Origin of the sequence: Bifidobacterium callimiconis (assembly GCF_003952005.1) — a bacterium.
GTDB classification, from domain to species: domain Bacteria; phylum Actinomycetota; class Actinomycetes; order Actinomycetales; family Bifidobacteriaceae; genus Galliscardovia; species Galliscardovia callimiconis.
Genome location: NZ_QXGJ01000002.1, coordinates 1 through 57,671, shown reverse-complemented (window position 1 = coordinate 57,671; position 57,671 = coordinate 1). Strand labels below are relative to the sequence as shown.

Genomic DNA, 57,671 nt, shown 5'->3' with positions numbered 1-57,671 from the left:
GTCGCCAAACATCCCGACCGTACCGACAGTTTCGTCGAACGCTATGAGTCCATGGACCCCGACGCCGACATCGTCCTCGTGTTCGGCGGCGTCAATGACTTCAACTATGGATTGCCGATCGGTGATATGGGCGATACCGACGTGCGATGCTTCTTCGGCGCGGTCGATACGCTGATTCGCGGACTCGTTCACCGGTATCCGGCCGCCGACATCGTGTTCATGACGTCGGCGAAGACCGGAGGGGTGGATCATGGGCATTTCCCTGCGTTCTTCGACCGCAACGCCGCCGGCCTGCAGCAGGCCGACTATGCCGACGCCATGAAGAGGGTGTGCGCATGGTATGGCATTCCCGTCATCGACATGTTCAACGAATCCGGCATGTCGGCGCTGATGCCGGAGCACCAGCCGGAGTATCTGCCGGATGGTCTGCATTACAGCATCGCCGGGTATGACCGGCTGTCCCGGCGCATCGCCGCGGAGCTGCTGCGGTTCGTGGCGTTCTAAGGCCGCCTCGGTCGGCATCCCCGGCGGTCCGCCGCACGGACTGCCTCTGGGATGCCCCTGGGACGTCACTGCTTCGGGGGAGTGGGGGAAGTCGTGGAGGCGCGCTGGATCAGGACGCCAGGAACCGTGATCATGCCGTGATGGGGATTACCCTGGATGGCGTCGAGCAGCACCATCGCCGCCACTCGGCCGATGCGCTCGCAGCGGTTGTCCACGGTGGTGAGCGGCACTGCGGCGTCGATGATCTGCGGTTCCCAGTTGTCGTGCCCGATCACGGCCACGTCGTCGGGCACGCGCAGGCCATGTCCCATCAGCGTCTCCATGGCGCCGCGGGCGATGCGGTCGTTGAAGCAGTACAGCCCGTCGAACGGCATGCCGTCACGGAGCAGCAGTTCGGCGGCGTGACGTCCCCATGAGACGTCCCAGTTGCCGAATCGTGGCGTGGCGATCGGACGGATTCCATGGGCGGCGAATGCCTGTTCCAGTCCGATCATGCGTTCCGCCGTGGCTCGGGCATGTTCGAGCCCGCCGATCACCGTGATTCGTGTGCGTCCGCAATCGACCAAATGATCGATCGCCAGTCGGGCGCCCTGAGCGAAATCCGCCGTCACCGAGCAGTCGTCGGGATCGCGCGACGGGCCATAGACATACACCACCGGGGTGTCTCCGACCAGGCTGCGGGGGATCGGCGAGCGCAGATCCACGGATTTGTTGACGACGAGCAACCCGTCGACGTTGCGCGACATGAGTTGTTCGATGCGGCTGGTCTCCAGCTTGGCGTCGCCGCGCGAATTGGCCAGCAGAATGGAATGCTTCATCGGACCCAGCGCGTCTTCGGCCCCGATGAGCACCGGCAGCGACGGCCGGCCTTCAAGATCGGTGGTAACCAGTCCGATCATGCCGGAATGCCAGGTCTTGGCACGTCCCTTGTCGCCGGGGGTGTATCCCAGTTGTGTAGCGACCTGATGCACGAGCCTTTTGGTGCTGGCTGCGGTGCCACCATGGTCGGCGAGCGCGCGGCTTACCGTGGACACTGATACGTGCGCCGCGCGGGCGATGTCCTTCATCGTCGGCTTGGCCCGTCGTGAATTATTCGTCATCGTCTTCCTTGTCTGCCGACGTCGGCGATTGGCCGCCGCTTTCGTCGATCATCACGGTCCATCGTAGCCGTGGTGAATGCCCGTCATGGAGGCCTCGGCAATGTCATGACATCGATAAGTCTATCGTTGTTTTACAAATGACAATACCTTTGCTATCTTTAATGTTATCGATAAAATAGCAGAATCAAGAAATAGTAGATATCTGGCAATATTTGATATTTGTTGATCTGCATTTTTGAAGCGACGCTGATAGATTCAGCAGTAAGCGACCTCCGTTGCGCATGCGGCGGAGGCCCGACCAAACGACGATGTTACGACGACCTTCGCCTTCATTCACAAGGACGTATGCGGTGCGGGACGTCGGAAGGAGATGACTCGGATGAAGTTGCACGCAATGCGAGGAAACGGCAGCGGCGGCTACACCACGTTCGGCTCGATGTGGAAACGCGGCGAAGTGCCGGCAGACGCCGCGGCGAACAATCATTTCACGCTCTCCAACGACAGGGGCGAGACGATTCCGGTGCAGTCACGCATCACCGCGTACTGGCCGGACGGATCGGTCAAGTGGGCGGCGCACACCGCCGACGCCGGTCTGATGGGCGCTTCCGCCGAACTGATCTACGACGCCGATGGCACGACCGCGGTCCCTGCCTATGCCGAACGCATCCAGGACGACGGCGACGTCATCACGATCGACGCCGGCAGGGCGACGGTGACGATCAGACGCTCCGCCAAGCGATTGTTTGAATCGTTCGTCGTCGACGGCCGCGTTGTCGCGTCCGACGCCGTACCGGTGCTGGAACTCGAGGACCCGAACGCGGGCGAGCATGAAGGCGAACTGGTCCGCCGCACCGCATTCACGGGTCGTGTCGACGACATCACGCTCGAGGCATCCGGTCCGCTCGTCACCGTGGTTCGCTACACCGGCACGCATGTGTCCGACGACGGCACCGAACGTCTGCCGTTCATCATCCGCATGACCGTCGGCTACGACGCCGAACGGCTCGACTTCCAGCACACGTTCATCTACGACGGCGACGAGAACCACGACTTTTTGAAGGGCCTCGGCGTGCGGTTCGAATCCCCCATGGCCGGCAAACCGTACAACCGTCACGTGCGCTTCGAGGGCGATCATGGCACCATCCACGAATGCCTCGCCCAGCTGCTCACCTGGAAGCCGGTGATCCCCAGCCACCTGTACGAGGACCAGCAGGCCGGCAAGCTCATCCACCCGAGCGACGAGGCCGGCGAGACCATCGACGCGTCCGGCGTGCTCAACCAGACCGCCAACTCCGATTCCGACAACGAAAAGGTCGAAACGGTGCTCAAGGACATGCCGTGGTGGGACGAATACCACGTCGTGCAGGACTCCCCGTCGCACTTCGTCATCTCCAAGAAGACCGCCGACGAGCAGGTGTGCCGCATCACCACGCTGCACGGCAGGCGCACCCGCGGCGGTGCGTCCTTCGGCTCCGAGGCCGGTTCCGTGATGGTGGCGGTGAAGGACTTCTGGCAGAAGTACCCCACCGGTTACACGTTCTCCGGACTGACGACCGACACCGCGACGGCGACCGTGTGGCTGTGGAGCCCGGACGCCCAGTCCATGGACTTCCGCCACTATGCGCAGGACGGCTACCAGTGGGCGTACTACGAGGGATACGACTACAAGGGCGCCGATCCGGACGGCATCGCCTGCACCAACGAGTTCTCCATCGCCGCCGGCCCCACACCGATCCCCGACGACAAGACGCTGCTCGACTTTTCGCTGGCCGTGGACAAACCCGAACAGTACCTCGCATCCCCGGAGTTCTACCATGAGCTCGGCGCGTTCGGCCGCTGGTCGCTGCCGGTTCGCGACACCGAGATGGAGAACTGGCTCGAGGACCAGCTCGACAAGGCCGTCGCCTTCTACAGGAAGGAGATCGACCTGCGCAACTGGTACGGCATGTTCGACTACGGCGACATCATGCACTCCTACGATTCCGCCCGCCACCAGTGGCGCTACGACATGGGCGGCTTCGCATGGGACAACGCCGAACTGGTGCCCACCTACTGGCTGTGGTACGCGTTCCTGCGCTCCGGCCGCGAGGACATCTTCGACATCGCCAGCAAGCTGTGTCGTCACGTCTCCGAGGTCGACGTCTACCATCTGGGCAAGTACAAGGGACTCGGCTCCCGCCACAACGTGCGCCACTGGGGCTGCCCGTGCAAGGAGGCCCGCATCTCCATGGCCGGCCACCACCGCGTGTACTACTACCTGACCGGCGACCGCCGTTTCGAGGACCTGTTCGACGAACTCGGCGACGTGGAGAAGACCTTCCTCGAGAAGGATCCGCTCGGCGACTGGTACGACAAGGAATCCATGGTCTACCTGGCCCACGCCCGCTCCGGCCCGGACTGGTCGAGCCTGTGCTCCGACTGGATGACCCAGCTCGAGCGCACCAACTCCCCGGAGTTCCTCAACAAGATTCAGACAGGCATCGACGACATCAAGGCCATGGACCTGCAGCTCAACTCCGGCGTGGACATGGAGTTTGACCCGAACACCTGCCACCTGCGGTTCATCAACAACGAGTCCACCGGCGGCGTGCACTTGGCCATCTGCCAGGGCGCCCCCGAGGTGTGGATCGAGATGAAGGACCTCGTCGACGACCCGGACTGGCCGAAGATGGTCGCCGACTTCGGTCGCTTCTACTTCCTGCCGCACGAGGAGGTGGTCAAGGAGTCGAACGGCGCGCTGGCCGATCGTGCCTACCCGTTCCCGTTCTTCGCCTCCGCGATCGGCGCGTACGCCGCCGAATACTACGGCGACAAGACCATCGCACGCAAGGTGTGGAAGTACCTGATCCACGCGCTCATGGACGGCAGGCACACCGGATTCGACACCGTGACTCTGCACAACGTGGGCAATCAGGCCGAACTCGAGGAGATCCCGTGGGAGAACCCATGGGTCAAGACCAACTTCGTGGCCCAGTGGTGCCTCAACGCCATCGTCACGCTCGACTTCATCCGCGGCGACGCTCCCAGGACCCTCGCCGAAGCCGACGAGCTGACCGAAGGCCTCGGCCCCGACACCCAGCGCAAGTCCTGATTGCCGCCAGTCCACGATCTCTATCGCCTTCCTCCTGAAAGAGGAGAATGTCGGCGTAATTGCCGTCAAATCCTATCCCCTTCCCCTTGAGGGGAAGGTGGCCGGCGAAGCCGGTCGGATGAGGTGACGGGCGGCCCCGCGCTCGCACTACTTGGCATCGATCCACGATCAATCCGTATTCCTGCGACTCCGTCGCGTCACCTCATCAGTCGACGCTGCCAACAGCTTCCCCTCAAGGGGAAGCCCATGAATGCCTGCTCATCAAAAGGAACAATCATGACCACCATCACCTTCACCCAGCCGTACGAACACGCATTCGTACGCGACTACCCGAACGAGGCGGCCGGCTGGGTAGACGGCGCATACAAGCGCCGCATCCCCGAACTCCTCCCGGTGCCGGCCGAGGCATACGGCGCCAACGGTCTTGCCTTCACCACACGTCGACTCGTCGAAGAGTCCGACGCGCTGAATGACGACCCCAACACCATCGCCCGCACCTCGTACTTCATCGGCACCACAATCGCCGCACCCGCCCCGTCCAAGGGCTATCACATCACCGCGGAAGTGCTCGGCACCGATGACAACACCGACGAGACCGGCCGCACGTTCCGCGCCATCATCAACGGCCAGGACGTCGCCCAGTTCACGCTGCTGCCCGACCAGCGTCGCGAGATCGCCTTCGACGTGCAGCTGACCCGTCGTGACATCGAACTGACCTTCGTGCCCGTCGAAGGCCGCGACGACGCCACCACCGGCTGGGGTGAGCTTACGCTGGCACAGCTCTCCTACGAGCCGATCGTGCGGAATCGCGCCGACCGTCCGCACATCTTCATCGCCGCCGACTCCACCGTACAGACCTACTTCGCCGAAGAGGCGCCGCAGGCCGGTTGGGGCGAATGGCTGGCCTGGTTCCTGATGAACGACCACCGGTTCGCCTACGAGCATGACGTTGCATCCACCGTGCCGCAGGCCCGCGTGTTCACCGGCGACGGCCCGACCATCCACAACCGTGCCCTCGGCGGACGCGGACTGCGCAGCTACCTTGACGAGCACCGATTCCACAAACTGCTCGGATCGCTCGCGCCAAACGACGTGGTGCTCATCCAGTTCGGCATCAACGACGAATCGAAGACCCGTCCGATGCGCTACATCCCGCTCGACGAATACGCTGCATGGCTTGACCGCTACGTGACCAGCGTGGCCGACCGCGGCGCGCGCCCGGTGCTCGTCACCGCCATCCCGCAGTATCCGCAGGGTGCCGGCATCGACGTAGGCAAGGCACTCGACCCGTACGCCGACGTCACCCGCACGTATGCCGCCGAACACGACGTACCGCTGATCGACCTGCGCAGACTGGCGGGGGAGTACCTTGCCGCCCTGCCCGAAGAAAATGTGGACGCCGTGTTCCTGCGCGTCTCCGCCCTGCAGTACCTGCGGCATCTTGACGGCATCAAGGACATCGTGCACATCGGTCCCGCCGGTGCCAAGGCATACGCCCGCATCGTCGCCCGCGAACTGGGTGCACTCTACCCGGAGTTCGCCTTCCACGACGAGGAGCAGGGCTCGCCCGAACCGGTGGAAAACCTGACTGCCGACGGCGTCACCGGCATCATCGGCGCCGAAGTCAACCTGCGCTGGACGGCCTCCCCGCACGCCAACTACTACGTGGTGGAGAAGTCCAACGCCGAAGGCCGCGTGTACAACCGTGAAGTGATCGTCAAGCCGGAGTTCCACGACCTGCCGCTTCCCGGACAGAGCCGACACGTGATCTACACGGTCACCGCATGGCGTGACGCCGTGGCCGCCGAACCGCGTCGCATCGCCGTCACCATCCCCGCGTCCGACGACATCTGCGCCGACCTCGGCTGAACCGAACAAATCTCATTCACTGCAAAGGAGCACCATCATGACCGATTCCATCCTCAAGGGCAAGGTCCTCTACGCGTTCGGCGACAGCATCGTCGACGGACACTACTACACCAAACGTTCCTGCGTGAACGTCGTGGCCGACAACGAAGGCATGACCCTCGTCAAGTGCGCCCGTAACGGCGCCACCATCCGCTTCAGCACGATCCGCAACGGCCTCGAAGGCCAGATCCTTCAGCAGGCCGAATTCGTCGGCATCGACCAGCCCAAGCCGGACGTGATCCTGTTCAACGGCGGCGCCAACGACGCATGGCCCGACCTCATCCCCGCATACCTTGGCGCCGTAAGCGAGTCCAAGGATCCGGCCGAACTGGACCTCACCACCTACGCCGGATGCTTCGAGGCGACGATCCTCGCATTCCGGCGCCACTGGCCGGACACGCCGATCGTGTACCTCGCCGTCGCCAAGATCGGCCGCGACTGGGCCGTGCAGAACTACCTGCGCCAGGTACAGCTCGCCGCCTGCAGGAAGTGGGGCGTCACCGTCGCCGACGTGTTCGGCGAGACCGACCTCGACGCGCGCAACGAAGACATGCGCGTCACCTACTCGTTCGACATGCTCGGCACCGACGGACTGCCCGGAACCCCGGAGACCGCCACCTACCCCGACCCCGACGTGCACCCGTCCGGCACGCACCCGAACCTCGCCGGCATCGACAAGTACTACGCGCCGATCATCACCAAGGCGCTCAAGGCAGCACTCGGAGGGGACGCGCAATGATCAACGAGAAGGTCTCCCTGTCCGTCAACGGCTCGGCCGCCACGCTACGCACGTTCTTCCTCGAAAACTGGGAGACGATCGACCCGGACCGCAAGCGTCCGGTGATCCTCGTCGTGCCCGGCGGCGGCTACCACTTCTGCTCCGAACGCGAGGCCGAACCCATCGCCCTGCGCATAGTGGCCGAAGGATTCCACGCCTGCGTGCTCGACTACAGCGTGGCGCCGGCCAGATTCCCGCAGTCCCTGCTCGAACTCGTCAGCGCAGTTGCCTACCTGCGATTCCACGCCGACGAATTCAACATCGACCCCGATCGGATCATCCTGTGCGGATTCTCCGCCGGCGGCCACCTGTGCGCCAGCCTCGGCACCATGTGGAACGAACAGTGGCTCTCCGACAAGACCGGCATGCCTGCCAACCGGTTCAAGCCCAACGGCATGATCCTCGGCTACCCGGTGATCACGTCCGGCGAATTCGCCCACCGTGGCTCGTTCGACAACCTCGTCGGCACCGACGACCCCAAGCTCGTCGAACGACTGTCACTGGAGAAGCGCGTGACCGCCGACACCGTGCCCGCGTTCCTGTGGCACACGTTCGAGGACCAGCTCGTGCCCGTGGAGAACAGCCTGCTGTTCGTCTCCGCGCTGCGCCGCGCCGGCGTGCACTTCGAAATGCACATCTTCCCCTACGGCCCACACGGTCTGGCGCTCGCCAACCGTGAGACCACCACGGTGGGGGAGGACGCTTACAACCAGCCGCTCGTCGAATGCTGGCCCAAGCTTGCCGCCGACTGGGTGCGCACGCTGTAACTTTCCCGTCGCGCGGCCGATTGGTTGATCGATGGCCGCGTGACGCTTCCACAACAAGCTAACTGAATATATCGTGATCCGACGGAACGGAACGGGCTCGGAGGCCATCGTTCCATCTGCCAGGCCGCCGGATCTGTCCCTAGGCTCCCTGCGCCCCACCGCGCAGGGAGCCTTTTTCATGCCTGCGAGGGATGATGGGGCGATTCTTCTGAGGTATGTGTTTTCGCTGCGGGTTTGTTCGGCGACGAAAACAAATCCGCAGTGTAGCGTGTGCTTTGCTGCGGGTTTGTTCGGCTACAGTGACGAATCCGCAGTGTAGGAGCCCCTTCGCTGCGGGTTTGGTATGGAACGGATATGAACCTGCAGTCAAGATGCGATGGAGCCGGTGGGGAAACGTGCAGGTCTGCGGTTGACGGAACGCTGCCGGTCGTGCAGGAGCCCTCCCTCTGTCACGATGTGCGTCGTGACATTGTCCCGCAGGAATGGACGGGCTGCGCCCGACGTCGCGTCAGCTCGCCTGTCGGTTCGCCTGAATCCTGAAAATGCTGCCGGCATTGTCCAGACGGATTCAGCCTCCCAAGGAGGGAGAACGAAGGGGATGAGCATGTGCTCCCTCCATGGGAGGGAGCTGTCCGGCCGAAGGCTGGACTGAGGGAGGGTTCCAAACTCAACTAGGTCCCGGCTATCCTTTCCGTGATCGTATCCGTTGCTGAACCAAAGTGTCGATTACGGCACATACCCCTTCAAAGTTGCGATCAACATCGTTATTTGCAAAACGGAGGATATGAAGTCCACGTGCCTCAAGTATGTGGGTTCGATCGTTGTCTTGCTCTCTGACGTCGTAGCGGAAGTGTCCTCCACCGTCCAGCTCGATTACCAATTCGGCCTTGGCGCAGTAGAAATCGACGATGTAGTTGCCGATGAGACGTTGACGTCGGAAACGAACCGGATATGTGCTGAGAAATTCAAACCACAATCTGCGTTCCCACAGGGTCATGTTTTTCCTCATGCGCTGTGATCGTTGACGGTTGCCGGTGTTGAATGTTCGTCGCTGAGCCATGATCCATGGTAAAGGCATTGCATGTGAGGGGTGGATTCCCCCTTTGCTGACTGCTGAAAATTTTTTGGTGCATGAAGGAGCAGGAGCCCTCCCTCTGTCACGACAACGTCGTGACATCTCCCTCCCCGGGAGGGAGAACGCAGGGGATATACGAAAAATCCCCCGGGCGGTCGGAAGGGTCCGCTGCGGGGGATCAAGGAAGAAAAAACCGAAACTAGTAGTTCAGTGGCGTATAGGCTGCTCCTTTCAGATCATGCCGTACGTGGTTGCTGCGTGGGTACGGCCGGGATTGATGTTGCGGGCACGGGCCGAATCAGCCCTTGTTGGTGGCGTCGATGACGTTGTTGTGGCCCCAGCATTCCTCGTACTTGAAGCCGGACAGCTCCTCGACGACCTTCTTGGTGTCGGCGTCGACGTCCTTCATGTCGCCGCCGTTGCGCAGACGGGTGACCTCGGCGAGCACCTTCTTGTGGTTGGCGCTGGTCATCTTGAGCAGGCGGGAGACGATGTTGCCGAGGATGACCAGGACGACCGGGACGACGGTGTAGAGGATCATGATCCAGTCGACGGTGGCGGGCGGCTGGGTGGTGGCGCCCTCGACGAAGCCGGTCCAGCTCAGAACGGCGCCGATGAGCAGGGTCTCGAGAGCGGTGAAGATGACGTCCAGTGTGGAGTTGATGCCGGCGTACTGGCCTTCGCGACGCTTGGCGGTCACGATCTCGTCGACGTCCGGAACCAAGGTGAACACGAACTGGGTGGCGTTCACCACACCGGAGATACCGAAGTTCATGAGGATCAGGAACACGACGAACAGAGTGGCGCGCACACCGGTGGAGACGCTGGCGTGGAAGATGCCCAGGCCAAGCATGCAGGCGAAGGCGAGGATGCAGGCGTAGCCGCCGAGACGGAAGGTGCGCATGCCGTCGAGCTTGGCGGTCAGCCAGATCCACATGGCCACGAACGCCATGCCGAAGATGAAGCCGACGCCGGTGCCGAGGGACACGGTCTGCGGGTCAAGCAGCAGCACGAACATCACGAAGTAGGTATTGATGGTACCGCGGATGGCGCGGAAGGTCTGCTCGCAGATGTACATGCCCAGGTAGACGCGGTAGGACTTGACGCGCATGGCGGACAGGAAGTTCCAGAACACGCCCACGAAGCGCTTGAGTCCGGAGGCCTCGCCGTTGGAGGAGTCGGAGGAGGCCACGTCGGTGGAGGCGTCGTACGGACGCTCCTGGACGGTCAGGAAGCCGATGAACAGGGCGATGGTGCCGACGATGCCCCACAGCAGGGCGATGTAGAAGTAGGCGGTCCAGTTGTCCTTGCCCCACAGGGTGAACAGCCAGATGTTGAGCATGGACAGCGAGGTGCCGCCGATGGCACCGGCGATCTGGTTGATGCCCACGATCTGGGCGCGCTGCGTGGTGTTCTCGGTCATCTCCGCCGGCAGCGCGTACTGCACGGTGGTGACGCCGGCCCATGCGGCCCAGTAGAGGATGTTGACCAGGAAGTAGAACCAGGTGGGCATGCCCATGATCCACAGGCCCATGTAGAAGATGAAGTTCAGCGGGATGCACAGCAGCAGCACGGCGCGACGACGACCGAACTTGCGGCCGAACGCGGTGCGGTACAGACGATCGGAGAGGTATCCCCAGAACGGGGTGGCGAACGCACCGACCACCTTGCCGACGGTGAGCATGAGCGTGACCATCATCACCGACATCTTCACGAACGTTGTGAAGTAGAACATCTGCCAGGTGACGACCATCGTCTGGGTGACCCATGCGAGGGGAAGCATGGAGAAGCCGAACTTGGCGAGCAGCGGTACCTTGCCCGTCAGATCGTAGTTCATCGTGTTATTGCCCGACATTATTGTCGTCCTTTCTCTTCATCGAGATAGTAGGGACCATTGGAACCCTGATGACTTCAGTTATATCGATAGCAGATGCAGTCTGTCAGGTTCAACACTGGCAGCTATTGCTGTATGACTATGCAGAAATGACCTCATTGGCTATCCAGCAGAGAAACCCATAGAGTTATCGATATAACTTCAAGCTGCAATCAAGAGGTTGTTTAGCTTGTTGATTAGAACTATAACACCAATTTTATCGATGTCAAAACTGGTGCTATGCTGAAAAGTATCCACACACGAGAGACGGTATCAAGATCCAGCATCCTGATTGCCGAAACTCACCATTGATTACTCGTGAATGTTGGAATTCCGCACGAGGTAGCGCGGAGGACGTAAAAACGAAGGAGTTTATGGTCATGAATGTTAACGATGTATCTACTACGCCTCCGAAATCTGCCGGGCGGTTTGAAAACATAAGCAACGTCGCCCGTGTGTCCGATTTCAACGATGGCTGGAAGTTTCATCGCGGCGTGTCGTCCGGAGCGCAGAATCCCGGATTCGACGACTCTACGTGGCGCGAAGTTCGACTGCCGCACGACTTCGGCGTGGAGGGGCCGTTCAGCCGTCTGGCCCGATCCACCGTCGGATTCCTGCGCACCGGTGAAGGCTGGTACCGTAAGGCATTCGACACTCGACCGGAGTGGAACGGACGACGCGTGTCATTGAATTTCGACGGCGTGATGGAACTGTCCGAGATCTGGGTCAACGGCACCAGAATCGCCGAGCACCACAACGGATACGCGCCCTTTCAGGTGGACATCACCGATGCATTGAACCTCGCCGGGGAACCCAACGTGCTGGCCGTCCACACCAACACGCCCGAGCCGTGCTCCCGCTGGTACCCTGGCGCCGGCCTGTACCGTGACGTGACGCTCGTGGTCACCGACCCGGTGCATGTGGCGCACGACGGCATCTGCATCAGCACGCCCACGCTCGAACAGGACGTCAAGCGCGATCTTGCCGAGATCCACGTGGAGACCTGGCCGGCCAACCATACCGACGCCGACGTCACGGCGACACTGCTGATCGAAGTGATCGACGGCGACACAACGGTCGCATCGAACGAATGCTCCGTCACCATCGCCGCGGGATACAAGGGAACCGACGACGAATCGCCGGTACGACAGCTGATCATGCTGAACCATCCTCATCTGTGGAGCACGAACGACCCCTACCGCTACACGCTGCGCACCAGCATCATCGTCGACGGTTCCCCGATAGATCAGGTGGAGACCATGTTCGGTCTGCGCTGGATCGGCATGTCGAGCGAGACCGGACTGTCACTCAACGGCGTACGTATGAAGATCGCCGGCATGTGCATGCACCACGATCTCGGTGCGCTTGGCGCCGCCGTGAACCGTAGGGCCGTGGTCCGTCAGCTCAAGATCCTCAAGGCCGCCGGCGTCAACGCCATCCGCACCGCGCACAACATCGGCTCCAAGGTGCAGATCGAAGAGGCCAGCCGCATGGGCTTCCTCGTGCTCGAGGAACTTGCCGACATGTGGACCGCCCCCAAGGACCGCAACGACTACAGCAACTACTTCCTCGCCGACTCCGCCACCGACCTCAAGGCCATGATCGGCCGCGACCGCAACGAGCCGAGCGTGTTCATGTGGAGCCTGGGAAACGAGGTCGCCTGGCAGGAAAGCGAACTGCCGCTCGCCGAGAAACTCGTGTCCGTCGCGCACGCCGCGGATCCGACGCGCCCGGTCTGCGTCAACGACTCCTCGTACCTGAGCAAAGGCATCGACGGTATCGGCAACGACATCCACGAACGCATGGACGTGCGCGGCTACTCCTACGCCTCCGAAGACCATCTCGTCGCCATCCATGCGAAGCATCCGAACGATCTGATCATCAACTCCGAAAGCGGATGCAGCCTCGGGTCCCGCGGATACTACGTGTACCCGACCGATGTGCCCGACGGCGTGCGCGGCACCGAGTTCCCGTTCGAGCCAGGCCGGCAGCCGTGGGACCCCGACACCTACGAGATCACGTCGTACGACATCACCGCCAACCGCGGCACGCCCATCCGCAAGGACTTCATGCGCTCCATGAACCTTGACTTCCACATGGGCGAGTTCACGTGGACCGGCTTCGACTACATCGGCGAACCGGCGCCCTACATCGGCAACTTCTACTGGAACGACCCGAGCCAGACCGAATCCGACGGCACCGTACTCGCCCCGAAGACCGCCTACTACGGCATCGTCGACTCCGCCGGCTTCCCCAAGGACGAGTGGTACCTCTACCAGAGCCTGTGGACCGACCCCGACGAGGCGCCCATGGTGCACCTGCTGCCGCACTGGAACTGGCGCAACGGCGAGCCCGTACAGATCTGGGCGTACTCCAACGCCGCCAAGGTGGAGCTGTTCCTCAACGGCCGATCGCTCGGCGTACGCGAGTTCATCCCGCACCAGACCGGATTCCACATCGACACCGCCCATCCCGACAAGCCGTTCGAATACCGGTTTGCCAAGGACGATCCCCGTGACTCCATCTACCTGCACTGGAACGTGGACTTCGAACCGGGCGTGGTGGAGGCCGTGGCCTACAACGCCGACGGCAGGGAGGTGGCACGCGACGTCGTGACCACCGCCGGCTCTCCCGCCGCCATCAGCCTCACCGCCGACCGTCACGTGCTCTCCGCCGACGATCGTGACCTGAGCTTCATCACCGCCGACGTGATCGACTCCGCCGGCGTGATCTGCCCAGACGTGGACAACCAGATCGTCTTTACCGTGGAGAACGGCACGATCCTCGGCACTGACAACGGGTATCAGGCCAGCACCGAGGCGTTCCAACTGCCCGTGCGCAAGGCCTATCACGGCAAGGCGCTGGCCATCGTCGCGCCCGACGGTTCCGGAAGGCCGATCCGCGTGCATGCCAAGGCCGCCGGGCTCGAAACGGGGGAGGCCGCCGTGTTCATTGGCGGCAGCAATGACATCAACGGTGCAACCCCGGCCGATGACCGCATCCCGCTCACCGTGCGCCCGGTCCATGTGCGCACGACCGTCGGCACGGCGCCGTCGTTGCCCGACTCCGTCACCGCGGAACTCGCCAACAATACCGTCGCCCCGGTTTCCGTGGAATGGCGTGGCCTCGACTCCGCCGACTACCGGCATCCCGGCATCGTCCATATCGAAGGCGTGACCGCGGACGGTCTCGCCGCACACGCGACGGTCACGGTCGCCGCACCGGTCGCCGTCGTTCCCTATACCACTGCCGTCGCTGCAGACGCCGAACCGCTCCTGCCCGACACGATTACGGTCGTCTACGACGACGGCAGTCAACGCTCCGAACCCGTCATCTGGGAACAGTCGAACGATGCCGACCGTTCCGACGATTCCCCGATGACGGTCGTTCGGGGTGCGCTCGACGCTCCAGGCTCTGCCGAACCGCTGCACGCCGAAGCGCATATTCGTACGCTGAGTGACGGAGAAAAGGCATCGTCGTCCGTCGTGCTGTCCGATCTGCGCATCAACGGCACGACGATCGACGGATTCGAGCCCGATACACGTCGCTACGCACTGACCCTGCCATACGATGCCGCAGCTCCGATCATCGACGCCGAATCCGCCGACAACGCCTCCATCGTGGTCATTCCGCCCGTCGGTGGCCGCTCCGGCGAATACCTGATCGACATCGCCTCCGAGGACGGCACTCGCGGCGCGACCGTACGCGTGGACGTGACCATTCCGCCGGCGCCGATCGCCACGGTGGTATTGACCTCCGACCGCGCCACACTCGTCGAAGACGACACCGTGACGCTGACCGTACATGCCGTCAACGCACTCGGCGAGCCGATCGACGCCGACACACTGACCTATACGGTGTCCGACCCTGCCGTGGGCGCGGTGAGCGGCAACGTGTTCGAGGCAAGCCTGTCCGGTCATGCCGAGATTCGGGTACGCGCCGAATACTCCGGACGGTCGGTCGAATCCGACCCGCTGACGATCGACGTCGCCAAGGGCGACCGTGACAAGTACGTGACCGACGTGGACACGACGGAACTGCGTACCGAGATCGGCGAGCCCGGACGACTGCCGCAGACCGTACGCGTGCACTTCGACCACGGCTTCGACGCCGTGCTCCCAGTGACGTGGCAGATCCCCGACGATCTGTGGCATACGGTCGGCAGCCACGAGGTGAGCGGCAGCGTCAGCGGCGTACGGAACGTGGACGGTTCCGCCGTGCACGCCAAGGCTGTGGTCACCGTGGTGAAGGTCGTGGCGGTCGAACACGTCTCCACGGCGACCGTGGCGGGCATCGCACCGGACCTGACGGAACGCGCGGCCGTGCGCGTATGGTGGAGCGACGGACTGGTCGAGGAGCGCGATGTCACCTGGCGTGAGCCGGACGCCGCTTCCTACGCCAAGCCGGGAGAGTTCACCATCATCGGCGACGTCGACGGTGTGGACGAGCAGGCCGAGGCCACGGTACGCGTGACCGACCGGTACGCGAAGAACCGCGACCTCTTCTCGTTCCGCAACGACGTGTACCCTACGGTTGAGGCGTCGTACACCAACACCGATCCCAAGGTGATGGAGGACGTGTCGAATCTGATGGACGGCACGGTGTCGTACACCGCCCGCGCCGGATACAACCTCAAAAACCGCTGGTCCACATTCGGCAACACCGAAGACACGGCATGGCTGGAATACCGGTTCGGCTACGGCACCGAAACCCCGTTCATGCTCAACGCGTTCACGATCTACTACTGCCTGGAAGGCGAAGGCGTGGCCCTGCCCGAAACGGTGACGGTGAGCGCATGGGACGACGGACACTGGGTGCCGGTCGGCGGGCTCACGACCCACGACAAGCCGGTCGAACAGCAGGGCAGCGCCGGATGGATCTACGGATCCTTCGGCGACAAGACCAAGTCGACCAAGATCGACCGCGGTCTGGAACGCACCTACTCGTTCGACATGGTGAAGACCTCACGCATCCGCATCGACTTCACCAGCCGGCCGGGGGAGTGCGTCGCCATCACCGAGATTCGCGGCGACGCCCAGATCGCCGTGGTGAACGAGGAATGCGCGCTCGCCGGACTGCTCGTGGACGGCGTGCCGGTGACAGGCGAGGACGGTTCGCCGTTTGATCCGGAACACGATTCCTATGTGGCGAGGCACGAGGCCGGCGCTCCGTTGACGGTTGAGCCGGTGCCCGCCGGCGACAACGCGGCCATCACCGTCGTGCCGCCCGCCGACGATGCCGATACGGTTCAGGTGGAGCTCGTCGCCGAGAACGGCGTGACCAAGCGCCTCTACACCGTGCGACTCGTCTGAGCCGATACAAAAGAACCCGCGGCTCCCCTCAGTCAGACTGTCGTCTGACAGCTCCCCTCAGCGAGGGGAGCCGCGCGTGAGTGGGCTGCGGAGTTCGGCGAAGGAATAAGGAATTTGGCTCCCCTCTTCGAGGGGAGCTGTCGGCGGAGCCGACTGAGGGGAGTGGGCACCCGAATTTCGTTTTGCCGTTGCTCCCCTCAGTCAGACTCCCGTCTGACAGCTCCCCTCGGAGAGGGGAGCCCCCGGTTGCGGATCCTACCGTGCGGTGGATTCGCGCTCGATGAGCTTGTATCCCACGGTGACCGTCTGCGGGTAGTGCTCCTCCTCGGGATGGTCGATGCGGCGTGTGAGCAGTGACACCGCCGCCTGTGCCATGCCGGCGAAGTCCACGGCGATCGTGCTCAGCGTGGGCACGCTGTACTCGCCGTCGGGCACGCCGTCGAAGCCGATCACGGCCACATCCTGCGGCACGTGCACGCCACGGTCGGCCAATCCGCGCAGCAGTCCCAACGCCAGTCCGTCGCTCGGACAGAACAGTCCATCGAACGGCAGCTGCTCGTCGGCCCACTTGTGGCCGGCCTCCACACCGCCGTCGCGGGACCACGACACCCTGATCAGCGACCGCTCGTCGTCGAATTCGAGTCCCAGCTCCTGACATTCATGCTTGGCCGCCAGCAGTCGCACCTCTTGCGAGGCGCCCGGATTCGACTCCGGAGGAATGCCGGCGCCCACCACGCCGATATGACGGCATCCCCTGTCGTAGAGGTGCCGGATCGCCGCCCGCGTTCCCGCCACGCTCGGCGCGTTCACCTGATCGTAGGTGCTGTTCATCGCATAGTCCTCCAGCATCACCGAGGGATGCGACTCCAGCGCCTTGGACCCATGCTTGGCGTTGATGGCGATGATGCCGTCGGAGAACAGATACGACATGTCCTGATCATTGCCATGGTCGTCCACCAGATATCGGGACGATTCGATGAGCATGTGCCGCCCTTGTTTGTTGAGTTCGGCGGCGAACCGCATGGCCAGAGTGGAGAAGTATGAGCCGTCGATGCCGGCGGTCAGGAAGGTGATGGTACCGCTTTTGCCGGTGCGTAGCGACTGTGCGGAGATGTTCATGCGATAGCCGAGTTTTTCGGCTGCGGCGAGCACCTTCTGCGTGGTCTTGGGCGTTACCGAGCTCAATCCGCGCAGGGCGCGGGAGGCTGTGGTGGCGGTGACTCCGGCTTCCTTGGCGACATCCTTGAGCGTGACCATGGCGACCTCCTTGACCCGAAGTGAGCGGTGTGATTTCCGGCATATGGGATATCAGTCATCTTACGCGCAATGTCATCGATCACATGATGGTGTGCGTGTCAGAGGCCGTCAGTGTGTCCATGATCACAGTATGGGAAAACCTATGGCGCGGTATAGCAAAAGGCGATAGCCGATACGGCGCATGGCATATCGCTTTGACATACAGTGAAACGGACTTTACCCAAATGAGGAAGGGACACGACCATGACCTCGGCAGCGAAGACCGAGACGCAATCCGAGCCGGCCGCACATGCGGCCTCCGGCGAGCGCGCCGGACTGCAACGCAAGATGGAAACCCGCCACCTGATGATGATCGCGCTTGGCGGAGTGATCGGCACTGGACTGTTCCTCAGCTCCGGATACACCATTCATCAGGCCGGTCCGATCGGCACCATTCTCGCCTACGCCGTCGGCGCGCTCAACGTCTACATGGTCATGCTCTGCCTTGGCGAACTTGCCACCGCCATGCCGCAGACGGGTTCGTTCCACGTGTACGCCGGCCGGTTCATCGGTCCGGGCACGGGCTTCACCGTGGCGATCATCTACTTCCTCGCATGGATGGGCGCACTCGGTTCCGAATTCACCGCGTCCGGTCTGATCATGCAGAAATGGTTCCCCGGTACACCCGCATGGGCGTGGAGCGCGCTGTTCATCGTACTGATCTTTACGCTCAACGCGCTGTCGGTGCGCTCGTTCGCCGAAGCCGAATTCTGGTTCGCCGGCATCAAGGTGGTCTCGATCATCGCGTTCATCGCCATCGGTCTGCTCGCCATCGTCGGCGTGATCCCGATCGCCGGCTACTCGCATGCGCCGGGATTGACCAACCTCGTCAAGGATGGTGTCTTCCCCAATGGGTTCGCGCCCGTGTTCTCCACCATGTCCACCGTCGCGTTCGCGTTCTCCGGCACCGAGCTGCTCGGCGTGACCGCCGGTGAGACCAAGGATCCGGGGGAGAACATTCCCAAGGCCATTCACACCACGTTCTGGCGTCTGGCGATCTTCTTCATTGGTTCCATCGTGGTGATGTCGGCGCTCATCCCGTGGCAGGACGCCGGCGTGGACAAGAGCCCGTTCGTGCTCGTGTTCGACGCGATCGGTCTGCCGTTTGCCGGTGACATCATGAACTTCGTCGTGCTCACCGCCATCCTGTCCGCGGCCAATTCCGGACTGTACGCGTCCACGCGCATGCTGTGGTCGCTGTCGAACGAGCGCATGATCCCGCGTATCTTCGTGCGCACCACCAAGCACGGTGTGCCGCTGATCGCCTTGTGCACCGCCATGATCGGAGGATTGCTCGCTCTGCTCTCCTCGGTCACCGCCGCGTCCGTTATCTATCTGGCGCTGGTGTCCAGCGCGGGCCTGGCCATCGTGATCGTGTGGGTGGTGCTGGCCGTGTGCGAGATTCGTTTCCGCCTCGAGATGAAGCGTGAGGGGCGTGACGTGAATGAGCTGTCGTTCCGCACCCCCGCATGGCCGATCGTGCCTATCGTGGCACTGTTCCTCAGCGTGGGCACCATCGTGCTGAGCGCGGTCTACGAGTCCATGCGCCCGTCGCTCATTTACATGCTCGTCATCATCGCGATCTGCTATGCGGTGTACGGCGTGAAAACGTTCATCGCCCGGCGTCGCAACGCCTGACGGGCATACACTTGCGAGTTTTGTGGCTTTCCTGAGAGCATCCCGGCACGTATTGGCTCCGAATCGGTCCGAAAAGGGGAGGTGTGTGCCGAATCAGGAACCGCAAAACCACAAAACTCGCCACGTCGCATCCATGACACTCGATCATGGCCGTTCTGATCGGGCAATGTGTTGAATCGTCAGATGCGATCCATGCGGATGAGCCGAATCGTCGGTGTTCCGCCGGCATTCCCACAGCGTGGCGATGCCGGCATCACGCAGAAACGCGCGGTCGTGCGAAATGACGATCACCGCACCGGGGAACGCTGCCAGTGCTTTCGCCAAAGCCTGGCGGGAATGCAGATCCAGATGGTTCGTCGGTTCGTCAAGCATGATGAGATGCGGGTGTCGCCGCGCCCCAAGGCACAGCAGCAGTTTGCGCAGCTCCCCAGGTGACGGCTGCTCTCCGGCAAGCAGCCGATCGGGATCCGCGTTGAGCTGGGCGTAGGCACTCAGCATCGCGGATCTTTCGGTATCGGACATCTCGGAAAGTCGACGCATGGCATCGCGCGCGTCCCGGGCCGTGGTGTTCTGCGCCATCGACAGCACCGGAATCGGCGGCTGTGCCTGTGCCGCATGCTTGAGCAGGGCTCGGAACAGCGTCGTCTTGCCGGTGCCGTTGTCGCCGATGATACCGATGCGATCGTGCGGCCCCACGCTCAGCAGGGGAATCCCCACCCCCTCATCATCGTCCCCGATGTCGCCGAGTCCACCTCCATAGCGAATCAGCTGTGGTTCAAGACGAACCAGCTCGGTCCGATGACTGGCCTCGGCGTCCATCCAGATATCGCCGTCATATCGTTTCGCGGTGGTGACGATGTCATCCGCTCGACGACGGGCGGCGGCAGTCCTTGAGGCGATGCGCGCACTTGCCGCGCCCGCGCTGCCGTCGGTGCTCAGCGACTTGTGCAGTTTCAGCAGATTACGTGCGTCATGATCCCTCCTGCTGATGGTTGCGTGGGCGGTCTGAGACTGCGCGCGGGTCGTCGCCAGTGCGGCATCGTGCCTGCGCTGGGCGGCCGTTTTCTCCAGACGTGCGACCTCGCGGCGGGCCATACGCAGCGCATCATCCGCTGACCGACGCTCGTTCTCCGCATCGACGCTGGCCTGACTGTAGTTGCCGGGGCGGGTTCTTACCACGGTGACATTGCGTCCGTGGATGTGATCCCGCTCAAAGAACACGCAGCGTGTGGCCAGTGCGTCGATGAAATCCACGTCATGGGAGACCACGATGCCGATGCCATGGAATCTTCGCAGTACGGCGATGATGCGTTTGCACGTGTCCTCATCCACGTGGTTCGTCGGCTCGTCAAGAATCAGCACATCGGGGTGCTGCGCCAGCGCGCAGGCGATCTGCAGGCGTTTGGCCTCGCCTCCGGACAATTCCGCGTACCGCCACGGCCAGTCGTCGTCGATGCCGAGATCGCGGCGTATTGCCATCGTTTCGGCGGACCAGTCGGCGGCGAAATCCTCAAGATTGGTCGGCGCCTCATCGGTGTTCTGCGAACAGAATCCGATGATCATCGACCCGGGGGAGGGGAGTATCGTTCCGGCCTCGGCACGCACGAGTCCCGTGGCGATGTGCATGAGCGTGGTCTTGCCGATGCCGTTATCCCCCAGCACGGCCGTCCATCCTTGGGGAAACGTTGCGGTGACGTCCGAAAACAACGGTTCGGCATCGCCGGGAACCGTGTACGTGATATGAGCAAGCGCCAGCGTTGATATTGCCATGATTGATGGTCCTTTCCTCGGTGGTGAATACGACGGTGTATTGCGGCGAACACGGAGAAATGGTCATGCATGGCTATGGGACGACAGACGCCTGATATGCGGGTCCGAACGAGATTACTCGCGATCGATATCGTATGATTCAGCTGTCGTGTGATTCAGGTGTTTGCGTGTGATTCACTGAATAGCCAGTCGGTATGACGGTACGGCTCATCGACGACGATGACCATTCCCGCGTCAATCCGCTGTCTATCGAGAAATCAACTCGCGAACTCTCCTTGTGATACGGATCCCTGGCATATCGGGATTCCGATGTATCGGCTATGTACCGGTGATGATCATAGCGAGCCCGTCACGATCCGGCAAATTCCCGACGGCGTTAAACGGTGCCGAACCGGAAACGCAAAAAGGGTGGTTGACATCGTGATGATGCCAACCACCCTTTATCTACCGATTATCGGATCGGGCGAAACGCCGATCAGATGTGGTAGTAGAGCTCGTACTCGAGCGGGGTCGGGGCCAGGCGAGCCTGGTCGATTTCGCCGCGCTTGAGGTCGATCCAAGTCTCGATGAGGTCCTCGGTGAAGACGTCGCCGGCGGAGAGGAAGTCGTGATCCTCTTCCAGGGCGTCCATGGCTTCGGCGAGGGAGCTCGGGACCTGCTTGATGCCGGCGTGCTCTTCCGGCGGCAGCTCGTAGAGGTCCTTGTCGACCGGCTCCGGGGGCTCGATGTGGTTCAGGATGCCATCGAGACCGGCCATGAGCTGGGCGGAGAAGGCCAGGAACGGGTTGCAGGACGGATCCGGAGCGCGGAACTCGATGCGCTTCGAAGCCGGGGAGGTGCCGGCCAGCGGGATACGGATGGCGGCGGAGCGGTTACGAGCGGAGTACACCAGGTTGACCGGAGCCTCGAAGCCCGGAACCAGACGGTGGTAGGAGTTCAGCGACGGGTTGGTGAAGGCAAGCACGGAGGAGGAGTGCTTGATCAGACCGCCGATGTACCAGCGGGCGAGGTCGGACAGACCGCCGTAACCGGTCTCGTCGTAGAACAGCGGCTTGCCGTCCTTCCACAGGGACTGGTGGCAGTGCATGCCGGTGCCGTTGTCGCCGGCGATCGGCTTCGGCATGAAGGTCACGGACTTGCCGTTCAGGGCGGCAACCTCGTGAACCACGTACTTGTACTTCATCAGGTCATCACCCGCGTGCTGCAGGGTGTTGAAGCGGTAGTTGATCTCCTGCTGGCCAGCGCCGCCGACCTCGTGGTGGGAGCGCTCGAGCTGCAGACCGACCTGCTGCAGGGCGGCAACCATGTCGTCGCGCAGATCCTGGTAGTGGTCGATCGGCGGAACCGGGAAGTAGCCGCGCTTCACGCGGTTCTTGAAACCGATGTTCGGGGTGCCGTCCTCTTCGGTGTCCACGCCGGAGTTCCACGGAGCCTCGATGGAGTCCACCTCGTAGAAGGAGCGCTGCATCGTGTTCTCGAAGCGCACCTTGTCGAAGATGAAGAACTCGGCCTCAGGAGCGAAGGAGGCGGTGTCGGCGATGCCGGTGGACTTCAGGTAGGCCTCGGCCTTGGCGGCGACCTGACGAGGATCACGCGAGTACGGCTCGTCGGTCAGCGGGTCGACGATGGAGAACGCGACGTTCAGGGTCTTGTGCTTGCGGAACGGGTCGACGTAAGCCGTGGTCACGTCCGGGATCAGCTTCATATCGGATTCGTTGATGGCCTGGAAGCCCTGAACCGAAGAGCCATCGAACGGCATGCCGTCGGTGAAGGCGTTATCGGTGAACTCGCTGGCCGGCACGGTGAAATGCTGCTGGACGCCGATGAGATCGGTGAAGCGCACGGAGACATACTCGATGCCTTCCTTGTTGATCAGCGCTTCGACTTCTTCAGGCGTGTGGGCGAAAATCTTATTCTCTGCCACAGTCGCTCCTTTATCAATGAGAACTTACGTAGTTGAAAGATACTCTCCGATATTTCCCGTAGGGGGCCGTTGAGTTACGAGAATGTTTCGTAGGGCGAAACCGACGGCCTGTGAGGCGCATTGTTATGCGGCAACGACGATGTGACGGGTATGGGAAAGGGCCGGTCACCATGTGAGATGGCGACCGGCCCTTTCGGCTGAACGGGTTCGACATGCAACGGTATGCAGTCCGCTGCCCGGCTTTACTTGCCGCGCATGGCCCTGCGGCTCACGTGCATCTTCGTCGGGTCCACGCCCTTCGGCACGCCCATCGAGCTCTTGGCCTGCAGGGTGCGCAGACGGCCGTTGAGCTCGTCGAGCTCGTACTTGGTGAGCTTGACCTTCTGACGCATCACGGTCTTCTGCAGCTTGTTCAGAGGCACCTGCTTCTCGCCGTCACCCACGGACAGTTTGATGATCGGGATGTCGGAACCGCGAGTGACGCGCTTGATCTTGGCCTCCTCGCGGCTCATGGCCTTCATCACGCGGCCGTAGTCGCCTTCGCCCACCAGATACACGCCGGTGCGGCCGGTGCCGCGCCAGATGGCGTCCTTGGTGCGCGGATCCACCCAGATCGGCTCCTGCGGGAAGGAGAAGCCGGCCTTGGTGATGCTGTTGAGGATCGCTCCGGTGGCGCCCGGCTTGCCTTCCATCTGACGGTAGCCCACCTTGTCGGCGCGGCGGGTGAGGATCATCGTGCCGAACAGCAGACCGACCATGACGCCCAGGATCATGGTGAAGATCCAGGTGATCCAGTGCACGTTGAGGATGGCGCATGCGGCCGCCGCCACGATGATCGGCAGGATGATGCCGCCCGCGATCAGGAACGGCAGCTGCTTGTCGTCAGCGCTCGTGAACTTGTAGATCTGGATGATCTGGCTGATCGTGCCTTGCTTCTTTGCCTTCTTCTCGGTCTTCTCGTTATCTGCCATGATGTCCTTTGGATGTTCCTTTGGCCTTGCGGCAATGCCCGTGGAGGTTGCCGCATTTGGGGTTTGCTGGAAAACAGTGTACTTGACTTTCTGCCAAGTGGCCCGACTGTCGGGGGAAACGCCGTGTTCCGGAGGGGTGCTCCATGCCGGTGTCGTCTGGCTGGCGCGCGCCTACCGCATGTGCAGCGGTCTGCCGTCGGCCTTGAGCAGCGCCTCTCCCAACGCCTCGGAGAACGTGGGATGCGGGTGGATCAGGCGTGCCGCCGCGCTGAGGGGCAGATGGCCGCCGACGATCTGCTCGGCCTCGGCCACGATCTCCGAGACCTCCGGTCCGACCATATGAATGCCGACCACCACACGTTCGCCGTTTGTTGCATCGACGGCGCTGACCACGGTGATCGAACCGTTCTCGCCGATCATCATGGTGCGGGCGTTGCCCATCATCGGATAGATCGTCTCCGTCACTTCGGAGTAGTCGTCCCGTGCCTGGGCCTCGGCCTTGGTCAGACCGACGGCCGCCGCCTCGGGGGAGGAGAAGACGATGCTCGGTACGGTGGCCTCGTCCACGGGCGTGGGATCGAGTCCGGCGATGGCTTCGGCGACGGTGATGCCCTGTTCGAAGGCCCGGTGGGCGAGCTGATGCCCGGCGGTGATGTCGCCCACGGCCCAGATGCCGTTTGCCGAGGTGCGTCCAAGTCCGTCGGTGCGGACGAATCCGGAGTCGTCGAGTGCGATGCCGGCCTTGGCGAACCAGTCGGCGTCGGTGTTGGGATCGCGCCCGATGGCGGCGAGTACGACCTCGGCCGCGGCTATGTCGTGCTGGTCCTTGCCGGCGACGGTTCGGGTGTAGCGCACGGTCGCACCCAAGTTCACGCCCGTCTCGATCGAATCGACGGTGGTGTTGGTGACCACAGTGACGCCGTGACGCTTGAGTTCACGGGTCAGCGTGGCGCTGACACGACGATCCCAATGCGACAGTACGCCGCCGCGGCGTGCCAGCAGCGTGACCTGCGTGCCGGCGGCGTTCCACAGGCTGGCGAATTCCAGGGCGATGGCGCCCGAACCGATGATGATCGCCGAGCTGGGGAACGCGTTGCGTGCAAGAGCTGCATCGGAGTCCAGCACGGTCTGTGAGAACGGGACGTTCGGCAGCGGCCGCGGACGCGAACCGGTGGCCAGCACGACGTGTCGGGCGGTGATACTGCGCATCGAGCCGTCGGGCAGCGTCACGAACACGGTGCGCACGTCGTTGCCGGTCTGCTCGGATTCGATCGTCGCCGTGCCCTGGATCGTGACGACCTTGCGGAAGCGCAGCAGTCCGGCGAGGCCTTCGGTCATGGTGCGTACGGTCTGATCCCGATACTCGGCGAGCCGGCCGAAGTCCACGTTCTGCACGGACATGGTGACGCCGTACCGTTCGGCGGCGCGCGCCTGATCCACGGCGCGGGCCGCCGTGATCAGCGCCTTGGTGGGAATGCATCCGCGGTTCAGGCAGGTGCCGCCCGGACGGTCGTCGCGCTCCACCAGCGCCACGGACAGTCCCAGTTCGGCGGCGCGCAATGCGGTGGAGTAGCCGCCGGGTCCGGCCCCGATGACGACGATATCGAATTCGGTTGCTGCGGTCACGTCAGCTCCTTTGTATCAGTGATCTGTAAGTGCCAAAACACAAAATACGTCGGCCTCCAGCATAGGATCCGGAGGCCGACGTGAGGGTATGCGACGTGCGGGTTTCGCTCGTGGCTAGATCGTTGGTTCAGATCATTCCGGCCACTGGCCGCGCTTCTGCGTGCGCGGACGGGGCAGACGCCAGCGGCGCATCTGCATGGCGCGGGACCATGCGTAGCTGCCCGAACGGGTTCCCTTGGCCACGGACTTCTCACCGTACTTGGCGATGAGCTTCTTCTTCAGTCCACGCCACATGACGGCGATGTCGATGATCGCGACGATGAAGTACGCATACATGATGATCATCAGCCACAGCGTCAGCTGCGGGTACATGGAGGTCACGAAGATCGAGGCGAACAGCATGATGATGACGAACGGCATCATGAACTCGGCCAGATTCCAACGGGCATCCACGTAGTCGCGAATGTAGATACGGTAGTCGATGCGCTCCGACTTGGGCATGTGGTTCAGATCGCCGGTCTTCATGGCATCGTATTCGGCGTCCTGCTTCGCACGCATCTTCTGGCGTGCGGCCCTGTTGCTCGCCTTGCGGTCCTTGGGGACCAGCGGACGGATCTTGGCGGCCTGGGCGTCCTTCATCTTCGGGGTGGGACGGTTCTTCTTGCCGTTGTTCTCCGGCTGCTGCGCCGGCGCCTGCTCGGTCTTTTCCTTATCTTCAGAGCGTTTGAAGGGGTTCCATGTCATACGAGCAGGTTACGGTGACGCCTAGACTCATAGGGTTTGCCGGCTCACAGGGCTAGCCGGAGTGCCGAGGCTTTTCGCGAAGGCCTCGACACTCCTTTATATACCGAGTACACCAATCGCCAAGGAGGATGATTATGGCACAGGTCGGTTCCGACGAACTGCGTTCCCGCGTCGAGCAGGACTGGCAGCGGGTCGTGGACGTGCTGTCGAAGAAGATCGCGCTGGGCTCCGTGTCGGCGCTGGGCATCACCGCCGATCACATGAAGCGCTCCGCCGAATTCGTGGCCGAGGTACTGCGCGAGGAGGGGGTGGACGCCCGCGTGGTCCAGTCCCGCAACCCCGACGGCACGCCCGGCGCCTGGGAGATCGTCGGCTCGCGCATCGTCGACCCGCAGGCGCCCACCGTGCTGCTGTACGCGCATCACGACGTGCAGCCGGTTCCGGATCCCAAGGAATGGGACACTGATCCGTTCGTCGCCACCGCCAAGGACGATGGCCGACTCTACGGCCGTGGCGCTGCGGACGATGGCGGCGGCATCGCCATCCACTCCGGCGCACTGCACGCCCTGGGCGACGATCTGGGCGTGAACGTGAAGGTGTTCATCGAAGGCGAGGAGGAGATGGGCTCGCCCAGCTTCATCCCGTTCATCGAGGAGCACGCCTCCGAATTCGAGTCCGATGTGATCATCGTGGCTGATTCGGGCAATTGGTCGGCCGAGATCCCCAGTCTGACCACCTCGCTGCGCGGCAACACCTGCGTCGACGTGACCGTGCGCGTGCTCGGACATCCCGTGCACTCCGGACAGTTCGGCGGCCCGATCCTCGACGCGAACACGCTGGCCTCCATGCTCATCACCTCCATGTATGACAAGGACGGCAGCCTGGTGGTGCCCGGCCTGCTTGCCGAGGAGCCGATCGGCGGTCTGCAGCGCGATCTTGACGAGGAATCCCTGCGTGCCGACGCTGCCGTGGTGCCCGGCTACCGTCTCGCCGGCACCGATTCGCTCGCGTCCCGTCTGTGGACCAAGCCCAGTGTGACCGTGATCGGATTCGACGCCCACCCCGTGGACGGATCGTTCAACGTGATCGCCGATTCCGCGCGCTTCCGCCTGTCCATGCGCATCTCGCCCAACCAGAAGCCCGAGGAGGCGCAGCAGGCGCTCGTCGAATTCCTCAAGGCGAACGCGCCGTTCGGTGCCGAGGTGAGCGTCGAACCGCTGGAAAACGGCAAGGGCTGGGCCATGGATCCCGACTGCGCGGCCGTCAAGGATGCCGAGGAGGCCCTGGCCGAGGCGTTTGGCGTGTCGCCGGCGAACAAGGGCGAGGGCGGTTCGATTCCGTTCATCCCCGAGCTGCAGCGCATCTTCCCCGACGCCCAGGTGCTGGTCACCGGCCCCGAGGATCCGAAGGCCAACGCCCACAGCCCGAACGAATCCATCGACCTGCCGAGCCTGAAGAAGAACATCCTTGCCGAGGCTCTGATTCTCAGCAAGCTCGCCAAGTAGCAAAACCCTGTAGAAAACAGGCGGAATATGTAGTCGATCGTCCCGGATCCGCATGATTCGGCCGGATCGACCATTGCGCTTGGGAAAGCCCCCGTGTAGTATCGGCTTCGGACACGGGGGCTTTCGCATATCCCAAGGAGGCGAAGGCTGAGAGGAAGCACCGCTTCGACCGTATGAACGTATACCGGGTAATGCCGGCGCACGGATGTCTCTCTTTTCCCGTGCCTTTTAACGGGGCGCACCCAGCGTCCCATACAGAGAGGAAAGGCACAATCACATGTCTGAAACCATTTCCAAGGCGAACCTGCGCTGGCGCGTGGTCGATATCGTCGTCGCATCCATCATCGCGGTCGCGTCCGGCGTGATCTTCGCCGGCTGGGATCTGATCTACAAGATCCCCACCACCGCCCTCGATGCCATTCTTCCCGGCTTCAACGGTCTGGTCTGCGCCTTCTGGCTGTTCGCCGGCCCGCTGGCGGCCATCATCGTGCGCAAGCCCGGCGCGGCCATCTACGCCGAGCTGATCGCGGCCTGCATCGAGTACATCATCGGCGCCGGCGGCGTGTTCGGCATCAGCGGTTCGATCATCATCGGCCTGGTGCAGGGCGTGTTCGCCGAGATCATCTTCTTCATCGTGCGCTACCGCAAGTGGAACGTGCTCACCGCCACCCTGTCCGGTCTGCTGTCCGGCTTCGGCAACTACCTGTTCGAGTTCTCCCCGTTCGGTAGCCGCGTCGGCATCGGCTTCTTCAGCACCTACGGCCTGAGCTACCTCGTCACCACGCTGATCTCCGGTGCCGTGATCGCCGGTCTGCTCATGTGGTTCGTGCAGCGTGCCATCGCCGCCACCGGCGTGCTTGATCGTTTCGAGTCCGGCAGGGCGAAGGCACTGGTCTGATCGGTGAACGATTCCGCTGAATTCCGTAAGCCAGCCCCGGTCGGCGTTGAGGCGCGCGACTGGGGCTGGCGTCATTCCACCCGCAAGGACTTCGCGCTGCGTCACGTGGATCTGACGATCCGCCCCGGCGAGCGCGTGCTGCTCCTTGGCGCTTCAGGCGCCGGCAAAAGCACGTTCATGGCCGCCATGGCCGGCGTGCTCGGCAGTGACGACGAGGGCGTGCGCGAAGGCACGCTGACCATCGGGGGAGTGGACGCCAACGAGGCGCGTGGCAAGGCCGGCCTGGTGCTGCAGGATCCGGATGCGCAGATCATCCTCGAGCGCGCCGGCGACGATGTGGCCTTCGCGTGCGAGAACCTTGGCGTGCCCAAGGACGAGACCTGGCAGCGTGTGCGCGCGGCACTCGACATCGTGGGCCTTGAATCGCTCGAGCTCACCCATTCCACGCGTCACCTGTCCGGCGGACAGCGCCAGCGTCTGGCATTGGCCGGCGTGCTGGCCATGCGTCCGGGCCTGCTGCTGCTCGACGAGCCGACCGCCAATCTTGATCCCCCGGGCGTGCGCGAGGTGCACGACGCCGTCAAGCATGTGGTCGAATCCACCGGCCAGACCATGGTCGTGGTGGAGCATCATATTGACGTCTGGCTGGATCTGGTGGATCGTGTGGTCGTGCTCGGCGCGGCCAAGGGCAGTCATGAAGGCGGCGTGCTCGCCGACGGCACACCGGACGAGGTGTTCTCCACCATGGGCGACGTGCTCGCCGAAGGCGGATCATGGGTTCCCGGACGTAGGATCCCGAGCTTTCTGCCGAACGATGCCGCCGACGACAATGCCAATACCGACGGCACGCCGTCCCGCACGTCCGACGATTCCTCCGACATCGTCCTGTCCACGCGTGACCTGGCGTTCGGACGCAACGGCGTGGCACTCGGCGAACACGTCAACCTTGACTTCAAGCGTGGCCGCATCTATGCGCTGATGGGACCCAACGGCGCCGGCAAGTCCACGCTGGCGCTCACGCTGGCCGGACTGCTCGAGCCTGTGGCCGGCCAGGTGCTCATCGCTCCGGAACTGGCCCCCAAGCCGAACTCGCGCGAACCGTTCCACTGGAAGAGCCGCGAACTGCTCGGCCGCATCGGCATGGTCTTCCAGGAGCCGGAACACCAGTTCGCCGCCAACACCGTGCGCGATGAGGTGGCCATCGGCCCGAAGTCCATGGGCAAGAGCGAGGACGAGGCGTATGCGATCGCCGACCGTCTGCTGGAACGTCTACGCCTGTCGCGCTTCGCCGCAGGCAACCCGTACACGTTGTCCGGCGGTGAGAAGCGTCGACTCTCCGTGGCATCCATGCTGGCCGCGGCGCCACGCGTGCTCGTGATGGACGAACCCACCTTCGGCCAGGACTTCCGTACATGGAGCCAGATGGTGGAACTCATCGCCGGCATCCGCGATCAGGGCTGCACGGTGATCATGGTCACGCACGACGAACCGTTGGTGCAGTCGCTGGGCGCCACGCCCATCCATTTCGGCGTATCCAAGACCGCCACGGGCAATGCGGACAAGGAGAATGCACGATGAGCGAATCACAGACCATGACCGTCACCGTCACACCGCCCGAACAGCGGCATGAGCGCGTCAAGCCCGCCTCCCAGTCGTGGTTCATCGCCCGACTCAACCCGGTCAGCCGCTTCATCTGCCCGCTGATCATGAGCCTGCCGCTGTTCACCACGCTCGACGTGGTGTCCGCGTCCATCCAGTTCGTGCTATCCGTGATCCTGCTGTGGATCGGCGGCATCAACCCGCTTGTCGTGCTGCGCCGCACCTGGCCCGTATGGATCGCCGCGGCCGGCAGCTTCGTCACCATCGCCCTGTACGGACGAACCAGCGGAACCGTGCACTTCGCGTGGGCGGCCATCGTGATCAGCGACGGGTCGCTGTATCTGGCCGTGGCCACCTTCCTGCGTGTGGCCGCGATCGCCGTGCCCAGCGTGATCTTCGTGCTCGGGCTCGATCCCACCGATCTGGCCGACGGACTCGTGCAGATTCTGCACCTGCCGTCACGGTTCGTGTATGGCGCGCTCGCCGGCATCCGCATGTTCACACTGCTGCAGGAGGATTGGCGTGCACTGGGCCTGTCCCGTCGATCCCGCGGACTCGGTGACGGCAATCCGGTCCGTCGCGTCTGCTCGCAGGCGTTCGCGCTGCTGGTGCTGTCGATCCGCCGAGCCACCAAGCTCGCCACCGCCATGGAGGCGCGAGGGTTCGGCGCATCCGATACGCGAACCATCGCACGCGTGTCGAAACTGCACACCATCGACTGGGTCTCCTACGTGATCGCGCTGATCGTCCCCGCCATCGCCGTGGGCACGGCCGTGGCCACCGGCTACTGGAACCTGCCCCTTACCTCCAACTGAACCAGAATCCGTTCGACATCGCATTCACCGAACACTGAATACTAAGGAGTTCATCATGAGCGAATCCATCAAGCACGTGCCCGAAGCCGCCGCCTCCGTCAGCGGCGAGTGGGCGTTCCTCGGCGCCGAAGCCGGAAGCGTGGCCGACCAGCTGTACATGTCGGCCGCCGACGACTGGAACAAGGCCATCAACTCCCGTTTCGTCAACGAACTGCTCGACGACACGCTGCCCGACCACGTGCTCGTCTCGTATCTCATCCAGGACTTCAAGTTCTTCAACCAGGGCATCATGGAGCACGCCATCGCGCTCGCCCCGCGCGAGGAGACCAAGGAGATGCTGCGCAAGCAGTCGCAGTTCTTCGCCGACGAGGAAGCGCCCTACTTCACCAACTTCCTCAAGGTGTACCACGTGACCGACGAGCAGTACGAGAACGCGCCGCAGACCCCGGCCAACAAGGAATACTGCGACTACCTGTCCAAGATCGTCAACGGCACGTGGGAGGAGCTCATCACCGCGCTGTGCTGCATGGAATGGCTGTACCTGGCGTGGGCCAAGCGCACGGTCGACGCCGGCATCGTCCAGGACGTGCCCGCGCACAAGGGCTGGGTGGATCTGCACGAGGGTGAGCTGTTCCGCGCATGGACCGGCCGTCTGATCGCACTGGTCAACGAATACGCGAGCATGGACGGCTCCGAGGCCGACGTGTTCCGCAGGATCGTGCATCTCGAACGCCGCTTCTTCGAAGACGCCTACGATCTGGCCTGATCGGCAGTCGCCTCCGTGGTGCCGTGGTGCGGCCGCCCCGCCTGATAGGGCGTAGACCAAAAGGACTTCTCCAATCGTCGAACGAACGATCGGAGAAGTCCTTTGTCGTTTATTGTCCATTCATGTCTTTCACCGTTCGCTCGTTACCGCGAGTGAGCATCGCGTAACGGTGCGGAACATTCCTCGCGAATCGAAAAACACAAAAAACTACGTCAAATGCATGTAAGTTCGATTGCTGTTCACTTTGGTTTCCTCAAAGCTTCAGCGCTGTAACCCCGTCGTCGCCGTCGCCGATGGAAGAATCGTAGATGTGGCCGGGAAGACCGGCCCGCCCCCAAGAGAAGAACAAGCAGTAGCAGTAAAGACATAGAACACACAACGGTGCGTCGGCCGCCATTCCGACGCGAAAGGCGACAACATCATGTTGGAACTGAAAGACATCACCAAGTCCTTCGGGGACACCCACGTCCTCAACGGCATTTCGCTGACCATCGGGGACGGTCAGATCATGTCGATTCTTGGTCCTTCCGGCGGTGGCAAGACCACGCTGCTCAACATCATCCTCGGCATCAGCCAGCCCACCAGCGGCCAGATCCTCTACAACGGCGAGGACCTGACGAACGTGCCGATGGAGAAGCGCGGCTTCAACATCGTGTTCCAAGACTACGCGCTCTTCCCGAACCTCAACGCCTACGAGAACATCACCTACGGCCTGAAGAACAACCCCGGCATCTCCACCGAGAAGGAGATCAAGGAGATGATCAGCCTGCTCGGTCTCGAGGAGCACCTCAACAAGAAGATCGACGAACTGTCCGGTGGTCAGAAGCAGCGCGTGGCGCTCGCCCGCACCCTCGTGATGAAGCCGAAGCTGCTCCTGCTCGACGAACCGCTCTCCGCCCTCGACGGCGTGATCAAGGAGTCGATCAAGCAGAAGATCAAGCAGATCGTGGAACAGTACAACCTCACCACCATCATGGTGACGCACGACCCCGAGGAGGCGTGCACGATGAGCGACAAGGTGCTGATCCTCAACCAGGGCAAAATCGCCCAGTTCGCGTCCCCCGACGACATCATCCACCACCCGGCAAGCGAGTTCGTGCGCAAGTTCATCCTCCACCAGCTCGAGGTGAAGCGCAACAACATCTACTCGCTGTTCGAGGATGACGCCGAAGGCGACGCGGCCGCGCAGTCCGTGCTGGCCGGCGCCGGTCGGGAGGCCTGACATGTCGGTCGAATCCATTCAGGCGGGCGCGCAGAAGAACACCATCCTGCCCGAGCCCGTGCCGTACCACGAGCAGCTGGCCCGCCGCAACCGCCAGCCGGAGCTCACCGCGCTGCTCGTCGTGGTCACCCTGGCCTTCATCGGCTTCCTCATCATCCCCATGATCCTCGTGATCATGAAGTCCTTCCAGACGGGTTCCGGCGCGGCCACCATGGCCAACTACTCCGCCATCCTGGCCCGCCCCGAATTCCTCACCTCCGTGTTCAACAGCCTCAAGGTAGCGTCCGCATCCGCGCTCGTGGCCGTGCTGCTCGCCTTCCTGCTGGCCTACACGGTGAACTGCACCAACCTGCCGCCGAAGTTCAAGAAGGCGCTCGCCCTGCTCACCCAGGTGCCGATGCTGCTGCCGACCATCACGTACGGCTTCGCCATCATCTACTCCTTCGGCAAGGAGGGCCTGATCACCAAGCTGTTCGGCCACCAGCTGTTCGACATCTACGGATTCAACGGCCTGCTCATCGGCTACGTGATCTACACCATGCCCACCTGCTTCCTGCTGATCAACAACAGCTTCCAGTTCGTGGACAAGAAGTTCATCATCGTCTCGCACATCATGGGTGACAAGCCGTTCAAGACGTTCCTCATGACCGTGGTTCGGCCGCTGATCGGCACCATGTGCGTGGCGTTCATCCAGAGCTTCTTCCTGAGCTTCACCGACTACGGTATTCCGACCTCCGTGGGCGGCACCTACGACGTGCTCGCCATGACGCTGTTCAATCAGATGCTCGGCAGCATCCCGAACTTCAACCGTGGCGCCGTGATCGCCGTGTTCATGCTCATCCCGTCGATCATCTCGATCATCCTGATGGCCGTGCTCGAGCGTTTCTCGATCCGCTACTCCAAGGTCTCGCAGATCGATCTGCCCGAAGGCAGGAAGCGCGACACGTTCTGCGCCATCGCCTCCGTGATCGCCCTGGTGTGCGTGCTGTCCGTGTTCGCCGTGATCCTGCTCATCCCGTTCGTGGAGATGTGGCCGTTCAAGCTCAACTTCACGATGAGCCACATCGCCGCGCTGTTCACCACCAGTGAGCTCATGCAGGTGTTCACCAACTCGGTGTACGTGGCCGTGATGACCGCCATCATCGGCTGCCTGTTCGCCTACGCGGCCGGACTGGTCACCTCCCGCAGCAAGCTGCCCGCACCCGCCAAGCGCTTCGTGGACTCCATCAGCTCGATCATCAACACCGTGCCTGGCATGGTGCTCGGTATCGCGTTCCTGTTCGCGTTCTCCGGCACGCCGATGCAGAACACGTTCTGGATCCTGATCGTGGCCAACGTGGTGCACTACTTCGCCACCCCGTACCAGATGATGAAGGATTCGCTCTCGAAGATGAACGCCTCGTGGGAGACCACGGCCAAGCTCATGGGCGACAGCTGGTTCAAGACCATCGTGCGTGTGGTGACGCCGAATGCGATGCCCACCGTGCTGCAGGTGTTCGGCTACTACTTCGTCAACGCGATGGTCACCATCTCCGCCGTGGTGTTCCTTACCGGCGCCAAGACCCAGGTGATTACCACCAAGATCTCCGCGCTGCAGCATCTCGCCAAGTTCGACGACATCTTCGCGCTGTCGCTGCTGATCCTGGTGACCAACCTTGCGGTCAAGGGACTGATCGCCTTCGCCACGCGCAAAAAGCCGATCAAGGTCAAGGCCACCGAGGCCGCCGCCGCTACCGTGCGCCAGGGCGCCCGCAAGAGCGTCGAGCAGGTGGCCGCCGGCAGCTTCCAGCTTCCGCCGATCAACCCGCGCTCCCGCAACCGCAACGTGGTGACCGGCATCGCCTCCGGTGTGGCGGCCGCGATCCTCGTGGCCTTCGGATTCGGAGCGTTCTCCGGCACCGCCATGGCCAGCCAGCAGGTGGTGATCTACACGAACGCCGACGACGAGGCCGTGGCCGCGTTCGAGCACGCGCTCGACGCCAACGGGTTCAAGGACAAGTACATCATGCAGAGCTTCGGCACCTCCGAACTCGGTGGCAAGATGCTGGCCGAGGGCAGGAGCCTTGAGGCCGACATGATCACCATGAGCTCCTACTACGTGGATTCCGCGCAGGAACGCAACCACATGTTCCAGCCGCTCACCGACGTCAAGTCCAAGCTGCTCGGCGATTCGGAGAACACCAAGGCCCCGAACTACCGCAGTCCCACCACCGCCCAGGAGGGCGCGATCTTCTACAACACCGAGGCGATCAAGGAGGCCGGCGTGCCGGTTCCCCAGAGCTTCAAGGATCTTGCCGATCCGAAGTACAAGGGTCTGATCTCCGTGCCCGACATGGAGGGTTCCTCCACGGGCTGGCTGATGGTGCAGGCCATCGTGGGAGCCTATGGCACCGGCGATGAAGGCAGGCAGATCCTCACCGACATCTACAAGAACGCCGGCCCGCATCTGGAACAGTCCGGTTCCGGCCCGCTCAAGTCCGTGCGTTCGGGCGAGGTGGCCGTCGGCTTCGGTCTGCGTCACCAGGCCGCCGCGGACAAGGCCAAGGGTCTGCCGATCGACTACGTGGACCCGGAGGAGGGCAACTACTCCCTGACCGAGTCGGTGGCCGTGATCGACAAGGGCAACAAGACGAACCCGATGGCCCAGCAGATGGCCGGTGTGATCATCGACAAGGGACGCGCCGAGCTGCTCAAGACCTATCCGACTCCGCTCTACCAGGGCGAGAAGGCGCCGGCCAACGGTTCGAAGCACCCCAAGACCTTCGACAAGCCGCTGACCGTGGACCTGCTGCAGGAACATCAGGACTTCTCCGAAGCCTGCAAGCGCGCCGCCCAGGAAGGCTGACCGCCTACGCCCTCTGCAAACCGAACCGTGACGCTCATGTCCACTGACCGCTGAGCGGAGAGACGATGCACGTTGCCCGATCGTAGGCAGCGAAGGGATTTGCTACGCTCCGCGAGCAAATCCTGGAGCGAGGCCGAACGGCCTTGAGTGCATCGGGCAACGTGCATCGTCTCGCAGCGGCCAGCCACCGCTCGTCACGGAACAAACTGTCAACAACAATCCAACCAATCCAAGAGAAGGACAATCACCATGAACGAATACAAGCTGCTTACCCCCGGACCGCTGACCACGACCCGCTCCGTCAAGGAGGAGATGCTCTTCGATCACTGCACGTGGGATGAGGACTACCAGAAGATCACGCAGAAGATCCGCCGCCAGCTGCTGACGCTCGCCCACTGCGACCCGGAGGAGTACACGGCCGTACTCATGCAGGGTTCCGGCACGTTCGGCGTGGAGAGCGTGCTCACCTCGGTGATCGGCAAGGACGAGAAGGTGCTGCTGTGCACGAACGGCGCGTACGGCGACCGTCAGGTGAAGATCTGCGAGCACGCCGGCATCGCGTACACCCAGTATGCCGAGCCGTACAACCACATCCCGGACGCCGCGAAGGTGGCCGAGTACCTGGACGCCGATCCGGCCATCACGCACGTGTCGATGATCCACTCCGAGACCACGTCCGGTCTGCTCAACGACATCCAGGCCGTGGCCAAGGTGGCCAAGGAGCATGGCAAGACGTTCATGGTGGATGCGATGAGCTCCTTCGGCGGCGTGGACATCCCGGTGGCCGACTGGGGTATCGACTTCCTGGTCTCCTCCGCGAACAAGTGCATCCAGGGCGTGCCCGGCTTCAGCTTCATCATCTGCAACAAGGCGAAGCTGGAAGCGTCGAAGGGCAAGGCCCGCAGCCTGTCGCTGGACCTGTGGGACCAGTGGAACACGCTGGAGAAGGCGAACGGCAAGTGGCGTTACACCTCGCCCACCCACGTGGTGCTCGCGTTCTCCAAGGCGCTTGATGAGATGTTCGAGGAGGGCGGTATTCCGGTGCGTTCGGCCCGCTACCAGCTGAACAACGATCTGCTGATCGCCCGCATGAAGGCGCTTGGCTTCAGCACGTTCCTCGCCGACCATCAGGGTCCGATCATCACGACGTTCCTGTACCCGAAGGGCACGAGCTTCGACTTCCACGACATGTACGAGTTCATCAAGGAGCGCGGCTACGCGATCTACCCGGGCAAGCTGACCGATGAGGAGACGTTCCGCCTGGGCAACATCGGCGAGATCTACGCGGACGACATCGAGAAGGTGACTGAGCTGCTGGCCCTGTACATGGGGGAGCGTGGTCTGCTCGAGGCCGCCACCGGCTCCGATTCCGTCCCCGCCGCCATCGCCGCGATGGACAAGGCCGGCGAGCCGATCAAGGCCAACGCCCCCATGGGTGTCAAGCTCGCCGCCTGAGTGCTCTCTAAATTCATCAAACAAATCAAAGGAACCAACTATGACCAAGCGTTTTGAGGCCGTCGTCTTCGATTGGGCCGGCACCACCGTGGACTACGGCTGCTTCGCCCCCGTCCGCGCCTTCCAGGAGGCGTTCCGCGAGTTCGGCATCGATCCGACGATGGACGAGACCCGCAAGCCGATGGGCATGCTCAAGCACGACCATATCGACACGATGCTGCACATGGATCGCATCGCCCGTGCGTGGGAGGACGAGCACGGCGCCGCCCCGACCGACAAGGACGTGGATGACGTGTACGCGCACTTCGAGCCGAAGCTGCTGTCGATTCTGGACAACTACGCCGATCCGAAGCCGGGTGTGCTGGATGCCGTGGCCGCGCTGCGCGAGCGTGGTCTGAAGATCGGTTCGACCACCGGCTACACGGACAAGATGATGGAGATCGTGGTGCCGAAGGCCAAGGAGAACGGCTATGATCCGGACTTCTGGATCAGCCCGGACGGCACGAACGGTTTCGGTCGTCCCTACCCGTACATGATCTTCCGCAATCTGGAGAAGCTGGGTGTCTCCTCCGTGCATGCCGCCGCGAAGGTGGGCGATACGCTGTCCGACATCCGCGAGGGCAAGAACGCCGGCGTGTTCACGGTCGGCGTGGTCGAGGGCAGCTCGCAGCTGGCCATGAGCCAGACCGAGTTCGAGGCGCTGTCCGAGTCCGATAAGGACGCTGCCCGTACGAAGGCCCGTGAGGCGTTCGTCGCCGCCGGCGCCGACGCGGTGATCAACACGATGGCCGAGCTGCCCACGCTGCTCGATCAGATCGCCTGATCGTCGGTCGATATCGCAGGATTTGGTAGTCCGAACGCGACAGTGATCGCTCACCAGCGTCATCCAATGTTGCGTTCGGACTACCAAATCGTTTTTTGTTGCGTTGCACTTCATCCGTCCGGCTTTGCCGGACACCTTCCCCTCGAGGGGAAGGAAAAAATACGTTAGCCGCGGAAGACCTTGTCGCGGATATAGCGTCCGGAATCGTCCAGTGCGGACGAGTAGCGGGTGTAGTCGCTGAGGATCACGCCCATGTAGAGCATGTCGACGATGGCGGTGTGCGAGATGCGCGAGAAGATGGCGTTGCCGTAGATGGTGCGCTCGCCATGACCGGCGTGCAGACATATGTCGGCCCAGTTGACGATCGGTGTGCCCGTGGAATTCGTCACGGCGATCGTGCCGGCCCCCTGATTGCGTGCCAGTCGGAGCGCCTTGACCGTGTCCTCCGAACTGCCGGAGTAGGAGAACGCCACGGCCGCATCGGCGTCGGTGAGGTGGCCGGCGGAGATCTGCTGCAGATAGGTGTCGGTGTGCAGCCGGCATTGCAGACCGAGATACGTGAGTTTGGTAAGCAGGTCCTCGGCCGGTGTGATGGAATCCTCCACACCATAGATGTCGATGATGCGAGCGCGTGTGAGTATGGCGACCGCCTTGCGGAATTCCTTGACGGACAATGATCGCAGCATGTCGTCGAGCATGGCCTTGGCGCCGGAGACGGCGCGTGACGGCACGTCGTCGATGTCGTCCCACGGGTGCAGGTCGTAGCCTTCCAATGGTTCGAATGCCTGAGGATCCTCCGTTGGATGGTTGAGCACGTACCGCATCTCACGGTAGCCGTTGAACCCGAGCTTGCGGGCGAATCGGATCACGGTGGGCTGGCTCACTTCGGCGGCCTCGGCGAGTTGGGCCACCGTCAGACCGCCCACATCGTCGTAGTGGTCGTGAATGAACGTCGCCACGGACTTCTCCGCGGGCCGCAACGTGGTGTAGATGTTGCTGATCCGCTGTCTTACGTCCATCAAAGCGCCCACTTCCGCTCCCTTATCAGAACTCTGTTTCCCTGTTCCATCTGCGGAAAGCATAGCCGTGGAATCTATCGGTGCAGCGGTATCAAACTGGACGCCGGGTGAACTGTTGGTGAACGTGTCGGCCCCGCGACCGGATGATGGTCGCGGGGCCGAACGATGGCGTCGATGCCGTCAGCGCTTGCGCAGTGCGGCAAGCTGGAACACCTCGTCGGACTGTTCCGCCACATCGGGGCTGTGCGTCACGATGATCACGCACTTGCCTTCCTGGTGGGCCAGATCCTTGAAGATGGCCATGATGTCGTCCTGCGTGCTCATGTCGAGGTTGCCGGTGGGCTCGTCGGCGATGATGATGTCGGGATCGTAGCTCAGCGCACGGGCGATGGCCACGCGCTGCTGTTCGCCGCCGGACAGGTGCAGGATGCGCTCGTTCGCGTACTCCTGCGCGAGACGCACCTTGGCGAGCAGATCGACTGCGATGTCGTGCTTGGGGCGGTCGAACTGCTTGCCGCTGGCGTCCATGGACAGGATGATGTTCTCCTCCACGCTCAGCGACGGCAGCAGGTTGAAGCTCTGGAAGATCACGCCGATGTCGTGGCTGCGGAATCGGTAGCGGTCGGTCTTCGCCAGGTCCTGCCCGCGGTACAGGATGCGTCCCTCGGTGGGGGAGGTGAGTCCCGACAGCAGCGAGAGCACGGTGGTCTTGCCGGCGCCGGACGGACCGGTGATCGCATACACTCTGCCGGACTCGAATGAGTAGCTCAGGTCGCGGATCACCTTTTTGCCTCCCTTGACATAGGAGTAGGAGACGTTGTCGAGCGTCAGGATGGGGGAGTGCTCCGCGCCGTCGTTTGCCGGTTCGGTGGCCGTTGCGCCGGATGGCGTTGTGGCGGTCGGCGATGCCGCCGGTGCCGTTGCGGCCGTAGTGGGTGCGTTGTGGTTTGTGTCGTCGACGATGGGCGTCGCTGTTGCTTGCTGTTCCGTCATGGTTGCTTCCTTTGATGGTGTCCGAATGATTGGGGGTTGCCGTGCCGCCGTGGCGTCAGGGCGTTAGGACCGGTCGGCGAGGATCTGCAGAGGTTCGTACCGGATCACGGAGATGATGCCGACCAGAGCGGAGAACAGGGTGAGCGCTAGGCCGATAAGGATCATTTGCGCCACCACCTTGAAGTTCACCGTGGCGTTCACCGTGGTGATGTAGTTCGTGGCCTGGGCGAGTCCGCCGGGCTGTCCGGGGGCGTTGTCGCCGGATTCGTTGGAATCGTTGCCGGAGTCGCTGGAGCTGCCGGAGTCGGCGGAACCGGGGGCCTGACCGCCGCCGTTGGGGCCTCCCATGTCGGCGCTGCGGCCGAACTGCTCCTGCTGGCTCTGCGCCTCGGACTGCTGGGAGGAGATCTGCTGGGCGAGCAGCTCGTTCGACACGGGCACCGAGGCCGCGGCGCCGCCGGCCACGCCCAACGCGATGCCGATCATGGTGACGATCAGCAGTTCGATCGCGAACTGGGCGGCCACCTTGGCCTTCTTCACGCCGATGGCGGTGAGCACGCCCACCTCGTACTTGCGCTCGCGGATGTTGAACAGGTTGATCACGATGAGCACCACCGCGCCCACGACGAGCACGATGATGAGCAGGGTGAGCGCGAACTTCGCGAGATTGTCAAGCGGCACGAGGCTGGACTCATACTGTTCCACGTCGGTGGACGAAACGGTGTACGTGTCGTCAAGTCCGGCGTTCTTCACGTCCTGGCTGAAGGTCTCGTAGTCGTCCTTGCTGCCGAGCACGTAGGTGAAGTTGAGCTGGGTGGAGGTGGAGGAGTCGGACGAGGACGTGGTATCGGAGTCGAGTCCGAGCGACTTAAGCGTGGAGACGGACGTGTAGATGGCGTTGGCCGCGTCCTGGCTGGTGCCGCCCATCGGTCCGGAGGCCGTGGTGTTCTCGCTCGACGAATTCTTGTAGATGCCTACGATGGTCAGCGTGTACGTCTTCGACGAGTCGGATGGATCGGCCACGGTGATGGTATCGCCCACGCTCAGATTGTTGAATTCGGCGAGCGACTTGGAGATGATCGCCTGGCCGTCGCTGTCGGAGTCGTAGCCGAACACCTTGCCGTCGACCATGGTGAACGAACCGTTGCGGGCGTTGGCTATGGCCTTGTCCGAGGAGAAGCCGGTGAGCGTGAAGTCGCCCTGTGTCATGGATCCGCCGGGGCCGCCCTGTCCTCCCTGACCGCCGGGCTGGTTCTGATCGCCGTTGGCGTCACCGGAATCCGAGGACGTGGCGGAGGACGAGGAATCGGACGAGTTCGACGACGTGGACGTCTCCACGGGCTGGAAGTTGTCGGTGGCGCTGACGCCGGTCTCCTCGGAATAGTAGGTGGTGACGTTCACGCTGGACGCCTTGGCGTATTTCTGGTAGTCGGCCAGGCTGAGCGAGCTCTGGTCGAGCGCCGAACGCATGGCGTCGAAATCGGGCTGGCCGTTGCCGGAATTACTGGAATCCGACGACGAATCGCCGTTCTGCTTCGCCTCGCTGATGAGCTTGTCACGATCAAGACTGATCGTGGCCGTCACCTCGGTGTTCGCCAGTCCTTCGTCACGTGCGGTCTGGGCGGCGTCCCGAATGGACAGGCCGATCGTCGCGGCCGCGGCGATGATCGCCACGATCACCACGATGAGGATGTTGCGCCCTTTGTTTCGGACTACCGATCGCCAGGCGTTCTTGACAATAAACATGATGAATCCCTTGGGTCATGGATGGATGTGCGCGCAGGCCGATCGCCTGCGCCTATGATTTAGGGTGCCCGTGCAGCCGTGACGGTCGCTGCCGAATGTCTCGAAAGGTTCCGGCAACGGCGTACGTGTTCACCGGGAGAAACCTGAATGTCCGCTGGATTCTCGGGGGTTTGGGATGGGCTAAAGTGATGCCTATGCCATTGACCAAGGGAATTCTGGATAATCCGAACGCCGAACGCATCCGTCGTGTGGCCGATCTCGCGCGAACCAAGGCGCGTCGCAAGTCGGGACGCTTTCTCATCGAGGCGCCGCAGGCCGTACGCGAGGCGGTTGATCTGCGCCCGGAGATCGTACAGGACCTGTACATCGAAATCGACGAGGACGGCAACACCGCCAGCACCCGCGCCGCCGAGATCGCCTCGAGCGTGTTCTCCGACAAGTCCGGCGACCGCAGCCGCATCTATGTGCATTACGTGACCGAACGTGTGATGTCCGCGATCAGCGGCGACGCGCAGGGCATCGCCGCCGTGGCCTCGTCCGAAGGACTGATCGGACGACTGGCCGGCACGGATCCCAAGACGCTCGCGGCCAAGTCCAGCGCGCCGCTGACCATCGCGGCCTTCTGGCAGGTGCGCGACCCCGGCAACGCAGGCACGGTGATCCGCACGGCCGATGCCGCAGGCGCCGCCGCGGTGGTGTTCGTGGACGACTGCGTGGACCCGCTCAGCCCCAAGGTGATCCGCTCCACCGCGGGGTCATTGTTCCACATTCCGGTGTTGCGCGCATCGGTCAGCGAACTGCTCGCATGGAACGGCGACCACGACGGCGAAGTGCTGGCCGCCGATGTGCGCGGCACCGACGAGCTGACCCCCGTGTCATTGCCGCAGCTGTTGGCCAACGATGCCGAAAAACCGAACGTCATGCGTTCGATTCTGTTCGGAAACGAGGCCCGCGGACTCGACGAGGCCATTCTCGAGAACTGCGACGGCATCGTCTCCATCCCTATATATGGCAAGGCGGAGTCGCTGAATCTGGCGACCAGCGCCGCCGTGCTGCTGTACTCGCTGGCTATGTCTAGTCATATGAGAACAATGTGAATTTGGTGTCCCGTGCGGGCAAAAGCGCATGGGACAGTTGTTGTGTAAGCGAAATTTTGCCAACGGAAAGGTGTCCCTGTGGCAGATGTTGCAACCTTTGATGCTCAAGCGGTGACGGAAGCCGTCGCCGAAGGCATCGAGAAGATCAAGAACGCCTCCACCATGGAGGAACTCAAGGCGATCAAGACCCAGTACGCCGGCGCCGATTCGGCGATGACCAAGGCCAGCAAGGCCATCGGCGCTCTGCCGAAGGACCAGAAGAAGGACGCAGGCAAGCTGATGGGCAAGCTGCGCGCCGACTTCGGCCGCGCGTTCGGCACCAAGGAGCAGGAGGTCAAGGCCGCCGAAGAGGCCGCCAAGCTCGCCGCCGAGGCCGTGGACATGACCCAGCCCGTGCGCCGCCACCCGCTCGGCGCCCGCCACCCGCTGCCCAAGCTCATGGAGGACGTGCAGGACTTCTTCATCTCCATGGGCTGGCAGGTCGCCGACGGCCCCGAAGTGGAAACCGAATGGTACGACTTCGACGCACTGAACTTCGGCCCCGACCACCCCGCCCGCCAGATGCAGGACACCTTCTACATCAAGGGCAACCAGGCCAAGGACGCCGCCGGATTCGTGGGCTCCAACATGGTGATGCGCACCCAGACCTCCTCCGATCAGGTCCGCGCCCTCATCACCCGCGGCGTGCCGCTGTACATCGCATGCACCGGCCGCGTGTTCCGCACCGATGAGCTCGACGCCACCCATACCCCGGTCTTCCACCAGTGCGAGGCGCTCGCCGTGGACAAGCACCTGACCATGGCCGACCTCAAGGGCGTGCTCGACAAGCTGGCCGTGGCCATGTTCGGCCCCGAGGCCAAGAGCCGTCTGCGCCCGAGCTACTTCCCGTTCACCGAGCCCAGCGCTGAGCTGGATCTGTGGTTCCCCGACAAGAAGGGCGGCCCTGGCTGGATCGAATGGGGCGGCTGCGGCATGGTGAACCCGAACGTGCTCAAGTCCGCCGGCCTGGACCCGACCGTGTACTCGGGCTTCGCCTTCGGCGTGGGCATCGAGCGCACGCTGCTGCTGCGCCATGACATCAACGACATGCACGACCTCGTGGAAGGCGACGTGCGTTTCTCCGAACAGTTCGCGATGGGGGAGTGATTTTCAAATGCCGATGATCGATATCGACTGGCTCAAGGACCACGTCGAGATTCCCGAAGGCCTCACCTACGAGCAGCTCGCCAAGGATCTGGTGCGCGTCGGCCTCGAGGAGGAGGAGATCCATCAGTCGCAGGTGACCGGTCCGATCGTGGTCGGCTACGTGGTGGACGCCACGCCCGAACCGCAGAAGAACGGCAAGATCATCAACTGGTGCCATGTGGACGTCGGTGACGAGTTCAATGAGACCGACGAGAACGGCAACAAGGTGCCCCGCGGCATCATCTGCGGCGCGCCGAACATGGCCGCCGGCGAGAAGGTGGTTGTCACGCTGCCCGGCGCCGTGCTGCCCGGCGACTTCAAGATCGAGCCGCGCAAGACCTACGGCCATATCTCCAACGGCATGTGCGCCTCCGAGCGCGAGCTGGGCCTGGGCGACAGCCACGACGGCATCATCCTGCTGCGCGAATACGGCTTCTCCAAGCAGGAGTACGACGCGCTGCAGCCCGGTGACGACGCCATGGAGCTGCTGCACCTGAACAACCCGGTGCTGGAGATCAACATCACGCCGGACCGTGGCTACGCATTCTCCTACCGTGGTGTGGCCCGCGAATACCACCACTCCACCAAGGCCGTGTTCACCGATCCGGTGATCGAACTGGCCGAGAAGGCTCCCCACGAGGCCAAGTCCGTCGATGGCGCCGCGCCGGTGAAGGACATGGAGGTGCTGGTCGAGGACAACAACCCGATCCACGGCGTGCCCGGATGCGACCGCTACTACGGCCGCATCGTGCGTGGCTTCAACCCGAGTGCCCCCACCCCCAACTGGATGCGCCGCCGCCTGACTCGCGCCGGCATGCGTTCCATCTCGCTGGCCGTGGACGTGACCAACTACGTGATGCTCGACCTCGGTCAGCCGCTGCACGCCTACGATCTGAGCAAGATCGAAGGCCCGATCGTGGTGCGTCGCGCCAACGAGGGTGAGAAGCTCACCACGCTTGACGAGAAGACGCATGATCTGAGCCCCGAGGACCTGCTGATCACCGATTCGCCGAACGGCGAACATGCCTCCCGCATTCTGGGACTGGCCGGCGTGATGGGTGGCCTGTACGGCGAGATCACCAGCGAGACCACCGACATCTTCGTCGAGGCCGCGCACTTCGACCAGGTGTCGATCGCCCGCTCCGCCCGCCGTCACAAGACCCCGTCCGAGGCATCCCGCCGCTTCGAGCGTGGCGTGGACACGCAGCTGCAGCCCGCGGCCGTGGAAATGGCCGTCGAACTGCTCACCCGTTACGGCGCCGGCGAGGGCTCCCGCACCCCGGTGGACTACAACACCACCAAGCGTCCGCACGATATCCGCTTCAAGGTGAGCGAAGTGGCGCGTGTCTCCGGTCTGGAGCTCGACACCAACACCATCTCCGACATCCTCACCGACATCGGCTGCCACGTGGGCGGCGGCGGCAACGGTGAATTCTCCGTGCAGCCTCCGACCTGGCGCCCGGACCTCACCGAGCCGTGTGATCTGGTCGAGGAAGTGGCCCGACTCGTCGGCTACGACGAGATTCCGGTGCGCGTGCCTCCGGTTCCGGCTTCCGGTCGTACGGGCCTGACGCTCGAACAGCAGCGTCAGCGCTGGATCTCCAACACGCTTGCCCAGTACGGTCTGGTGGAGACGCTGAGCTACCCGTTCGTGGGCGATGCCGACTACAAGGCCTTCTCGCTCGACGCCAAGGCAATCAAGCCGATCAGCGTGGAGATCACCAACCCGCTCGCCGGAGACCGTCCGTTCCTGCGCCGTTCGCTGCTGCTCACGCTGGCCATGACCGTGCAGCGCAACATCCGTCGCGGTTTGCAGAACGTGAGCCTGTTCGAAACCGGTCACGTGTTCCTGTGGAACCCGGATGCCCCGGCCATTCCGGCACTGCCGGGCGGTGTGAAGCCGACCGATGAGCAGCTTGCCGCGCTCGATGCCGGTCTGCCCGACCAGCCGCTGCACACGGCCGCGATCCTCACCGGCAAGGCCGTGGATGCCGGCTGGCTTGGCGAGTCCCGTGACGTGGACTGGTCCGATGCCGTCGAGGTCGTCACCCGCATCTCCGAGCGTCTCGGCGCCGATCTGCGTCTGAACCAGCCCGCCGCCGACCAGGTTCCGGCATCGTGGCATCCCGGCCGCTACGCCGAGGTGACCCTGCCCGACGGCACCAAGGTGGGCGAGGTGGGCGAGTTCCACCCGCACGTCAACGAGGCGCTGGGCTTCCCGGAGCACTCGGCCGCCATGGAGCTCAACCTTTCCGCACTGCTGCCCGCGCTTGACGACAAGCCCGTGCAGGCCAAGCCGATCGCCACGTTCCCGCCGGTCCATCAGGATCTGGCGTTCACCGTGCCGACCTCGGTGACCGCCCGCGAGCTTGAGGACGCGATCCGTGAGGCCGCCGGCGAAAACCTTGAGTCCATCGAGCTGTTCGACGTGTTCACGGGCGAGCAGGTGGGCAAGGACGCGAAGTCCCTCGCCTTCGCCGTGACGTTCCGTTCGCCGTCCAAGACGCTGGATTCCTCCGATAGCGAGGCGATCCGTCAGGCGATCGTGGACAAGGCCGCGGCACTGGGCGCACAGCTGCGCGCCTAACCGCCTCCAAGACCCCCGGCTGGTCCGGGGGTCTTTTGTTTGTTGTACGAAACGTTCAGCTAACGTTCCATATCCACTGCTAGTAAGGAACCCATGAATACCCAGAATCCTCAGAACGCCGATTCCCAAGGGAACCAGGACCACGGTTCCGGGCGCGCCGATCAGCCCGAGTACGGCCAGTACGCCCAGCCCGAGTACGGTCAGATGGCCAATCAGTATCCGGGCTGGAATCCTTACGTATACGGAGCTCCCGAGCCGGATGCGAAGCCCGAAGCCCAGCAGGAGCAGTCGGGCAACGGCTATAACGGGCAGACGCCGCAGATGCCGAACGCCGATTGGTCCGGCAACACCGGAGGCAACGGCGGTTCCTACAGCGGTGGATCCTACAACGGTGGCCCGCAATCGCCGTATTCGCCATATCAGTCCTCGCCGCAGCCCAATCGGCAGCCGCGCTACCGCAACGGCATCAATCTCGACGATCCCAATCAGAACCCGCTGTACGGCCGGTGGGATCCGGCGGCCATCATCGCGTTCGGCAGTGCGCTGCTCAGCATTCCGGTGCTGCCGGTGCTGCTTGGCGCATTCGCCATTTGGCGTACCGGGCTGTTTCATATGAAGGGCCGCGGACTGGCCATCGCCGCCGTGGTGATCGGACTGCTCGTCACCGCGCTGGACATCTATCTGATAGTGACCGGCATGGATGCCCAGCAGTTCATACTGCAGTTGTATGGTCTGGATTCGTATGGTGGAACGGGCGGCACGGACTCCGGCACTTCGGTGTAATGATGGACGCGCTTTCGCACGATAATGCATAATTATGCATTGGTCTGCATAGTGTGTATAATCGGCGCTATTGCAGAACAACGCAAGTCAAAGAGGGTAGTAACCATGACTCAATACACGGTCGCGGTGGCAGGCGCCACCGGATATGCGGGAGGGGAGGCGTTGCGCATCCTCGCGGCGCACCCGAATATGCGGGTCACCTGCGTGGCCGGCCACTCATCGGTGGGGGACAAGCTCGGCAAGCATATGCCGCATATTCCGCAGCTGGCCGACCTGACCGTAGAGGACACCACTCCCGAAGTGCTCAACGGCCACGATGTGATCATTCTGGCGCTGCCGCACGGCGCGTCCGGCGCGCTCGCCGCCCAGCTCGACCCCAACAGCGTGGTGGTCGACCTCGGCGCCGACCATCGTCTCGAGGAGAAGTCCGCGTGGGACGACTTCTACGGCGGCGACTTCTACGAACACTGGGCCTACGGCATGCCCGAGCTGATCCTCGGCAAGGCGGCCGACGGCTCCTACCTGCGTCAGCGTGACAATCTCAAGGGCGTCAAGCGCATCGCCGGCCCCGGCTGCAACGTGACCGGCACCACGCTGGCCATGCAGCCCGGCATCGCCGAGGGACTGGTCGAACCCGACGGACTGGTGGCCGATCTGGTGGTCGGCTACTCCGGCGCCGGCAAGAACCTCAAGCGCACCAACCTGCTGGCCGCCGAGGCGTTCGGCTCCGCCGTTCCGTACGGTGTGGGCGGCACGCATCGCCACATTCCCGAGATCCTGCAGAACTTCGCTCATGCCGCCGGCCTGACGGCCGATCAGGCGGGACGTTTCAAGCTTGGTTTCACGCCGATCCTGGCACCCATGGCCCGTGGCATCCTGTCCACCGTCTCTGCGCCGCTGACCGCCAAGGCGGCCGCCATGAGCGACGCCGAGATCCGTTCGGTGTGGCAGAAGGCCTACGAGGGCGAGCACTTCATGAACCTGCTGCCGGAGGGCGTGCTGCCCGCGACCGGCAACATCATCGGCTCGAACGCCGCGCACATCCAGGTGGCCGTTGACCGCAGGGCCGGCCGTCTCCTGGCGTTCAGCGCCATCGACAACCTCAACCGCGGCACCGCGGGACAGGCCGTGCAGTCGCTGAACATTGCACTTGGACTTGACGAAAGCACTGGACTGACGACGATTGGAGTGGCACCGTGAGTGTGACGTTTGCACAGGGATTCTCCGCAAGCGGAGTGGTGGCCGGCATCTCGGCCGTGGAAGGCAAGAAGGACATGGCCGTCGTGGTCAACGACGGTCCGCTTGACGTGGCGGCCGGCGTGTTCACCGCGAACCGCTTCTGCGCGGCTCCCGTGCAGTGGTCCCGCAAGGCCGTGGCCGATGGTCACATCAAGGCCGTGGTGCTCAACTCCGGTTGTGCCAACGCCTGTACCGGCGAGGCCGGATACCGCCAGTCGGCGGACACCGCCGCCAAGCTTGCAGGGCTGCTGAACGTGGCTGACGCCGACATCGCGGTGTGCTCCACCGGCATGATCGGCGATCTGCTTCCGCTTGACAACGTGTTGTCCGGTGTTGAACTGGCGCACAACGCGTTGTCCTCTTCCTCCGAGGCCGGTGAACTGGCCGCCGAGGCCATTCTGACCACCGATACCAAGAAGAAGACCGTTGCCCTTGAAGGCGCCGGCTACCGTATCGGCGGCATGGTCAAGGGCTCGGGCATGATCGCCCCGCAGCTGGCCACCATGCTGTGCGTGATCACCACCGATGCCAAGGTGAGCGCCGAGCAGGCGCGCAAGGCGCTGTCGGCCGGTGTGGAGACCTCGTTCAACCGCATCGACGTGGACGGCTGCATGTCGACCAACGACACCGTGCTGCTGCTCGCGTCCGGCGCCTCGGGCGTGGAGCCCGACGAGGACGAGTTCGACGCCATGGTCGCCAAGGCCTGCGCCTCCCTGTCCCGTCAGATCATCGGCGACGGCGAAGGCGCGTCCCACGACATCCGCGTGACCGTGACCGGCGCCACCAGCGAGGACGCCGCACTGGCCTGTGCCCGCGCCGTGGCCGCCTCCAACCTGCTCAAGTGCGCCGTATGCGGCAACGATCCGAACTGGGGTCGTGTAGTCTCCTCGCTTGGCACCGTACCCGCCGATGTGGCTCCGTACGATCCGAACAACGTGACCGTCGACGTCAACGGCGTGCGTGTGTGCGACGGCGGCAAGCCCGGACGCCCGCGTTCCGAGGTCGACATGACCCCGCGCGAGGTGCACTTCGACATCGATCTGGGCGAGGGCGACAACCAGGCCACCGTGTGGACCGATGATCTGACGCACGAGTATGTGCATATCAACGCCGACTACGAGTCGTGACGGTCGGCATACAACACCATCACAACACGATTGAACAAGGACTGAACTGTGGTTAAGGCAGAGACGAAAACGGTGGTTGGCCCCGGATTCCACTTCGATGTGCACACCGATCTGCGCGCCGACCAGAAGGCCGAGGTGCTGATCGAGGCGTTGCCGTGGCTCGAGGAATTCTACGGCCAGCGCATCGTCATCAAGTACGGCGGCAACGCCATGGTGGACGAGAAGCTCAAGCAGAACTTCGCCGAGGACATGGTGTTCCTCCGTCAGGTGGGACTTCACCCGGTGGTGGTGCACGGCGGTGGTCCCCAGATCTCGAACATGCTCAAGGCCCTGGGCATCAAGTCCGAGTTCAAGGGCGGTCTGCGCGTCACCACGCCCGAGGCCATGGACGTGGTGCGCATGGTGCTCACCGGCAAGGTCTCCAGGGAACTGGTGGGCCTGATCAACTCGCACGGTCCGATGGCCGTGGGTCTGTCCGGCGAGGACGGCGGTCTCTTCTCCGCCATGCAGCGCAAGCCGATCATCGACGGCAAACCCACCGACATCGGTTTGGTCGGCGATGTGGTGAGCGTGGACGCCTCCGCCGTGGAGGACCTGATCTCCGCCGGCCGTATCCCCGTGGTGTCGTCTGTGGCTCCGAACGAAGATGATCCGACCGAGGTGCTCAATGTGAACGCCGACTCTGCGGCCGCCGCGCTGGCCGGCGCCCTGGGGGCCCGCAAGCTCGTCATCCTCACCGACGTCGATGGTCTGTACGCCGACTGGCCCGACAAGGATTCCCTGATCGGTCGCATCGGCGTGGAGAATCTGCGTGACATGCTTCCCGAACTTGAGTCCGGCATGCGTCCGAAAATGGAGGCGTGCGTGCGCGCGCTCGACAGCGGTGTGGAGGAGGCCCACATCATTGACGGCCGCAAGCCGCATTCCATTCTGAACGAGATTTTCACCACCCAGGGTATCGGCACCATGGTGATCCCCACGGATGGCATCGAGATGAGGAGCTCTTACAACTATGTCTGACAAGGAAACGCTGGGCACTAACGACGCCAAGTGGCTGGACTCCTACAAGAACGTGCACATGAACGTGTTCGGCACGCCGCTGCGCGTGATGGATCACGGTCAGGGCGCACACATTTGGGACGTCGACGGCAACGAGTATCTGGACTTCCTCGGCGGCATCGCCGTGAACGCGCTCGGCTATGCTCATCCCGCATGGGTGAAGGCCATCGCCGAGCAGGCCGCCAAGGTGGGCCACACCAGCAACTACTTCGCCACCGAGCCGCAGATCGAACTGGCGTCCAAGCTGATCAAGCTGGCGGACGCCCCTGAGGGCTCCCACGTGTACTTCGGCAATTCCGGCGCCGAAGGCAACGAGGCCGCGCTCAAGCTGGCCAAACTCTACGGTCGCACGCTGGACGGCGCGCTGCCCGACATCGGCGGCAAGCCGGCCCGCATCCTGGCCATGACCCACGGATTCCATGGCCGTACGCTCGGCGCGCTGAGCGCCACGTGGAAGCCCGTGATCCGCAAGCCGTTCGAGCCGCTTGTCCCGGCCATCGAGTTCGTCGAGGCCGGCAATATCATGGCACTGCAGCGGGCCTTCAACGAAACCGGTCTGGGCCATTACGGCAAGGGACCGGTGGCTGCGGTGATCATGGAGCTTATTCAGGGCGAGGCTGGCGTGATGCCGATCGGCGCCGAGTACGTCAGCGCGGCACGTGAGCTGTGTGACCGTCACAATGCTCTGCTCATCTTCGATGAGGTGCAGACGGGTATCGGACGTACCGGCAAATGGTTCGCCTTCCAGCGCGTGGACCTGTCCGGCGGTGTGACCCCCGACGCCATCACCTTCGCCAAGGGCGTGGCCGGAGGATTCCCCATGGGCGGTCTGATCGCCTTCGGCGAGAAGCTCTCTTCGCTGTTCACCCCCGGCTCGCACGGTTCCACCTTCGCCGGCAACCCGCTGGGCGCCGCCGCCGCATTGGCCACGCTCGACGTGATTGAACGCGAAGGCCTGGTGCAGAACGCCGAGGCCCGTGGCCAGCAGCTGCGCGACGGTCTTGCCGCGCTGGACAACCCGCTGTTTGTCTCCGTGCGTGGCCGTGGCCTGCTCGATGCCGTCGAGCTCGCCCATCCGTGCTCCCACGCCGTGGCGGGCTGGGCACTGGAGCATGGACTGATCGTCAATGCCGTGGCGCCGAACGCTCTGCGTTTCGCTCCGCCGCTGATCATCACCGAACAGGACGTGGACGAGTGCCTATCCATCCTGGCCAAGGTGCCCGACGATCTGCCCGACGACTGATCGCGCGTCGCGCTCTATTGTCATACGCCATGTCTGCCGGAGCCTCGGACGGATCCGGCAGACATCTGTTTTCCACCCGTCCGTACTGCCGACCGGTATGACTCGATCGGCACATGATCATTCCGATCACCGTACAATCACAACCACTCATCACTGTCCACCAACCAGACGAAGGAGAACGCAATGGCCCACGAACTGCGGCACATGCTGCGCGACGACGATGTGAACCATGAGGAGCAGAAGCAGATCCTCAAGCTGGCGGAGAAGTTCCGACTCAACCGCTTCTACGCCCGCCCGTTCGAAGGCCCGCAGGCCGTTGCGGTGATCTTCGACAAGCCCAGCACCCGAACCCGTTCCAGCTTCTCGATCGGTGTGGCCGAGCTCGGCGGCTACCCGCTTGTGATCGACAAGTCCTCCTCGCAGCTCGGCCGCGGCGAGCCGGTGGCCGACACCGCCCGCGTGCTCACCCGCATGGCCTACGGCATCGTCTGGCGTACCTTCGGCCAGGATCGTGTGGAGGAGATGGCCAAGTACGCCACCTGCCCGGTCGTCAACGCACTGACCGATCAGTTCCATCCCTGCCAGGTGCTCGCCGACCTGCAGACCATCGCCATGCACCGCGGCGGCGTAGACGCCCTCGCCGGCCAGACCATCGCCTACGTGGGCGACGCGGCCAACAACATGGCCAACTCCTACCTGCTCGGCGGCGCCACCGCCGGCATGAACGTGCGCGTCTCCGGCCCGCAGGGCTACCTGCCGGATCCGCAGATCGTGGCCGACGCCACGCGTATCGCCGAGGCAAACGGCGGCTCCGTGCTCGTCACCACTGATCCCAAGGAGGCCGTCGCCGACGCCGACTGCGTGTTCACCGACACGTGGGTCTCCATGGGCGAGGAGGCCGAGTACGCCATTCGCTCCAAGCCGTTCTGGAACTATCAGGTCAACGACGAGCTCATGTCGTACGCCAAGCCCGACGCGCTGTTCCAGCACTGCCTGCCCGCCTACCGCGGCAAGGAGGTCACCCCCTCGGTGATCGATGGTCCGCAGTCGGTGGTGTGGGACGAAGCCGAGAACCGTCTGCACGCGCAGAAGGCGCTGCTCACCTGGCTCATCGCATGGCAGCGCGAGGATCCCTCCCTGCTCGGCGAGCTCGCCTGACATGACCAAGACGATCGACGACGATACGCCGTCGTTGCAGCGACCGGCCACGCGAGCCGCACGCCTGAGCGCCATCGAACAGGCGCTGCGCTCGCATACCGTCACCTCGCAGTCGCAACTGTCCGAGATCCTCGCGGCCCAGGGCATCGCAGTCACCCAGGCCACGCTGAGCCGCGATCTCGACGAGATGAACGCCGTCAAGGTTCGTGTGGCCGGCGGGGCCATGGCGTACGCCATCGGCGGTTCGGGCGGCCGTCACGGCGAGGACCAGACCCATGCCGAACTCGGGGCGAAGAACGAGCAGCAGATGTCCCGTGTGCTTTCGGGATTGGTCACTTCGGTGGCCGCCGCCCGCAATCTCGTGGTGGTGCACACCCCGTCCGGCGCCGCGCAATACGTGGCGAGCGTGATCGACAGGCACCCTCTCGAGGGCATTCTCGGCACCATCGCCGGGGATGATACGGTATTAATGATCTGCACCGACGATGACATGGCCGTACGGCGTTCCGAATGGCTGCTGTCGCTGGCCTCCCAGAATCGTGACAAGACCGATCGGGAGCCGGGTGACGGCGCGCGCTGAGCGCATGATTCCATTATGCGACTCACCGGAATGCATAAATATACAGACCATTGCATATAATCGATGCATCAGGATGTTAACCATAAGAAAGGCAACCAATGGCAGACAACAAGCGTCTTGTCCTGGCGTATTCCGGAGGCCTTGACACCTCCGTGGCTATCTCGTACCTCAAGGAGCGCACCGGCAAGGATGTCGTGGCCGTGTCCCTCGACGTCGGTCAGGGCGGCGAAAGCCTCGAGACCATCAAGCAGCGCGCCCTCGCCTGCGGCGCCGTCGAAGCCTACGTGGTGGACGCGCGCAACGAGTTCGCCGAGGAATACTGCATGAAGGCCCTCAAGGCCAACGCCATGTACGAAGGCGTGTACCCGCTGGTCTCCGCCATCTCCCGCCCGCTGATCTCCAAGCATCTGGTGCGCGCCGCCCACCAGTTCGGCGCCGACACCATCTCCCACGGCTGCACCGGCAAGGGCAACGACCAGGTGCGCTTCGAGGTGTCCATCGCCTCCATCGACCCGACGCTCAAGGCCATCAGCCCGATCCGCGATCTGGCCCTGACCCGCGACGTGGAAATCGCGTTCGCCAAGGAGCACAAGCTGCCGATCACCCAGACCGAGAAGAGCCCGTACTCCATCGACCAGAACGTGTGGGGCCGCGCCATCGAGACCGGCTTCCTCGAGGATCCGTGGAACGGTCCGACCAAGGACTGCTACTCCTACACCGACGACCCGGCCTTCCCGCCGGTCGAGGACGAGGTGATCATCGAGTTCAAGCAGGGCATCCCGGTCAAGATCGACGGCCGCGACGTCACCCCGCTGCAGGCCATCGAGGAGATGAACCGCCGCGCCGGCGCCCAAGGCATCGGCCGCATCGACCTCATCGAGGATCGTCTGGTCGGCATCAAGTCCCGCGAGCTGTACGAGGCCCCGGGCGCCGTGGCTCTGATCACCGCCCACCAGGAGCTGGAGAACTGCTGCCTCGAGCGCGAGCAGCACCGCATCAAGCGCGACATCGACAAGCGCTGGGCCGAGCTGGTCTACGATGCGCAGTGGTTCAGCCCTGCCACCCAGTCGCTCAACGCGTTCATCGAGGACACCCAGAAGTACGTCTCCGGTGAGATCCGCATGACCCTGCACGGCGGTCGCGCCGTGGTGACCGGCCGTCGTTCCGACACCTCGCTGTACGACTACAACCTGGCCACCTACGACTCCGGCGACAGCTTCGACTCGAAGTCCTCCAACGGCTTCATCGACATCTACGGCCTGCCGAGCCGTGTGGCCGCCGCCCGCGACGTCAAGTTCGGCAACGGCATCGAAGTGCCGAGCAACACCGTGGAGTAATTTCGGCGATTAGCCGTCTTCGTGTAGAGCCCCGCGCGTGATCATTTTGGATCGCGCCGGGGCTCTTCCCGTATGTCGGCATATCCGCGCACACGGTGGTTGGCAAGAACGATCAGGTTGACCACGTCTGCTTGGGAACAGCGTAAGTTGGGTGAGATCGCTTCTTTCGCTAAAGGTAGTGGTTATTCAAAGGCGGATATTCGTGAATCAGGTGTTCCGCTTTTCCTATATGGGCGCATGTATACGCAGTATGAGGCGGCGGTTGATTCAATCGATACATATGCTACGCCAAAACCCGGAACTCTTTATAGTAAGGGGAATGAACTTGTTGTTCCCGCATCGGGTGAAAGTGTAGAGGATATCGCGCGCGCGTCTGCGATTCGTAGGGCAGGCATTGCTTTAGGCGGAGATCTCAACGTGATTTATCCCCAAAATATGGCTGTGCCTTTATTCCTTGCTTATGGTCTATCGTATGGTTCCAGTCAGAAGTTGCTGGCACAACGAGCACAAGGGAAAACTGTAGTGCATATACATGCGAGTGATCTTGAGGAATTGAATGTAGATTTGCCTTCCGTGCCTGAGCAGCAGGCCATCGGCCAGTTCTTCTCACAGCTCGATTCCCTCATCACCCTTCATCAGCGTAAGCAACCACGATAATTTCAGCGTGGGTCTGCTCTACTTGGTTGTCTGTTTTGTACATCCAGCATCAGCGTAAGCACCTCTATGCAGAAAAGAGAACCTGAAAATGACTGGAAACACTACGGACAAGGAGACCTTGTTCTGTGATTATTACACGCAGTGGGTTGACGTCTATAAGGAAGGAGCAATCCGTGATGTGACGATGAAAAAGTACAAGCTCACTGAGGCGTGGCTCAGTAAACTCATTCCCGATCTCCGGCTTGCCGACATGGATCGTGTGACCTACCAGAAGCTGATTAACGGATATGCGGAATATCACGAACGGCAAACGACAATGGATTTTCACCATCAGCTGAAAGGAGCCATTCTTGACGCTGTTGATGAAGGGCTGATTCAACGTGACCCCACGCGTAAAGCGATTATCAAAGGCAGACCTCCTCGAGAGAAGAAAACAAAGTACCTTAACCAATTTGAGTTGCACGCCGTACTTGCCGATCTGGATTTGGGGACAAAGCCAAGCTGGGATTGGCTGATACTACTCGTAGCTAAGACCGGCCTACGCTTCTCAGAGGCTTTGGGACTCACGCCTGCTGACTTTGACTTCGTTCATCAAACCTTGTCCGTCAGCAAAACCTGGGATTACAAGAATGGTGGCGGATTTGTCCCGACGAAGAATGCGTCTTCTGTACGTAAGGTACAGCTTGATTGGCAACTCATCATGCAGCTGTCGGCCTTATTAAAGGATCTTCCCGAGAACGAACCCATTTTTGTAAACGGGAAAGTTTACAACTCAACTGCTAACAATGTTCTGGCGCGACATTGCGAGCACGCTGAGGTACCAGTGATATCGATCCATGGGCTGAGACACACGCATGCGTCATTATTGCTCTTCGCCGGCGTATCCATTGCCAGCGTCTCAAAAAGACTCGGACATGCCAGCATGAACACAACGCAGGATACCTATCTACATGTCATCCGCGAACTAGAGAACAAGGACGTTGATATCGTGATGCGTGCCCTTTCGACGCTCATCTAACACAATAACAATCGTGATTGCTTACGCTGATGAAGGGTGATAAGGGAATCCAAAGAATCAAGGCAACCACCAATCAACTTTTGTTCATGCTTACCCGGCACAAGAACCATTGCATTACCGACAAGATCTTTATTGAGGTTATTGACCGTACTCCCGGATGCAAGCATGCGATACTGCCTCAGCATCTGAGGCGCGCCAAGCATATGGCATAGGTACTTGGGGTCAAAGCTTTCTGACACATCCCGAATAAGCAGCCAGCCATCATGAATGCAACCTTCTATAGCCATTATGTAAGGCTTGCCAAAACTCATCGAATTGGAAAGAATCAGATCTCCTGGGTATACCTGACGGGTTTTATTCAATCCCGTCGGCTTTATCTTTTCGGCGGTATGAGTGATATATCGACCAAGTGATGGGGCGTCACCAATCTTGACCCAGTTAAGTCCATTTGGATCATCCGTTATGTAATCATCTATAGGGCGGGGAGAGCCACCACGCTCAATAACGACGAGCTCACCCAACTTACGCTGTTCCCAAG

42 protein-coding genes (1 of these 42 running past the window's edge) are annotated in these 57,671 nt (G+C 62.7%); 29 read left to right on the top strand and 13 right to left on the bottom strand.

The features are described 5' to 3' along the window. A protein-coding gene (locus tag D2E23_RS02410; protein ID WP_126029417.1) for an SGNH/GDSL hydrolase family protein crosses the window boundary here: on the top strand, window positions 1-504 show its 3' portion. The gene continues 168 nt to the left of window position 1, outside the view; the window shows 504 of its 672 coding nt (coding positions 169-672); its start codon lies beyond the left edge, outside the window; its stop codon occupies window positions 502-504. 65 nt (window positions 505-569) lie between these two features. Here the strand turns inward: D2E23_RS02410 and D2E23_RS02405 are convergent, their stop codons facing one another. Beyond that, entirely contained in the window at window positions 570-1,604 is a 1,035-nt protein-coding gene (locus tag D2E23_RS02405) for a LacI family DNA-binding transcriptional regulator (RefSeq protein WP_126029416.1), read from the bottom strand. Window positions 1,605-1,983: 379 nt separating this feature from the next. Here D2E23_RS02405 and D2E23_RS02400 point away from each other — a divergent pair, with 379 nt between their 5' ends. The 4 genes from D2E23_RS02400 to D2E23_RS02385 all read left to right on the top strand — a co-directional run bounded on the left by D2E23_RS02400 (window position 1,984) and on the right by D2E23_RS02385 (window position 8,148). Further along, a complete protein-coding gene (locus tag D2E23_RS02400) occupies window positions 1,984-4,695 on the top strand; it encodes an exo-rhamnogalacturonan lyase family protein (protein WP_126029415.1) in 2,712 nt (903 codons plus the stop codon). A gap of 276 nt (window positions 4,696-4,971) precedes the next feature. Next, the gene (locus D2E23_RS02395) at window positions 4,972-6,564 is read left to right on the top strand and encodes a GDSL-type esterase/lipase family protein (RefSeq protein ID WP_164520635.1); all 1,593 of its coding nucleotides are present in this window, start codon (window positions 4,972-4,974) and stop codon (window positions 6,562-6,564) included. A 37-nt stretch (window positions 6,565-6,601) separates the two neighbouring features. Continuing rightward, entirely contained in the window at window positions 6,602-7,342 is a 741-nt protein-coding gene (locus tag D2E23_RS02390) for an SGNH/GDSL hydrolase family protein (RefSeq protein WP_126029413.1), read from the top strand. Next, window positions 7,339-8,148, top strand: a complete 810-nt coding sequence (locus tag D2E23_RS02385) for an alpha/beta hydrolase (protein ID WP_126029412.1) — start codon at window positions 7,339-7,341, stop codon at window positions 8,146-8,148. Before D2E23_RS02390 ends, D2E23_RS02385 begins: the two co-directional genes overlap by 4 nt. 682 nt (window positions 8,149-8,830) lie before the next feature. Here the strand turns inward: D2E23_RS02385 and D2E23_RS02380 are convergent. Further along, window positions 8,831-9,208, bottom strand: a complete 378-nt coding sequence (locus tag D2E23_RS02380) for an endonuclease domain-containing protein (RefSeq protein WP_126029411.1) — start codon at window positions 9,206-9,208, stop codon at window positions 8,831-8,833. Between the two features lie 313 nt (window positions 9,209-9,521). Continuing rightward, on the bottom strand, window positions 9,522-11,078 hold the full coding sequence (locus D2E23_RS02375; protein ID WP_126029410.1) for an MFS transporter: 1,557 nt from the start codon (window positions 11,076-11,078) through the stop codon (window positions 9,522-9,524). Window positions 11,079-11,551: 473 nt separating this feature from the next. Between D2E23_RS02375 and D2E23_RS02370 the strand changes: the two genes are divergently transcribed. Continuing rightward, window positions 11,552-16,408, top strand: a complete 4,857-nt coding sequence (locus D2E23_RS02370; protein ID WP_164520634.1) for an Ig-like domain-containing protein — start codon at window positions 11,552-11,554, stop codon at window positions 16,406-16,408. Between the two features lie 255 nt (window positions 16,409-16,663). Here D2E23_RS02370 and D2E23_RS02365 read toward each other — a convergent pair whose 3' ends face one another. Further along, entirely contained in the window at window positions 16,664-17,665 is a 1,002-nt protein-coding gene (locus tag D2E23_RS02365) for a LacI family DNA-binding transcriptional regulator (RefSeq protein ID WP_126029408.1), read from the bottom strand. A 243-nt stretch (window positions 17,666-17,908) separates the two neighbouring features. Between D2E23_RS02365 and D2E23_RS02360 the strand changes: the two genes are divergently transcribed. Further along, on the top strand, window positions 17,909-19,342 hold the full coding sequence (locus D2E23_RS02360; RefSeq protein ID WP_126029407.1) for an amino acid permease: 1,434 nt from the start codon (window positions 17,909-17,911) through the stop codon (window positions 19,340-19,342). 144 nt (window positions 19,343-19,486) lie between these two features. On the opposite strand, the gene D2E23_RS02355 is transcribed toward D2E23_RS02360, so the two are convergent. The 5 genes from D2E23_RS02355 to D2E23_RS02335 all read right to left on the bottom strand — a co-directional run bounded on the left by D2E23_RS02355 (window position 19,487) and on the right by D2E23_RS02335 (window position 26,377). Next, the gene (locus tag D2E23_RS02355) at window positions 19,487-21,112 is read right to left on the bottom strand and encodes an ATP-binding cassette domain-containing protein (RefSeq protein ID WP_126029406.1); all 1,626 of its coding nucleotides are present in this window, start codon (window positions 21,110-21,112) and stop codon (window positions 19,487-19,489) included. Between the two features lie 475 nt (window positions 21,113-21,587). Further along, window positions 21,588-23,036, bottom strand: coding sequence for a type I glutamate--ammonia ligase (gene glnA, locus D2E23_RS02350; RefSeq protein ID WP_126029405.1), 1,449 nt, complete (start codon window positions 23,034-23,036; stop codon window positions 21,588-21,590). A 242-nt stretch (window positions 23,037-23,278) separates the two neighbouring features. Then, window positions 23,279-24,007: a DUF4191 domain-containing protein gene (locus tag D2E23_RS02345; RefSeq protein WP_126029404.1), complete on the bottom strand. Its 729-nt coding sequence runs from the start codon at window positions 24,005-24,007 to the stop codon at window positions 23,279-23,281. A 171-nt stretch (window positions 24,008-24,178) separates the two neighbouring features. Continuing rightward, the gene (gene lpdA / locus D2E23_RS02340) at window positions 24,179-25,633 is read right to left on the bottom strand and encodes a dihydrolipoyl dehydrogenase (protein ID WP_126029403.1); all 1,455 of its coding nucleotides are present in this window, start codon (window positions 25,631-25,633) and stop codon (window positions 24,179-24,181) included. 132 nt (window positions 25,634-25,765) lie between these two features. Then, on the bottom strand, window positions 25,766-26,377 hold the full coding sequence (locus tag D2E23_RS02335; RefSeq protein WP_126029402.1) for a DUF3043 domain-containing protein: 612 nt from the start codon (window positions 26,375-26,377) through the stop codon (window positions 25,766-25,768). Window positions 26,378-26,511: 134 nt separating this feature from the next. Here D2E23_RS02335 and D2E23_RS02330 point away from each other — a divergent pair, with 134 nt between their 5' ends. The 9 genes from D2E23_RS02330 to phnX all read left to right on the top strand — a co-directional run bounded on the left by D2E23_RS02330 (window position 26,512) and on the right by phnX (window position 38,305). Next, window positions 26,512-27,882 carry a dipeptidase gene (locus tag D2E23_RS02330; protein WP_126029401.1) on the top strand — a complete coding sequence of 457 codons (1,371 nt, stop codon included), beginning with the start codon at window positions 26,512-26,514 and terminating at the stop codon, window positions 27,880-27,882. A gap of 277 nt (window positions 27,883-28,159) precedes the next feature. After that, complete coding sequence (locus D2E23_RS02325; RefSeq protein ID WP_126029400.1) at window positions 28,160-28,780, top strand: ECF transporter S component; 621 nt, start codon at window positions 28,160-28,162, stop codon at window positions 28,778-28,780. A gap of 3 nt (window positions 28,781-28,783) precedes the next feature. Beyond that, entirely contained in the window at window positions 28,784-30,358 is a 1,575-nt protein-coding gene (locus D2E23_RS02320) for an ABC transporter ATP-binding protein (RefSeq protein WP_241227181.1), read from the top strand. Continuing rightward, window positions 30,355-31,194, top strand: coding sequence for an energy-coupling factor transporter transmembrane component T family protein (locus D2E23_RS02315; RefSeq protein ID WP_240541564.1), 840 nt, complete (start codon window positions 30,355-30,357; stop codon window positions 31,192-31,194). The genes D2E23_RS02320 and D2E23_RS02315 overlap by 4 nt, the downstream gene beginning before the upstream one ends. A gap of 55 nt (window positions 31,195-31,249) precedes the next feature. After that, the gene (locus D2E23_RS02310) at window positions 31,250-31,960 is read left to right on the top strand and encodes a TenA family protein (protein ID WP_126029399.1); all 711 of its coding nucleotides are present in this window, start codon (window positions 31,250-31,252) and stop codon (window positions 31,958-31,960) included. A gap of 421 nt (window positions 31,961-32,381) precedes the next feature. Beyond that, the gene (locus tag D2E23_RS02305; protein WP_126029398.1) at window positions 32,382-33,182 is read left to right on the top strand and encodes an ABC transporter ATP-binding protein; all 801 of its coding nucleotides are present in this window, start codon (window positions 32,382-32,384) and stop codon (window positions 33,180-33,182) included. Between the two features lies 1 nt (window position 33,183). Further along, the gene (locus tag D2E23_RS02300) at window positions 33,184-36,027 is read left to right on the top strand and encodes an extracellular solute-binding protein (RefSeq protein WP_206431975.1); all 2,844 of its coding nucleotides are present in this window, start codon (window positions 33,184-33,186) and stop codon (window positions 36,025-36,027) included. Window positions 36,028-36,276: 249 nt separating this feature from the next. Continuing rightward, window positions 36,277-37,482, top strand: coding sequence for a 2-aminoethylphosphonate--pyruvate transaminase (phnW, locus tag D2E23_RS02295; protein ID WP_126029397.1), 1,206 nt, complete (start codon window positions 36,277-36,279; stop codon window positions 37,480-37,482). A 40-nt stretch (window positions 37,483-37,522) separates the two neighbouring features. Beyond that, window positions 37,523-38,305, top strand: coding sequence for a phosphonoacetaldehyde hydrolase (phnX, locus tag D2E23_RS02290; protein WP_126029396.1), 783 nt, complete (start codon window positions 37,523-37,525; stop codon window positions 38,303-38,305). A 164-nt stretch (window positions 38,306-38,469) separates the two neighbouring features. Here the strand turns inward: phnX and D2E23_RS02285 are convergent, their stop codons facing one another. From D2E23_RS02285 to D2E23_RS02275, 3 genes are all read right to left on the bottom strand, one after another. After that, window positions 38,470-39,336 (bottom strand): MurR/RpiR family transcriptional regulator, encoded by an 867-nt coding sequence (locus tag D2E23_RS02285; RefSeq protein WP_126029395.1) that lies wholly within the window; start codon window positions 39,334-39,336, stop codon window positions 38,470-38,472. Between the two features lie 168 nt (window positions 39,337-39,504). Next, window positions 39,505-40,317 (bottom strand): ABC transporter ATP-binding protein, encoded by an 813-nt coding sequence (locus tag D2E23_RS02280; RefSeq protein ID WP_126029394.1) that lies wholly within the window; start codon window positions 40,315-40,317, stop codon window positions 39,505-39,507. Window positions 40,318-40,380: 63 nt separating this feature from the next. Beyond that, a complete protein-coding gene (locus D2E23_RS02275) occupies window positions 40,381-42,063 on the bottom strand; it encodes an ABC transporter permease (RefSeq protein ID WP_126029393.1) in 1,683 nt (560 codons plus the stop codon). A gap of 194 nt (window positions 42,064-42,257) precedes the next feature. Between D2E23_RS02275 and D2E23_RS02270 the strand changes: the two genes are divergently transcribed. From D2E23_RS02270 to D2E23_RS02210, 13 genes are all read left to right on the top strand, one after another. Then, window positions 42,258-43,160: a TrmH family RNA methyltransferase gene (locus tag D2E23_RS02270; RefSeq protein ID WP_126029392.1), complete on the top strand. Its 903-nt coding sequence runs from the start codon at window positions 42,258-42,260 to the stop codon at window positions 43,158-43,160. A 78-nt stretch (window positions 43,161-43,238) separates the two neighbouring features. Then, the gene (gene pheS, locus D2E23_RS02265) at window positions 43,239-44,306 is read left to right on the top strand and encodes a phenylalanine--tRNA ligase subunit alpha (RefSeq protein WP_093961019.1); all 1,068 of its coding nucleotides are present in this window, start codon (window positions 43,239-43,241) and stop codon (window positions 44,304-44,306) included. A 7-nt stretch (window positions 44,307-44,313) separates the two neighbouring features. After that, window positions 44,314-46,932: a phenylalanine--tRNA ligase subunit beta gene (pheT, locus tag D2E23_RS02260; protein ID WP_126029391.1), complete on the top strand. Its 2,619-nt coding sequence runs from the start codon at window positions 44,314-44,316 to the stop codon at window positions 46,930-46,932. A gap of 93 nt (window positions 46,933-47,025) precedes the next feature. Continuing rightward, window positions 47,026-47,715, top strand: coding sequence for a DUF4190 domain-containing protein (locus D2E23_RS02255; RefSeq protein WP_126029390.1), 690 nt, complete (start codon window positions 47,026-47,028; stop codon window positions 47,713-47,715). Window positions 47,716-47,820: 105 nt separating this feature from the next. Further along, window positions 47,821-48,915 (top strand): N-acetyl-gamma-glutamyl-phosphate reductase, encoded by a 1,095-nt coding sequence (argC, locus tag D2E23_RS02250; RefSeq protein ID WP_126029389.1) that lies wholly within the window; start codon window positions 47,821-47,823, stop codon window positions 48,913-48,915. Beyond that, window positions 48,912-50,081: a bifunctional glutamate N-acetyltransferase/amino-acid acetyltransferase ArgJ gene (argJ, locus tag D2E23_RS02245; RefSeq protein ID WP_126029388.1), complete on the top strand. Its 1,170-nt coding sequence runs from the start codon at window positions 48,912-48,914 to the stop codon at window positions 50,079-50,081. The genes argC and argJ overlap by 4 nt, the downstream gene beginning before the upstream one ends. A gap of 99 nt (window positions 50,082-50,180) precedes the next feature. Then, on the top strand, window positions 50,181-51,101 hold the full coding sequence (gene argB, locus D2E23_RS02240; protein ID WP_476534259.1) for an acetylglutamate kinase: 921 nt from the start codon (window positions 50,181-50,183) through the stop codon (window positions 51,099-51,101). Next, entirely contained in the window at window positions 51,094-52,383 is a 1,290-nt protein-coding gene (locus D2E23_RS02235; RefSeq protein ID WP_126029387.1) for an acetylornithine transaminase, read from the top strand. Before argB ends, D2E23_RS02235 begins: the two co-directional genes overlap by 8 nt. Window positions 52,384-52,566: 183 nt before the next feature. Continuing rightward, on the top strand, window positions 52,567-53,541 hold the full coding sequence (gene argF / locus D2E23_RS02230) for an ornithine carbamoyltransferase (RefSeq protein ID WP_126029386.1): 975 nt from the start codon (window positions 52,567-52,569) through the stop codon (window positions 53,539-53,541). 13 nt (window positions 53,542-53,554) lie between these two features. Then, window positions 53,555-54,121 (top strand): arginine repressor, encoded by a 567-nt coding sequence (locus D2E23_RS02225; protein WP_126029597.1) that lies wholly within the window; start codon window positions 53,555-53,557, stop codon window positions 54,119-54,121. A 98-nt stretch (window positions 54,122-54,219) separates the two neighbouring features. Beyond that, the gene (locus tag D2E23_RS02220) at window positions 54,220-55,458 is read left to right on the top strand and encodes an argininosuccinate synthase (protein WP_126029385.1); all 1,239 of its coding nucleotides are present in this window, start codon (window positions 54,220-54,222) and stop codon (window positions 55,456-55,458) included. Window positions 55,459-55,530: 72 nt separating this feature from the next. Next, window positions 55,531-56,115: a restriction endonuclease subunit S gene (locus D2E23_RS02215; RefSeq protein ID WP_277596221.1), complete on the top strand. Its 585-nt coding sequence runs from the start codon at window positions 55,531-55,533 to the stop codon at window positions 56,113-56,115. Between the two features lie 88 nt (window positions 56,116-56,203). Beyond that, entirely contained in the window at window positions 56,204-57,133 is a 930-nt protein-coding gene (locus tag D2E23_RS02210; RefSeq protein WP_126029384.1) for a site-specific integrase, read from the top strand. Here D2E23_RS02210 and D2E23_RS02205 read toward each other — a convergent pair. Then, on the bottom strand, window positions 57,130-57,671 hold a 542-nt coding region (locus D2E23_RS02205), incomplete at its 5' end, for a restriction endonuclease subunit S (protein WP_164520633.1). The two genes, D2E23_RS02210 and D2E23_RS02205, sit on opposite strands and share 4 nt — an antisense overlap.

Bases quoted from the DNA above. Each gene is read 5' to 3' on its own strand.
- D2E23_RS02405 (WP_126029416.1), bottom strand. From the start codon at position 1,604: ATGACGAATAATTCACGACGGGCCAAGCCGACGATGAAGGACATCGCC.
- D2E23_RS02400 (WP_126029415.1), top strand. From the start codon at position 1,984: ATGAAGTTGCACGCAATGCGAGGAAACGGCAGCGGCGGCTACACCACG.
- D2E23_RS02395 (WP_164520635.1), top strand. From the start codon at position 4,972: ATGACCACCATCACCTTCACCCAGCCGTACGAACACGCATTCGTACGC.
- D2E23_RS02390 (WP_126029413.1), top strand. From the start codon at position 6,602: ATGACCGATTCCATCCTCAAGGGCAAGGTCCTCTACGCGTTCGGCGAC.
- D2E23_RS02385 (WP_126029412.1), top strand. From the start codon at position 7,339: ATGATCAACGAGAAGGTCTCCCTGTCCGTCAACGGCTCGGCCGCCACG.
- D2E23_RS02380 (WP_126029411.1), bottom strand. From the start codon at position 9,208: ATGGCTCAGCGACGAACATTCAACACCGGCAACCGTCAACGATCACAG.
- D2E23_RS02375 (WP_126029410.1), bottom strand. From the start codon at position 11,078: ATGTCGGGCAATAACACGATGAACTACGATCTGACGGGCAAGGTACCG.
- D2E23_RS02365 (WP_126029408.1), bottom strand. From the start codon at position 17,665: ATGGTCACGCTCAAGGATGTCGCCAAGGAAGCCGGAGTCACCGCCACC.
- D2E23_RS02360 (WP_126029407.1), top strand. From the start codon at position 17,909: ATGACCTCGGCAGCGAAGACCGAGACGCAATCCGAGCCGGCCGCACAT.
- D2E23_RS02355 (WP_126029406.1), bottom strand. From the start codon at position 21,112: ATGGCAATATCAACGCTGGCGCTTGCTCATATCACGTACACGGTTCCC.
- D2E23_RS02345 (WP_126029404.1), bottom strand. From the start codon at position 24,007: ATGGCAGATAACGAGAAGACCGAGAAGAAGGCAAAGAAGCAAGGCACG.
- D2E23_RS02335 (WP_126029402.1), bottom strand. From the start codon at position 26,377: ATGACATGGAACCCCTTCAAACGCTCTGAAGATAAGGAAAAGACCGAG.
- D2E23_RS02330 (WP_126029401.1), top strand. From the start codon at position 26,512: ATGGCACAGGTCGGTTCCGACGAACTGCGTTCCCGCGTCGAGCAGGAC.
- D2E23_RS02325 (WP_126029400.1), top strand. From the start codon at position 28,160: ATGTCTGAAACCATTTCCAAGGCGAACCTGCGCTGGCGCGTGGTCGAT.
- D2E23_RS02315 (WP_240541564.1), top strand. From the start codon at position 30,355: ATGAGCGAATCACAGACCATGACCGTCACCGTCACACCGCCCGAACAG.
- D2E23_RS02310 (WP_126029399.1), top strand. From the start codon at position 31,250: ATGAGCGAATCCATCAAGCACGTGCCCGAAGCCGCCGCCTCCGTCAGC.
- D2E23_RS02305 (WP_126029398.1), top strand. From the start codon at position 32,382: ATGTTGGAACTGAAAGACATCACCAAGTCCTTCGGGGACACCCACGTC.
- D2E23_RS02300 (WP_206431975.1), top strand. From the start codon at position 33,184: ATGTCGGTCGAATCCATTCAGGCGGGCGCGCAGAAGAACACCATCCTG.
- phnW (WP_126029397.1), top strand. From the start codon at position 36,277: ATGAACGAATACAAGCTGCTTACCCCCGGACCGCTGACCACGACCCGC.
- phnX (WP_126029396.1), top strand. From the start codon at position 37,523: ATGACCAAGCGTTTTGAGGCCGTCGTCTTCGATTGGGCCGGCACCACC.
- D2E23_RS02280 (WP_126029394.1), bottom strand. From the start codon at position 40,317: ATGACGGAACAGCAAGCAACAGCGACGCCCATCGTCGACGACACAAAC.
- D2E23_RS02275 (WP_126029393.1), bottom strand. From the start codon at position 42,063: ATGTTTATTGTCAAGAACGCCTGGCGATCGGTAGTCCGAAACAAAGGG.
- D2E23_RS02270 (WP_126029392.1), top strand. From the start codon at position 42,258: ATGCCATTGACCAAGGGAATTCTGGATAATCCGAACGCCGAACGCATC.
- pheT (WP_126029391.1), top strand. From the start codon at position 44,314: ATGCCGATGATCGATATCGACTGGCTCAAGGACCACGTCGAGATTCCC.
- D2E23_RS02255 (WP_126029390.1), top strand. From the start codon at position 47,026: ATGAATACCCAGAATCCTCAGAACGCCGATTCCCAAGGGAACCAGGAC.
- argC (WP_126029389.1), top strand. From the start codon at position 47,821: ATGACTCAATACACGGTCGCGGTGGCAGGCGCCACCGGATATGCGGGA.
- D2E23_RS02235 (WP_126029387.1), top strand. From the start codon at position 51,094: ATGTCTGACAAGGAAACGCTGGGCACTAACGACGCCAAGTGGCTGGAC.
- argF (WP_126029386.1), top strand. From the start codon at position 52,567: ATGGCCCACGAACTGCGGCACATGCTGCGCGACGACGATGTGAACCAT.
- D2E23_RS02220 (WP_126029385.1), top strand. From the start codon at position 54,220: ATGGCAGACAACAAGCGTCTTGTCCTGGCGTATTCCGGAGGCCTTGAC.
- D2E23_RS02215 (WP_277596221.1), top strand. From the start codon at position 55,531: ATGTCGGCATATCCGCGCACACGGTGGTTGGCAAGAACGATCAGGTTG.
- D2E23_RS02210 (WP_126029384.1), top strand. From the start codon at position 56,204: ATGACTGGAAACACTACGGACAAGGAGACCTTGTTCTGTGATTATTAC.